50 protein-coding genes (1 of these 50 running past the window's edge) are annotated in these 57245 nt (G+C 65.5%); 38 read left to right on the top strand and 12 right to left on the bottom strand.

The window, feature by feature from the left end; genetic code table 11:
• The 18 genes from aroC to BLW48_RS31260 form a co-directional block, all read left to right on the top strand.
• A protein-coding gene (gene aroC, locus BLW48_RS31345; protein WP_093050598.1) for a chorismate synthase crosses the window boundary here: on the top strand, positions 1-878 show its 3' portion. Its footprint begins 235 nt before the window's first position; only the last 878 of its 1113 coding nucleotides appear in the window; its start codon lies off the left edge, out of view; its stop codon occupies positions 876-878.
• Positions 878-2074 (top strand): MFS transporter, encoded by a 1197-nt coding sequence (locus BLW48_RS31340; RefSeq protein WP_256328851.1) that lies wholly within the window; start codon positions 878-880, stop codon positions 2072-2074. Before aroC ends, BLW48_RS31340 begins: the two co-directional genes overlap by 1 nt.
• Before the next feature lie 93 nt (positions 2075-2167).
• On the top strand, positions 2168-4342 hold the full coding sequence (locus BLW48_RS31335) for a LamG-like jellyroll fold domain-containing protein (protein ID WP_093179512.1): 2175 nt from the start codon (positions 2168-2170) through the stop codon (positions 4340-4342).
• 557 nt (positions 4343-4899) lie between these two features.
• Positions 4900-7896: a type VI secretion system Vgr family protein gene (locus BLW48_RS31330; protein WP_093179510.1), complete on the top strand. Its 2997-nt coding sequence runs from the start codon at positions 4900-4902 to the stop codon at positions 7894-7896.
• 61 nt (positions 7897-7957) lie between these two features.
• Positions 7958-12790, top strand: a complete 4833-nt coding sequence (locus BLW48_RS31325; RefSeq protein ID WP_093179509.1) for an RHS repeat-associated core domain-containing protein — start codon at positions 7958-7960, stop codon at positions 12788-12790.
• A 28-nt stretch (positions 12791-12818) separates the two neighbouring features.
• Positions 12819-13151: a hypothetical protein gene (locus BLW48_RS31320; protein WP_093050587.1), complete on the top strand. Its 333-nt coding sequence runs from the start codon at positions 12819-12821 to the stop codon at positions 13149-13151.
• Positions 13152-13238: 87 nt separating this feature from the next.
• On the top strand, positions 13239-13493 hold the full coding sequence (locus BLW48_RS31315) for a hypothetical protein (protein WP_093050584.1): 255 nt from the start codon (positions 13239-13241) through the stop codon (positions 13491-13493).
• A gap of 27 nt (positions 13494-13520) precedes the next feature.
• Positions 13521-14015 carry a pentapeptide repeat-containing protein gene (locus BLW48_RS31310; RefSeq protein WP_093179507.1) on the top strand — a complete coding sequence of 165 codons (495 nt, stop codon included), beginning with the start codon at positions 13521-13523 and terminating at the stop codon, positions 14013-14015.
• A 41-nt stretch (positions 14016-14056) separates the two neighbouring features.
• On the top strand, positions 14057-14452 hold the full coding sequence (locus tag BLW48_RS31305; RefSeq protein WP_143047843.1) for a hypothetical protein: 396 nt from the start codon (positions 14057-14059) through the stop codon (positions 14450-14452).
• A 51-nt stretch (positions 14453-14503) separates the two neighbouring features.
• The gene (locus BLW48_RS31300) at positions 14504-19216 is read left to right on the top strand and encodes an RHS repeat-associated core domain-containing protein (protein ID WP_093179506.1); all 4713 of its coding nucleotides are present in this window, start codon (positions 14504-14506) and stop codon (positions 19214-19216) included.
• Positions 19213-19698, top strand: coding sequence for a hypothetical protein (locus BLW48_RS31295; RefSeq protein WP_093179504.1), 486 nt, complete (start codon positions 19213-19215; stop codon positions 19696-19698). The genes BLW48_RS31300 and BLW48_RS31295 overlap by 4 nt, the downstream gene beginning before the upstream one ends.
• Positions 19699-19774: 76 nt before the next feature.
• A complete protein-coding gene (locus BLW48_RS31290; RefSeq protein ID WP_093050573.1) occupies positions 19775-20041 on the top strand; it encodes a hypothetical protein in 267 nt (88 codons plus the stop codon).
• Positions 20041-20550 (top strand): hypothetical protein, encoded by a 510-nt coding sequence (locus BLW48_RS31285; protein WP_093179503.1) that lies wholly within the window; start codon positions 20041-20043, stop codon positions 20548-20550. The genes BLW48_RS31290 and BLW48_RS31285 overlap by 1 nt, the downstream gene beginning before the upstream one ends.
• 32 nt (positions 20551-20582) lie before the next feature.
• Complete coding sequence (locus BLW48_RS31280; RefSeq protein ID WP_093050567.1) at positions 20583-20873, top strand: DUF7710 domain-containing protein; 291 nt, start codon at positions 20583-20585, stop codon at positions 20871-20873.
• 404 nt (positions 20874-21277) lie between these two features.
• Entirely contained in the window at positions 21278-22255 is a 978-nt protein-coding gene (locus BLW48_RS31275; RefSeq protein ID WP_177142476.1) for a sugar ABC transporter substrate-binding protein, read from the top strand.
• Positions 22256-22284: 29 nt separating this feature from the next.
• Positions 22285-23244, top strand: a complete 960-nt coding sequence (locus tag BLW48_RS31270) for an ABC transporter permease (RefSeq protein ID WP_093050562.1) — start codon at positions 22285-22287, stop codon at positions 23242-23244.
• Complete coding sequence (locus tag BLW48_RS31265; RefSeq protein ID WP_093179500.1) at positions 23244-24041, top strand: ATP-binding cassette domain-containing protein; 798 nt, start codon at positions 23244-23246, stop codon at positions 24039-24041. Before BLW48_RS31270 ends, BLW48_RS31265 begins: the two co-directional genes overlap by 1 nt.
• Positions 24034-25257, top strand: coding sequence for an ROK family transcriptional regulator (locus BLW48_RS31260; protein WP_093179498.1), 1224 nt, complete (start codon positions 24034-24036; stop codon positions 25255-25257). Before BLW48_RS31265 ends, BLW48_RS31260 begins: the two co-directional genes overlap by 8 nt.
• On the opposite strand, the gene BLW48_RS31255 is transcribed toward BLW48_RS31260, so the two are convergent.
• The 6 genes from BLW48_RS31255 to BLW48_RS31230 form a co-directional block, all read right to left on the bottom strand.
• Entirely contained in the window at positions 25254-25676 is a 423-nt protein-coding gene (locus BLW48_RS31255; RefSeq protein ID WP_256331030.1) for a DUF6194 family protein, read from the bottom strand. The genes BLW48_RS31260 and BLW48_RS31255 overlap by 4 nt on opposite strands.
• Positions 25676-26689, bottom strand: a complete 1014-nt coding sequence (locus tag BLW48_RS31250) for a Bug family tripartite tricarboxylate transporter substrate binding protein (RefSeq protein WP_093179497.1) — start codon at positions 26687-26689, stop codon at positions 25676-25678. Before BLW48_RS31250 ends, BLW48_RS31255 begins: the two co-directional genes overlap by 1 nt.
• 13 nt (positions 26690-26702) lie before the next feature.
• Positions 26703-28112 carry a sensor histidine kinase gene (locus BLW48_RS31245; protein ID WP_371127580.1) on the bottom strand — a complete coding sequence of 470 codons (1410 nt, stop codon included), beginning with the start codon at positions 28110-28112 and terminating at the stop codon, positions 26703-26705.
• A complete protein-coding gene (locus BLW48_RS31240) occupies positions 28113-28778 on the bottom strand; it encodes a response regulator (protein ID WP_093050550.1) in 666 nt (221 codons plus the stop codon).
• Positions 28779-28804: 26 nt separating this feature from the next.
• Positions 28805-29818 carry a Bug family tripartite tricarboxylate transporter substrate binding protein gene (locus BLW48_RS31235; protein WP_093081501.1) on the bottom strand — a complete coding sequence of 338 codons (1014 nt, stop codon included), beginning with the start codon at positions 29816-29818 and terminating at the stop codon, positions 28805-28807.
• Between the two features lie 82 nt (positions 29819-29900).
• Positions 29901-30695 (bottom strand): IclR family transcriptional regulator domain-containing protein, encoded by a 795-nt coding sequence (locus tag BLW48_RS31230; RefSeq protein ID WP_093050543.1) that lies wholly within the window; start codon positions 30693-30695, stop codon positions 29901-29903.
• Positions 30696-30894: 199 nt separating this feature from the next.
• Between BLW48_RS31230 and BLW48_RS31225 the strand changes: the two genes are divergently transcribed.
• The 12 genes from BLW48_RS31225 (at position 30895) to BLW48_RS31170 (ending at position 43928) form a co-directional block, all read left to right on the top strand.
• Positions 30895-31818, top strand: coding sequence for a shikimate dehydrogenase family protein (locus tag BLW48_RS31225; protein WP_093179496.1), 924 nt, complete (start codon positions 30895-30897; stop codon positions 31816-31818).
• 28 nt (positions 31819-31846) lie between these two features.
• On the top strand, positions 31847-32680 hold the full coding sequence (locus BLW48_RS31220; protein WP_093179494.1) for a shikimate dehydrogenase family protein: 834 nt from the start codon (positions 31847-31849) through the stop codon (positions 32678-32680).
• 16 nt (positions 32681-32696) lie between these two features.
• Positions 32697-33908 carry a 3-carboxy-cis,cis-muconate cycloisomerase gene (pcaB, locus tag BLW48_RS31215; RefSeq protein ID WP_093179493.1) on the top strand — a complete coding sequence of 404 codons (1212 nt, stop codon included), beginning with the start codon at positions 32697-32699 and terminating at the stop codon, positions 33906-33908.
• Positions 33905-34327, top strand: coding sequence for a carboxymuconolactone decarboxylase family protein (locus BLW48_RS31210; RefSeq protein ID WP_093179491.1), 423 nt, complete (start codon positions 33905-33907; stop codon positions 34325-34327). The genes pcaB and BLW48_RS31210 overlap by 4 nt, the downstream gene beginning before the upstream one ends.
• Positions 34324-35550 (top strand): multidrug effflux MFS transporter, encoded by a 1227-nt coding sequence (locus tag BLW48_RS31205; RefSeq protein WP_093179490.1) that lies wholly within the window; start codon positions 34324-34326, stop codon positions 35548-35550. Before BLW48_RS31210 ends, BLW48_RS31205 begins: the two co-directional genes overlap by 4 nt.
• Complete coding sequence (locus BLW48_RS31200) at positions 35547-36311, top strand: alpha/beta fold hydrolase (protein ID WP_093179488.1); 765 nt, start codon at positions 35547-35549, stop codon at positions 36309-36311. Before BLW48_RS31205 ends, BLW48_RS31200 begins: the two co-directional genes overlap by 4 nt.
• A gap of 134 nt (positions 36312-36445) precedes the next feature.
• On the top strand, positions 36446-38314 hold the full coding sequence (locus tag BLW48_RS31195) for a bifunctional sugar phosphate isomerase/epimerase/4-hydroxyphenylpyruvate dioxygenase family protein (protein ID WP_093179487.1): 1869 nt from the start codon (positions 36446-36448) through the stop codon (positions 38312-38314).
• Positions 38315-38359: 45 nt separating this feature from the next.
• A complete protein-coding gene (locus BLW48_RS31190; RefSeq protein ID WP_093179485.1) occupies positions 38360-39769 on the top strand; it encodes an MFS transporter in 1410 nt (469 codons plus the stop codon).
• Positions 39770-39815: 46 nt separating this feature from the next.
• On the top strand, positions 39816-40502 hold the full coding sequence (locus tag BLW48_RS31185; protein WP_093179483.1) for a DsbA family oxidoreductase: 687 nt from the start codon (positions 39816-39818) through the stop codon (positions 40500-40502).
• Between the two features lie 123 nt (positions 40503-40625).
• Entirely contained in the window at positions 40626-41096 is a 471-nt protein-coding gene (locus BLW48_RS31180) for a hypothetical protein (RefSeq protein ID WP_093081482.1), read from the top strand.
• A complete protein-coding gene (locus BLW48_RS31175; protein ID WP_371127579.1) occupies positions 41096-42694 on the top strand; it encodes a DUF1800 domain-containing protein in 1599 nt (532 codons plus the stop codon). Before BLW48_RS31180 ends, BLW48_RS31175 begins: the two co-directional genes overlap by 1 nt.
• Before the next feature lie 22 nt (positions 42695-42716).
• Positions 42717-43928, top strand: coding sequence for a DUF1501 domain-containing protein (locus BLW48_RS31170; protein ID WP_093179482.1), 1212 nt, complete (start codon positions 42717-42719; stop codon positions 43926-43928).
• Between the two features lie 30 nt (positions 43929-43958).
• On the opposite strand, the gene BLW48_RS31165 is transcribed toward BLW48_RS31170, so the two are convergent.
• Entirely contained in the window at positions 43959-44786 is an 828-nt protein-coding gene (locus BLW48_RS31165) for an HDOD domain-containing protein (protein WP_093179481.1), read from the bottom strand.
• Between the two features lie 121 nt (positions 44787-44907).
• Here BLW48_RS31165 and BLW48_RS31160 point away from each other — a divergent pair, with 121 nt between their 5' ends.
• The 3 genes from BLW48_RS31160 (at position 44908) to BLW48_RS31150 (ending at position 47789) form a co-directional block, all read left to right on the top strand.
• The gene (locus BLW48_RS31160; protein ID WP_093179479.1) at positions 44908-45651 is read left to right on the top strand and encodes a tRNA-uridine aminocarboxypropyltransferase; all 744 of its coding nucleotides are present in this window, start codon (positions 44908-44910) and stop codon (positions 45649-45651) included.
• 185 nt (positions 45652-45836) lie between these two features.
• Positions 45837-47222, top strand: coding sequence for an NHL repeat-containing protein (locus tag BLW48_RS31155; protein ID WP_093179478.1), 1386 nt, complete (start codon positions 45837-45839; stop codon positions 47220-47222).
• 123 nt (positions 47223-47345) lie between these two features.
• On the top strand, positions 47346-47789 hold the full coding sequence (locus BLW48_RS31150; protein ID WP_093050504.1) for a cupin domain-containing protein: 444 nt from the start codon (positions 47346-47348) through the stop codon (positions 47787-47789).
• Here BLW48_RS31150 and BLW48_RS31145 read toward each other — a convergent pair.
• Positions 47773-48711 carry a LysR family transcriptional regulator gene (locus BLW48_RS31145; RefSeq protein WP_093179476.1) on the bottom strand — a complete coding sequence of 313 codons (939 nt, stop codon included), beginning with the start codon at positions 48709-48711 and terminating at the stop codon, positions 47773-47775. The two genes, BLW48_RS31150 and BLW48_RS31145, sit on opposite strands and share 17 nt — an antisense overlap.
• 130 nt (positions 48712-48841) lie before the next feature.
• Between BLW48_RS31145 and BLW48_RS31140 the strand changes: the two genes are divergently transcribed.
• Entirely contained in the window at positions 48842-49231 is a 390-nt protein-coding gene (locus BLW48_RS31140) for a RidA family protein (protein ID WP_093179475.1), read from the top strand.
• 44 nt (positions 49232-49275) lie between these two features.
• Here BLW48_RS31140 and BLW48_RS31135 read toward each other — a convergent pair whose 3' ends face one another.
• The 4 genes from BLW48_RS31135 to BLW48_RS31120 all read right to left on the bottom strand — a co-directional run bounded on the left by BLW48_RS31135 (position 49276) and on the right by BLW48_RS31120 (position 54615).
• A complete protein-coding gene (locus BLW48_RS31135; protein WP_093050494.1) occupies positions 49276-50538 on the bottom strand; it encodes an MFS transporter in 1263 nt (420 codons plus the stop codon).
• A 215-nt stretch (positions 50539-50753) separates the two neighbouring features.
• Complete coding sequence (locus BLW48_RS31130; protein ID WP_093179473.1) at positions 50754-52184, bottom strand: MFS transporter; 1431 nt, start codon at positions 52182-52184, stop codon at positions 50754-50756.
• Complete coding sequence (locus tag BLW48_RS31125; protein ID WP_093050489.1) at positions 52177-53145, bottom strand: tripartite tricarboxylate transporter substrate-binding protein; 969 nt, start codon at positions 53143-53145, stop codon at positions 52177-52179. The genes BLW48_RS31130 and BLW48_RS31125 overlap by 8 nt, the downstream gene beginning before the upstream one ends.
• A gap of 60 nt (positions 53146-53205) precedes the next feature.
• Entirely contained in the window at positions 53206-54615 is a 1410-nt protein-coding gene (locus BLW48_RS31120; RefSeq protein WP_256331029.1) for an amidase, read from the bottom strand.
• A 43-nt stretch (positions 54616-54658) separates the two neighbouring features.
• On the opposite strand from BLW48_RS31120, the gene BLW48_RS31115 reads away from it, so the two are divergent.
• The 4 genes from BLW48_RS31115 (at position 54659) to BLW48_RS31100 (ending at position 57029) form a co-directional block, all read left to right on the top strand.
• Positions 54659-55630 carry a LysR family transcriptional regulator gene (locus BLW48_RS31115; RefSeq protein WP_256216983.1) on the top strand — a complete coding sequence of 324 codons (972 nt, stop codon included), beginning with the start codon at positions 54659-54661 and terminating at the stop codon, positions 55628-55630.
• A 209-nt stretch (positions 55631-55839) separates the two neighbouring features.
• The gene (locus BLW48_RS31110; protein WP_093179470.1) at positions 55840-56148 is read left to right on the top strand and encodes a hypothetical protein; all 309 of its coding nucleotides are present in this window, start codon (positions 55840-55842) and stop codon (positions 56146-56148) included.
• Positions 56149-56236: 88 nt separating this feature from the next.
• Positions 56237-56542: a hypothetical protein gene (locus BLW48_RS35215; protein ID WP_143047842.1), complete on the top strand. Its 306-nt coding sequence runs from the start codon at positions 56237-56239 to the stop codon at positions 56540-56542.
• A 100-nt stretch (positions 56543-56642) separates the two neighbouring features.
• Positions 56643-57029, top strand: a complete 387-nt coding sequence (locus BLW48_RS31100) for a hypothetical protein (RefSeq protein WP_143047841.1) — start codon at positions 56643-56645, stop codon at positions 57027-57029.
• Positions 57030-57245 lie beyond the last annotated feature (216 nt).

Here is a 57245-nt window from a genome sequence, read left to right as displayed (position 1 = left end):
CCCCCATCGCGCTGCTGATCCAGAACACCGACCAGCGCAGCAAGGACTACGGGCAGATCGCCCAGCAGTTCCGCCCCGGCCACGCCGACTTCACCTACTGGAAGAAATACGGCATTCGCGACCCGCGCGGCGGCGGGCGCTCCTCGGCACGGCTGACCGCACCCATGGTCGCGGCCGGCGCGGTCGCCAAGAAGTGGCTGGCCGAGAAGCATGGCATGGTGTTTCGCGGCTGCATGACGCAGATCGGCGAAATCGCCATTCCGTTCGAGAGCTGGGAGCACGTGCCCAACAACCCATTCTTCGCCCCCATCGCCGACGTGAGCGCGCTGGAAAACTACATGGACCGCCTGCGCAAGGCCGGCGATTCGTGCGGCGCGCGCATCCGGGTCACCGCCACCAGCGTGCCCGTTGGCCTCGGTGAGCCGCTGTTCGACAAGCTCGATGCCGAGATCGCCTACGCGATGATGGGCATCAACGCGGTGAAGGCGGTCGAGATCGGCGCCGGCTGGGACAGCGTCACTCAGCGCGGCACTACGCACGGCGACTCGATCACGCCCACCGGCTTCGTCACGAACAACGCCGGCGGCATCCTCGGCGGCATCAGCTCGGGGCAAGACCTCGAGGTGAGCATCGCGATCAAGCCCACCAGCTCGATCATCAGCCCGCGCCAGTCCATCGACATCAACAACAACCCCGTCGAAGTCGTCACCAAGGGCCGTCACGACCCGTGCGTCGGCATTCGCGCGACGCCCATCGCTGAAGCCATGCTGGCGCTGGTGGTCATGGAGCACGTGCTGCGCAACCGCGCGCAGTGCGGCGACGTGCAAACGCAAGCCGGCAAGACCGAGGCCGCGTCGCCGCAGGCGTCCTTCCTGTAGTGTCCGCCCCGCCACCAGTGGCCGCCGCGCGCGGCCACATGCTGGCATTCGCTGGTCTGTCGGCCAGCTATTTCGCGCACATCGGGTTCTTCAACCCGTACCTTCCCCTGTGGCTCAAAGATTTGGGGCTGCCGATCTTCACCATCAGCCTGCTGGCTTCGGTGCAGTCGATCACGCGGGTGTTCGCGCCCTATGCCTGGGGCGCGCTCAGCGACCACACGGGGCAGCGCGTCAAGCTGCTGCGCTTCAGCGCGGCGGTGGCGCTGCTCAGCTCCTTCGGGCTGTGGTGGCACGGCGGCGCGTGGTGGCTCGCGTTGGTGCTGCTCGTGATGTTCACCCACACCAGCTCGATGATGTCGCTCACCGAGGCCGCGATGGCGCAACTGGTGGCCGGCGACTGGGGGCGCTATGGGCGCATCCGGCTGTGCGGATCGGCCGGTTTTCTGCTCACGGTGTTCGTGGCGGGCGAGTGGTTCGAGCGCTTCGGCATGAAGCACTTTCCGGCCTGGGCCGCGGGCACGCTGGCCATCGTGCTGATCGCGACCATGAAGCTGCCCGACGTGCGCGAGCCACCCGCGGCGCACGACGCAGTGAAGGAGCCCATCGGGCCGGTGCTTCGCAATCCGGCGGTGCGGTGGTTCTTCGCGGCGCTGTTCTTCCAGGTGATGTCGCACTTCTCGGTGTACGCCTTCTTCTCGCTGTACCTCGATTCGATCGGCTACGGCAAGAGCACCATCGGCCTGCTGTGGGCGCTGTCGGTGGTGGCGGAAATCGTGTGGTTCTTCTTGCAGGGCCGGCTCATCGGCCTGATGCCGATGCCGCGCTGGATGCTGGTGTGCGGCATCGCGGCCGTCGCCCGGCTGGGGCTGACAGCAGGGTTGGGCGGCTGGATTGCGGCGCTCATCGTGGCGCAGTGGTTGCATGCGCTGAGCTTCGCGGCGCACCACACGACCTGCATCGCAGTGGTATCGCGCCGCTTCCCCGGCCATCTGCGCGGGCGGGGGCAGGCGCTGTTCACGGTGATCGGCTATGGCTTTGGCGGCGTGCTGGGCGTGTTGCTTGGCGGTGCGGTCGCGCAGGCTTTCGGCTATCGCACGATGTTCACGGCGGCGGCGCTGCTGGCTGTGCTTGGCAGCCTTTGTGCGTGGCGTGTGGTGAGGCTGGATCGGATGGAGCGCGCGGCCAGTAAGAAGTAGGGCCTGACGGGGAAACAATGTGTCATGGGCCTTGCATGCGCATGTCACCGCAGCTTTCTACGCTGCGAGCTTCGCAATTTCTCCTCCTTTTCCATGTCCGTTTCCGACGACCCGCGCGGCGCCCGCACGCCGCGCATTGCTTCGCCTGCCGAATCGAATGATTCCGAACAGAACAACAACACGCCGCCGCGCCGCCAGGTGCTCAAGCTCGGCGCATCGCTGCTGACCGTTGGCGGCAGCAGCGCCTTGCTCGCGGCCTGCGGCGGTGGTAGCGGCGGTTCACCCGCCTTGGGCCCGCTGCCGGCGCCTGCACCCGCCCCGGCATCGGCGCCGCCGCCCGCTCCGCCGGCCGTCGCAGCCAAGATCTCAAGCTTCGCGCTCGCCGTGATGCCCGACACGCAGTTCTATGCACGCTATGCCACTGCCGCCGAGAGCGACCAATATGACAAGCGCTTCGGCAGCGCACCCTTCGCTGCCCAGACGAAGTGGATCGCCGCCAATGCCAAGGCGCTGAACATTCCCTTCACCATCCACCTTGGCGACGTGGTCGACCAGGTCGGCAAGCCCGATCAGTGGAAGGTGGCCGATGCCGCGATGAAGGTGCTCGAAGACGCGAAGCTGCCCTACAGCGTGCTCGCCGGCAACCATGACGTGCTGAAAGATATCGACTACAGCATCGACCCCGTCGGCGGCACCGATGCCAGCCGTACTCCCGCCAACGAGCCCTACATCCAGTGGTTCGGCGCGGAGCGTGCGAAGCAGCAGGCCACCTTCGGCGCGCGCGATGCCAGCGGCTTCCACGAGTACCACGTGTTCGAGGCGCAAGGCCAGAAGTTCATGGTGCTGTCGCTGTCATGGCGCATTTCTGACGCAGGCATCGCCTGGGCCCGCCAGGTGATTGCGAAGAACCCGACGTTGCCCGTCATCCTGGTGAACCACCAGTTGCTCAACATCGCGCCCGACGGCACCAGCCCGCTCGAGACCGACTACGGCAAGATGCTCTGGGAGAAGCTGATCCGCGACAACGACCAGATCTTCATGACGCTCAACGGCCATCACCATGGCGCCGCGCATCTCACGAAGACCAACGACTTCGGCCGCAAGGTAGAGGAGATGGTGGTTGACTACCAGATGGCCTACCAGGGCGGCAACGGCCTGATGCGCCTCTACGAGTTCGACCTGACCAACAAGAAGATCAAGGTGCTGTCGTTCTCGCCGTGGGTGCCGCAGAAGCCGGCCGCCACGCTCAACAGCTTCGACCAGGCCGTGCTCACCACGCCCAACGAGGCCTTTGTCATCGACATGGATTTCGCGCAGCGCTTTGCGGGCTTCAACAAGAGCTTCGGCACCGGCAGCGCCACCATCGAGAGCTCGCTGGTGGACAAGGCCCGCGCGATGATCCTGGCCAACTACAAGGACCCGGCCACGATCGAGCAGCGGCCTGCGGCTAACTCGGACGACTACCCCAAGGTCGCGAACACGCTGGCGCACTGGCGCTTCTTTGGCGGCACGGTCAACCAGCCGGTGCTGCCGGGCACTGTGGTAGCTGACGTCACGGGCAACAACCCGCTGCATCGCGACGCACTGAATCAGGGTGGCGTGGTAGATGCTGCCGACGGCGACATCGTGTGGACGGATGACCGCCACTACCTTTCCGCCGCACCTGGTTCGGTGCGCTTCCTGAACACCAATAAGAACACGCCGCGTCTGAGCTATTTCCTCACCGACACGACTGCGCCGATCAACGCGCAGACGCTGGAAAGCGGCTACACCATCGAAGCCTTCATCAAGATCGACAAGAGCTGGACCAGCAGCAACCAAGCGTGGATGAACATCATGACGCGCGACGGCCGTCGCGGTGACCTCGCGGGCTATTCGGGCGGCGACCCGGAATCACCGCCCATGCTGTTCGCCATTTCGAGCCTGCGCGAAGTGCAGTGGGAAGTGGTGCCGAGCCCGGCTGGTACTCGCGAGCCGAAGGCCAACTGGTCGGGCGAGGTCATCGCCGATCGCTGGGTGCACGTCGCGATCGTCAACGACCCGGTGTCGCACGACACCACGATGTACGTCGAAGGCGCGCCCGTGCTGCGCAACGCGGCGGCCATCCCTGGGTTGGCCACGCTCTCGGCCACGTCGCCCTGGGTGGTGGGCGGTGGCTCGTGGGACGGTGCGCGCGCTGACGGCTTCTTCGGCAACATCGGCGAGGTACGCGTGGTGGCGGCGGCATTGACGCCGGCGCAGTGGCTCACGGCACGCAAGCCGGCCTGAGCCCCCTTGGCACGGAAAGGCCGGCTTACTGCTTCTTGCCGGCCTTTCCCGCCTTCGCTGCTGTCTTCGCGGGTCCGAAGCCAGTTTGCGCAACGACCGCCCGATGTTCGGGTAGTCGTATTCATCGAGGTTGGCCAGCGATACGCGCCCTGACGCGTGCTTGCCGCCAAAGCCCTAGCCCGGCAGCGGCCTTGTCACCGCATAGCCAAAGGCGAGCACCAGAAATAGCGCAATTCGGGCTCGCTTTTCAGTCTTCCGACCAGTGCTCACTCGTCACGGGTCGAGCCTTCTCCGGCATGGCAATTGATTCGGACCAGTAATTCATCACGCATTGCCCCTCCGCGTGACTTCCTGCACTGGCAGTGGCAGGGGGTGAACTTTATGCTGATTTAATTGGCCATCTATTTTTCGCATCGATTCTTACGATAAATCAACATTTAAAATAATTGTCAAAATGTGCAGCGGGAGGTGGGCATGAGGCTCATTGCTAAAACAATATTCTTATTTTCTAAGTCTTTATTAATTAATTGGGGCTACAGGACTGACGGGGCGTTGCAATGACACGCCGAGTAACGATCCAGACGCCCGCAGGCGAAGCGTTGCAATTCCGCCAGCTGGTAGGCCGCGAAGCGCTGAGCCAGCTGTACGCCTTCGACGTCGAGCTGCTGGGCAACAGCAACAACATCGACCCCAAGACCCTGCTGGGCAAGGCCACCACCGTGTCGGTGGAAACCGAAGGCGGCGTGCGCTACCTGGGCGGCATCGCCACCCGCTTCGGGCTGGAGCAGGAGGATGCGCGGCACTCCTTCTACCGGATGCGCCTGCGCCCCTGGCTGTGGCTGGCCACGCGGCGCAGCGACTTTCGCATCTTCCAGGGCAAGAGCGTGCCCGACATCGTGATGGAAGTGCTCGGCAGCTACGGCTACCCCATCGAGAAGAAGCTCACGCGCGGCGACTACCGGCAGTGGGACTACTGCGTGCAGTACCACGAGAGCGACTTCGACTTCATCTCGCGCCTGTGCGAGCTCGAAGGCATCTACTACCACTTCAGGCACGAAGCGTCGCAGCACGTGCTCGTGTTCGCCGATGACATCGCCCACTCGCACAGCCCGCTGCCTGGCGGGGAAGAAGTGCGCTACCACCCGCTGGAGAAGTCCGGCATGGGCCAGCGCGAGCGCATCTATGCGTGGGAGATCGCGGAAGAAGTGCGCTCGGGCCACCACTACAACGACGACTACGACTTCCAGAAGCCCAAGGCCGAACTGTCGCACCTGCGCCAGATGCCGCCCGGGCACGACCACGACGCCTACGAACAGTACGAATGGCCCGGCGGCTTCGTGCAGCACGGCGACGGCGAGACCTACGCGCGCATCCGCAACGAAGAACAGCTGAGCCAGCGCAGCCGCGTCACCGGCCGCTCCAACCTGCGCGAACTCGCCACTGGCCACACCCTGCGCCTGACCGGCCACCCCAAGGCCGACCAGAACCAGCAGTACCTGCTCGTGGGCGTGAGCTACCACCTGCAGGAGAACCTGCAGGCCAGCGAGGGTGCAGAAGGCACAGACGGCTCCGTGCAGCGCTTCGCCTTCGACGCGCAGCCCACCAGCTACGCCTGGCGCCCGCAGCGCACCACAGCCAAGCCGCGCACCCGTGGCCCGCAAACGGCCATGGTGGTGGGCCCGCAGGGCGAGCAGATCTGGACCGACCAGTACGGACGCATCAAGGTGCAGTTCCAGTGGGACCGCATCGGGCAGGAGAACGAACACTCCAGCTGCTGGGTGCGCGTGTCCACCGCGTGGGCGGGCGCCACCTTCGGCATGACCTCCGTGCCGCGCATCGGCATGGAGGTGATCGTCGACTTTCTGAACGGCGACCCCGACTACCCGATCGTCACCGGCTGCGTGCACAACGCCGACACCATGCCGGCGTGGCAGCTGCCCGAGCAGAAGCACCTGTCGGGCATCAGGAGCCGCGAGTTGGGTGGTGGGCGCAGCAACCATATCGTGCTGGACGACACGCAGGGCAAGATCCAGGCGCAGCTGCGCAGTGACCACCAGGCCAGCCAACTGAGCGTGGGGCACATCGGGCGCATCGAGGACACGGCGGGGCGCAAGGATGCCCGGGGGCAGGGCTTCGAGTTGCGTACCGACGGGCATGGGGTGATGCGTGCGGGCAAGGGGCTGCTGGTCACCACCGAAGCGCGCGCGAACGCGCAGGCGCACATCACCGACATGAGCGAGACGGTGGGCCGTCTCACTCAGGCGCGCGATCTGCACGAAGGCCTGAGCGAAGTGGCGCAAGGTGCGCAGGCCCACGAGGCCGGCGACCAGGACGAGGTCACTACGAGCCTCAAGGAGCAGAACGATGCCATCAAGGGACAGGGCGGCAATCGCGAGCAGGGCGACTTCCCGGAGTTCCAGGAATCGCACCTGACATTGGCCAGCGCCAAGGGCCTGCAAACCGTGGCGCAGGGCTCGACCCACATCGTGAGCAACGAGCACAGCGCGCTCACCAGCGGTGGCCATACGAGCGTGAGCGCGGGCAAGAGCCTGCTGGTGAGCGTGCAGAGCGCGATCCGCATGTTCGCCTCCAAGGCCGGCATGCGGCTCGTGGCGGCCGGTGCCGACATCGACATCAAGGCGCTGAAGGACAGCGTCAACGTGCTGGCCAAGCTCAACATCACGCAGACCGCCAACAAGATCACCATCCACGCAAAGGAAGAGGTGGTGATCAACGGCGGCTCGAGCTACAGCCGCTGGAGTTCGGGTGGGATCGAGCACGGCACTTCCGGCATCTGGCGCGAGCATGCATCGGTACACAGCCTCGTCGGGCCCGCCAACGAGGGCAAGCCTGCGCTGCCCAATCCGCCGCAGGTGCCGAAGGGGCAGCTCGACCTGTACCACCAGTACATCAAGCCGACTGGCGAAAAGCGCCAGGGCGTGGCGCAGGGCGACTTCACCGTGGTCGATTCGGAAGGCGGCACGCACGCCGGCAACTTCGACCGCAACGGGTTCGCGACCGTCTCGGGCCTGCCCATCGGCACCGCCAAGGTCACATTCGGCAAGGACCCCCGCGACCCGTGGGAGGAGGGGAGCTACTTCGGCACGCCCAAGGACTGGAAGGCAAAGGGTGCAACGGGCGCAGGCGCCGAGGGGGCTGGCGGCGCTGTATCGGGGCTTTCGGGCTTGACCAGCGGCTTTGCGGGCATGGCCGGTTCGGCAGGCGGCGCCGCGGGCGCGCTCGCCGGTGTCGCGGGCATGGGCAGCAAGGCCGCGAGCACGCTGGGCCAGGTAACCCAGGCGGCCGGTGTCGCGCAGCAGGCTGTGGGTGCAGCGCAGGCCATCCAGCAAGGGGGCGCCAAGGCGCTGCTCGGCCAGGCGAGCCAGGCAGCAACCGGCATGGCGATCCAGGCGGCCGGCGCCAAGCTAGGGCCGATGGGTGCGCCGATCACCGGTGTGATGAGCGGCATGGCTTCGGGTGGCATGAAGCCGGGCATTGCAACAGCTGCCGCCAACCCCGCACCGACAGGTCGAACACCCGGCTTCATGGGCTGACCCGCCGCGGCGCGCCGCGCTCCACCAACCCAACGCACAAGCTCGAAGAGAACAAGAAAAAATGGCAGGACCGGAAGCAGCGCCGACGCCGCAGGCGACGGAGCGCGAACCCCAGACGGCGGTTGCGCCACTGAACACCATCGTTACGGAAGACATCGCCGCCGCGAGCAAGGCGGTGGACGACTGGCTGCGTTCGTTCAGCGGCGGCTACGTCACGCTGGAGCGGTTGACAATGGTGCTGGGGAGCATCCCGATCGTCGGCAACATCATGGCGTTGGTGGATGTGTTCCTGGACATCATCAACATCGTCGAGAAGAAGGCCAAGGACGGGATCGACGCATTCCTGAACTGGGTCAGCCTGGGCATCAACCTGATCGGGTTGATCCCGTTGCCGATGAACATGGCGGCCGCGCGCATGAGCCTGCGCCCCACGCTTCATCTGGTGAGGCAGGAGCTGAAGGCAGCCGCCTCGAACCTGGGCGAAGCCATCGTCACCACGCTGGTAGGACACCTGAATGCGACCATCGTCGGCGAGCTGGAGGTCTTCATCGATGGCGCCATCGCCAAGCTTGGAGACATGTTGCAAGGCTGCGCAAAGCTGGGCGACAGCATCGTGGACAACCTGGTCGACATCCTGCAGCGGGTGCTGGGCCAGAAGGACATGTTCACGGTCAGTACGCCCGTCGTGGCGGAAACCAGCGTGCACGACCCGAAGACTCAGAGCACGTGGAACCGGTTGTGGGGCAGCGCCGTCAAGTACACGAAGCAGTCGGCCAACTACGCCGCCAAGGTTGCTGCCAACCGCTTGCCCGAGAGCGTGGCGGGGCAGGTCAATGGCGTGATCGGGAGCCTGCTGGACTTCAAGAAGAACTTTCGAAACCAGCTCGTGCGCCTGGCCGACAAGGAGGCGCAGGCCAGCATCATGTGGCTGCTGCACAAGCTGCTGGCCGCCATCCAGCGCAAGAAGGGGCAGCGCGGCGCGATTGTTTCGCCGAATGCCGGCGCGGTGGCCCAGAAGGACAAGCCGGGCGACCAGCTCGGGCACATCGGCAGGCAGGCGGAAGGCCAGAAAGACGCAGGCTGCAAGAATTGCCCGGCGCCTGTCGCGCTCGGCAAGTCGATCAGCCTCGTCACTGGCTGCGAGAGCTTCACCCAGACAGACTTCGTGCTCGCTGCGCCGTTGCCGATCGAATGGGCGCGCACCTACCGCAGCCAGCTCGATGCCTACGACCGCGGCATCCTGGGCGCGCGCTGGCTCACGCCCTACAGCACGCGCGTGGACCTGATGACGCCAGCCAGGGGCGAGCGCAAGGGCCAACCGAGTCTGGTCTATCACGCAGCCGACGGCCGCAGCCACGCCTACCCCTTGCTGGCCGTGGGTCAGGTCTATCGCGATCCCATCGAAGAGGTGACCGTCTCGCGTCTGAGCGAGTCGTTGCTGACGCTGGACTTCGGCAAGCCACTGCCTTTGGGCGAGCAGGGCAACTGGCGTGAGATCTACGAGCTTGTGGAAGGCCGGTCGCACTATCGGCTTGTGACGCTGCAAGCCAGGGACGGCGCCTCCATCGGCCTGCGCTATGACCATGTGATCTCGGACACGGGCGAGCAGGTGCTGAGCGACATCATCAGCAGGCAAGGCGAAGCCATCATGGCGCACGTGGGCACGCAGCCCGATGCGCGCACGGGCCTGATCAAGTCTCTGTGGGAGTTGAAGGACGGCCAGGTCGTGCGCCAGCTTGCCGCCTACACGCACGATGCAGAACGCGATCTCGTGTCCGCGAAGGACGAGAACGGCGCCAGCTGGAGCTACAGCTACAGCCATCACCTCGTGACCCGCTACACCGATCGCACCGGCCGCGGCATGAACCTCGAATACAACGGCACCGGCGCCGATGCCAAGGCGGTGCGCGAGTGGTCCGACGATGGCAGCTTTGCACTGAAGTTCGAGTGGGACAAGAACATCCGCCTGACCTACGTGACCGATGCCTTGGGCGGCGAGACATGGTTCTACTACGACATCCTGGGTTACACCTACCGCATCATCTATCCCGACAAGCTGCAGGAATGGTTCTTCCGCGATGACGCCAAGAACGTCACCCGTCATGTACACACAGACGGCAGCACCGACGACTACACCTACGACGTCGTCGGCAACCTGCAAATGCACACACGGGCCGATGGCAGCCGTGTTCATTTCGAATACGACCGGCTGAATCGCCTGACGGGCTTGCGTGATGCCGAAGGCAGCATCTGGAAGCGCGACTACGACGCACAGGGTCATCTCACCGAAGAGATCGACCCGTTGGGTCACAAGACCGAGTACGCCTACGACAAGGCCGGCCGGCCGGCGTGCATCACCGATGCCAAGGGCGGTTCGAAACAGCTGACGTACACACCTGCTGGCCAGTTAGCCAGCTACACCGACTGCTCGGGAAAGACCAGCCGGTGGGAGTACGACAGTCGCGGGCGGCTGACCAAAACCATCGATGCGGCAGGGCAGGCCACCCGATATCGCTACACCCCGGAAGGCGAAGCTGCTTCAAGGAGCGATGGCAATCATCCGGGGCAACTCGAAGAAGTCTCTCTGCCCGACCAGACCCGCGAGCACTTCACGCATGACGCCGAAGGTCGCTTGCTCGCTCACACCGATGCGTTGGGTCGTCGTACTCGCTATAGCTACAACCGCGCCGGGCTCGTGGCCGGACGCACCGATGCCGCGGGCCAGACGCTGCAATATCACTGGGATCTGCTGGGGCGCCTGACCGAACTGCGCAACGAAAACGGCAGCCGCTACAACTTCAGCTACGACCCGGCGGGAAGACTGCTGGAGGAAACCGGCTTCGACAGGCAACGCAGGCAGTACCTCTACGAGGAATCCACCGGCGCGCTGGTGCAAGTCGTCGAGGCGCAGGCGCACACGACAGGGTTTCGTTTCGATCCGATGGGGCGCCTCGTCGAGCGCAATGCGGGCGAGGGGCAGGTCGAGACCTTTGCCTTCGATCTCAACGGCATGTTGATCGAAGCAGTCAATTCCGACGCAAAGTTGCAGTGGTTCTACGATCCCGCCGGGAACCTGACGCGCGAGCACCAGCACCATCTGGCCAGTGCGCAGACGGCAGTCTGGCAGCACCGCTACGACGAGCTCAACCAGCGCATTGCGACCATTCGCCCCGACGGCCATGTCACGCAATGGCTGACCTACGGTTCGGGCCACGTGCATGGCTTGCTTGTTGATGGACAGGACATCCTGGGCTTCGAACGCGACGATCTTCATCGGGAGATCGGTCGAACGCAGGGCAATGGCCTGAGCCAGCGGCTGAGGTACGACCCTGCCGGCAGGTTGCTGGAGCAGCAGATATCGCATGCGAAGCCGGACACCGTTGGCGCACTGAGCCTTCGCCGGAGCTATGGCTACGACAAGGCCGGTCAGCTGACCGCCATCGGGGACAGCCGGCGCGGCAATCTGAACTACAGGTATGACCCCGTGGGCCGCCTGCTCGAAGCCAGCAGCCGCCTGGGCCGCGAGACCTTTGCATTCGACCCGGCCGGCAACATCGCCGACGCCGCACGTGGCGATGCGCCGCAAGGCCTGCGCGCAGTCAGCAAGCTGTTGGACAACCTGCTGAAGGAATACGCGGGCACCACCTACCGCTACGACAAGCGCGGCAACCTGATCGAGCGCGTCAGGAACGGGAAGAAAACGGTCTTCGAGTGGAACGGCTTCAACCGCATGACCGCGGCCACAAGCGAAGAGGGCTCCACCATCTTCAGCTATGACCCTGTGGGGCGACGCATCGCCAAGCGCTCACGCGAAGCCATGACGCTGTTCGGCTGGGACGGCGACACGCTGGCCTTCGAGAGCACGCAGAGCATGGCCGGCGAGCGCGAGCGGCAGGGACGGGGCTGGAGCGTCCACTACATCCACGAGCCGGACTCGTTCGTGCCGCTGGTGCAGATCAGGCAAGCGCGAGCCGTCGCGCTGAGCTCGACCACGGACGTGAAAACGCTGATGGATGCCAATGGCGGGGAGTACGACATCGAGCAGGACCCGCTGTGGAACGGCGAGCAACTGCCGAGGCCGGGTGCCTTCGCGAAGGAGGAGATTGCTTTCTACCAGTGCGATCACCTCGGCACGCCCCAGGAGCTGACGGATCATGAAGGCCAGGTTGCCTGGTCTGCGCAGTACAAGGCATGGGGCGAGGCAAGAGAGGTCATCAGCGAAGCGGGAAGAAGAGCTGGCTTTGCCAACCCGATCCGTTTCCAGGGGCAGTATCTGGACGATGAGACCGGGCTGCACTACAACAGGCATCGTTACTACGATCCGCAGGCTGGCAGATTCATCAGCAGCGATCCGTTGGGCTTGGGCGGCGGTCTTAACACCCATGCATACGTGCCCAATCCCGTGGCGTGGGTCGACCCGTTGGGCTTGCAAGCTGCGCCTGTCAAATGCAAGACAGCCAAGGGAGGTCGTTTCGCCACGGCGGACGGCGCGGCCAAGGCGGCGATGATGCGTTACAACGACAAGTCCATTCGAGACAACGTGGAGTACGGCGGCCTGGTCTACAAGACGCCGGATGGCAAATACGACTTCACCAAGGCGACCAGGGGCGAGAAGGACACCGTCAACCCCTGGGGCCCTACGGCCAAGAGCATTCCGAAGTGCGCCCAGGAAGTGGGCTACTGGCACACCCATGGGGATCACTCGGATCAATACGGGAATCGCACAACGCGGGCCAAGGACTACTACGGAAGCAACGACTTCTCTCCCGAAGACAAGGACGCCGCCAAAGCGGGAATGCAACATGATCATCCGGACTACCGAGGCTACGTCGGCACGCCAAGCGACGGCTACAAGGGCTACAACCCGAAGGCGAATCAAACCTACAGGCTTTAAGGGCCTGATCATTGCGTTGGGAATTTTCATGAACTTCAATGCCTCTGCCGCACCGATCTTCGAAGTCGAGTCGCCGGATCAGCTGCTGCTCAATACACCTGTGGTCGTTGCATTGGGCAACGCGTACAAGCTGTTCGAGAAGACCGGGCAGGACCTGAACAACTTCAACGTTCACATCGCCGAGAGGAAAAAGGAAAACGGCGAAGACGAGAACGGAGTCAACACCATCGGCATTGCATTCACGGCCAAGCTGCCTCCGGGGCAGAAGGGGCTCGGCAACGCCAGCAAGCTGGGGCGGTCGATCACGTACATCGCCTCCAAGACCACGGGCGAAATACTCCGGGAGCAAGGAAGCCGGTAGTGACGCCCGGCACCGGGTCTGGCTCGAAAGACGTTGCGCCTGCCTGGACTCGGTGCTTTCAATTTTGCAGAGGGAGGAAGAATGAGAATGAACGAAACCATCGAAGTTGATGGTCTGGCGGCGCAGGCGATTGCGGCAGCCTGTGAAGATGCAAGGTCTTCAGGCCTGCAGCTCGCAAACTACAAGCTCGTCCTGGCCGAAGAATCCGACGACTACAGCGCGTCGTGGGTGGCGAAGGGCAAGCCGCAAGGCCATCGGGGCGCCTTGCCGGGCCTGCCCGAACCCAGCCTGCTGATCGAGAAGCGCGCTGGCCGGATCCTCCGGAAGCAGCTCTCGCGTTGAGTCGACGGCGTCATCCAAGGATTCGACATGTCTTCTCAAGTCATCATCCTCGCCCACGACATGTGGCGCAAAGGCGCAGGCGGTGCCCCCGCCGGGCTCGTGGGCCAGGCCGACAGCTTCGCTTATGCAGGGCTCGACCTGGGGCTCGCCCAGTTCGCCGCAACGACCTTCACCGGCACCAGTTTCACCGCCACCAGCTTCAAGCAGGCGGGCTGGAGCGCCTGCCAGTTCACGGGCTGTAGCTTCACGCAGTGCGACTTCGGCGGCATTTCGATCACCGGCTGCACTTTCATCAACTGCAGCTTCACGCGCGCCAACTTCGATGGCGGCAGCATCAGTACCAGCACCTTCACGCAATGTCAGTGGGACGACATCAGCTTCGCGGGCGGCCACTGGAACGACGTCGGGGTGCTGAACTGCGGCGGCACCGTGGTGCATGCGCAGGGACTGCAGGGGCGCAGCGTGGACTTCACGGGCAGCACCTTCGAGCAACTCGAGTTTCAGGGCGCGAACATCAATTGAGCCCTGACGGGCAACGCCATCACTTCATCGATTCCATGTTCATGAAAAACATCAAGACCGTCTTTATCGCCACTGCCCTCCTGGGCGCCGTCTCTCTGTGCTTGGCGCAAGCGGAAACGAAAACCACGCTGACCAAGCTGCACCAGAGTTACGAGAAGCAGGGCCGCCGCGCGCTCGGCATGCCGGAGTACGGCAAGCGTGTGCAGTTCCCGGCGGTGGTCGTCGAAGCGTCTGATTCCTTCGGCGGCACGTCGATGATCCGCGCCGCCGATGTGCGCGGCAATCAGGAACTGGCGCGCTTGACCCCGGCGGACGACGCACAGAACCAGAAGATGGGCGAGATGCGCAGCGGTGCGAAGTTCACTGCGAGCTGCGAGGTTGGCTTTGCGATGGGCTCGGCGTTTCTCACGATGAAGGACTGCGTGATTCGGCCCTGAAGCCCGCATCCGCAGCAAAGGCAACGTACCAGTTCGAGGCAGGGAGGGAAGATGGCAGGAAACGAAGGCCCGCAACAACAAGGCCAGAAACCAACTGAGAGAGAACCCCAGACGGCGGTAGCGCCGCTGAACACCATCGTCAAGGAAGACATCGCCGCCGCAAGCAAGGCGGTGGACGACTGGCTGCGCTCGTTCAGCGGCGGCTACGTGACGCTGGAGCGCCTCACGATGGTGCTTGGCAGCATCCCGATCATCGGCAACATCATGGCGCTGGTGGATGTGTTCCTGGACATCATCAACATCGTCGAGAAGAAGGCCAAGGACGGGGTCGAGGCATTCCTGACCTGGGTCAGCCTGGGCATCAACCTGATCGGGCTGATCCCGTTGCCGCCGAGCATGGCGGCCGCGCGCATGAGCCTTCGGCCCACGCTGCATCTGGTGAAGCAGGAGCTGAAGGCGGCCGCCTCGAACCTGGGCGAAGCCATCGTCACGACGCTGGTGGGGCACCTGAACGCCACCATCATGGGCGAACTCGACAAGTTCATCGATGGTGCCATCGACAAGCTCGACGGCATTCTCAAGAGCTGCGCCGACCTTGCCGACAAGATCATCGACAACCTGGTGGACATCCTGCGGCGCGTGCTGGGCCAGAAGGATTTGTTCGACGTCGCGAAGCCCGGCGCGACGGAAACGCGCGTGCACGATCCGAAGACGCAGAGTACCTGGAGCCGCATGTGGGGCACGGCCGTGCGCTACACCAAGCAGTCGGCAAACTATGTCGCCAAGACAGCCGCCAGCCAGCTGCCCGCGGGCGTTGCCGGCAAGGTCAACGGCGTGATCACGCAGATGCTGGACTTCAAGCGCCTGCTTCGCAGCCAGCTGTCGGCGCTGGCCAACAAGGAGGCTCAGGCCAGCATCATGTGGCTGCTGCACAAGTTGCGGGATGCACTGCTGCGCAAGAAGGGGAAGCGCGCGGCCATCGTGCCGCCGCAGGCGGGCGCCAAGGCAGAGAAGGACAACCCGGGCACGCCGCTTGGACACATCAGCAAGCAGGCACCGGCGCAGGGAACTTCGGGCTGCAAGAACTGCCCCGCGCCGGCACGCAAGGGCGCCTCGATCAGCCTCGCTACCGGCAACGAGAGCTTCACGCACACCGATTTCGTGCTCGCCGCGCCGCTTGCGATCGAGTGGGCGCGCACCTATGCCAGCGACCTCGATGCCTTTGACCGCGGCAGCCTGGGTGCCCGGTGGATCACGCCTTACAGCATGCGGGTGGACGTTGCCACGCCAGTGCGCGGCGCACGCCAAGGGCAGGCGAGCTTGGTGTATCACGCGGCCGACGGGCGTAGCCATGCCTACCCGCTGCTGGAGGTGGGGCAGACGTATTTCGATGCCATCGAAGAGGTCAGCATCTCGCGGCTGAACGAGAGCCTGTTGGCACTTGACTTCGGCAAGCCACTGCCTGCGGGCGAGCATGGTGAATGGCGGGAGATCTACGAGCTCGTCGACAGCAAGCAGCCGCACTTCCGACTCGTCGCGCAGCAGGCGAAAGACGGCATGTCCGTCGGCCTTCGCTACGACCACGTGATCGTCTCGACCGGCGAACGCGTGCTGAGCGACATCATCAGCAAGCAGGGTGAAGCCGTCATGGCGCACGTGGGCACCCAGCCCGATGCGCAGACCGGCTTGATCAAGTCGCTGTGGGAGCTGAAGGACGGCCAGGTCATTCGTCAACTGGCCGCCTACACGCACGACGCAGAAGGTGACCTCGTCGCCGCGCAAGATGAAGACGGCGCGAACTGGAGCTATACCTACGCGCACCATCTCGTGACCCGCTACACCGACCGCACCGGCCGAGGCATGAACCTCGAATACGACGGCACCGGCGCAGACGCCAAGGCCGTGCGCGAGTGGTCCGACGACGGCAGCTTCGCGCTTACGCTGGAGTGGGACAAGAACATCCGCCTGACCTACGTGACCGACGCGCTGGGCGGCGAAACCTGGCACTACTACGACATCCAGGGCTACACCTACCGCATCATTCACCCAGACAAGCTGCAGGAATGGTTCTTCCGCGACGACGCGAAGAACATAACGCGCCACGTGCACACCGACGGCAGCACCGACGATTACACGTACGACGAAGACGGCAACCTGCAGACGCACACGCGTGCCGACGGCAGCCGTGTGTATTTCGAATACGACAAGCTGCATCGCCTCACGGGCATCCTCGATGCCGAAGGCGGCGTGTGGAAGCGTGACTACGACGCACAGGGCCATCTCACGGAAGAGATCGATCCGCTCGGCCACAAGACCGAGTACGCCTACGACAAGGCCGGCAGGCCCGTACGGATCACCGATGCGAAGGGCGGCGTCAAGGTGCTCGCCTATTCCCCATCGGGGCAACTGCTCAGCTACACCGACTGCTCTGCCAAGACCAGCCGCTGGGAGTACGACGAACGGGGGCGTCTTGCCAAGGCGACCGACGCCGCTGGCAACACCACCGGCTATCGCTACACAGCCGGCCAGCTCGAACAGATCGTGCAGCCCGACGAGACGAGCGAGCATTTCGAACACGATGCCGAAGGCCGCCTGCTGACGCACACAGACGCGCTCGGACGAGCCACGCGCTACAGCTACACGCGCGCCGGACTGATCGCCGGTCGCACCGACGCCGCAGGCCGCTCGCTCAAGTACTACTGGGACCTGCTGGGCCGCCTGACCGAGCTGCACAACGAGAACGGCAGTCGCTACGACTTCCGCTATGACCCGGTGGGCCGCCTGCTCGAGGAAACCGGCTTCGACCGCAAGACCACGCAGTACATCCATGAGGAGACCACCGGTGTCCTCGCCGGGGTGATCGAAGCGGGGCACCGCACCGAACTCGAGTTCGATCCGCTCGGCCGTTTGAGCGAACGCCGGGCCGGCGATCAGTCGGAGCGCTTTGCCTACGACCGCAACGGCCGCCTGCTCGAGGCCGCCAACAGCGACGCACGCCTGCAGTGGTTCTACGACCCGGCCGGCAACCTGACGCGCGAACACCACCACTACCTGGAGCGCAAGCGCACGGCAGTCTGGCAGCACCGCTACGACGAACTCAACCAGCGCATCGCCACCGTGCGGCCCGACGGCCACGTGACCCAGTGGCTGACATACGGCTCCGGTCATGTGCACGGGCTGATGCTCGACGGCCAGGACATCCTCGGCTTCGAGCGCGATGACCTGCACCGCGAGGTTGCGCGGGAACAGGGCAACGGTCTGAGCCAGCGGCAGAAGTACGACCCCGCAGGCCGGCTGCTCGAACAGCAGATCTCGCGCACCAGGCCCGGCGCCATCGAGGCCACGGCGGGAGGGAGCATCCAGCGTAGCTACAGCTACGACAAAGCCGGCCAACTGGTGGGCATCGGCGACAGCCGGCGCGGCAACCTGAGCTATCGCTACGACCCGGTGGGCCGCCTGCTCGAGGCCAACAGCCGCGTCGGACATGAGATCTTCGCTTTCGATCCCGCAGGCAACATCGTCGACGCTCCGCCGACCGGCGACCCGCTCAGGCATCCAGCCAACAAGTTGCTGGACAACCTGCTGAGGAACTACGCCGGCACCAGCTATCGCTACGACGAGCGCGGCAACATGACCGAGCGCGTGCGCAATGGCTGGCGGACCGTCTTCGCATGGGACAGCTTCAACCGCATGACGGCAGCGACCGATCAGAGCGGCATCACCACCAGCTTCAGCTACGACGCGCTAGGGCGCCGGCTGTCCAAGAGCTCGGGGGAGGCCACGACCCTGTTCGGCTGGGATGGCGACGTGCTCGCGTTCGAGAGCACGCAGAGCAAGTCAGCGATTGAAGAGGGCGGTGAGCACGGCTGGAGCGTGCATTACGTCCACGAGGCGAACTCGTTCGTGCCGCTGGTGCAGGTGCGCCGGGCAAGTGCGATGGCACTGAGCGAGACGACAGATGCGAAGGCACTGATGGAGGCCAACGGCGGCGTCTACGACATCGAGCAGGATCCTTTGTGGAACGGCGAGCAGAGGCATGTGCCGCGTGCGTTTGACAGGAAGGAGATGGCGTTCTACCAGTGCGATCACCTGGGTACGCCGCAAGAGCTGACGGACCACGAGGGAAGCATTGCCTGGTCGGCGCAGTACAAGGCGTGGGGCGAGGCGCGGGAGGCGATCAGCGAGGCTGGCAGGAGGGCGGGGTTCAGGAATCCGATTCGGTTCCAGGGGCAGTATTGGGATGAAGAGACGGGGCTGCACTACAACCGATACCGATACTACGACCCGCAGGCGGGGCGGTTTGTCTCAAGAGACCCCATTGGTCTTATTGGTGGCCTCAATCTTCACCAGTTTGCGTCTAACCCGGTCATATGGATAGATCCTCTGGGCCTTGCTCGAAAGAAAGGGATCACGCCAAATGACCGAGGTACTCGGACCACCATTGAAGGAGGGAAGCTTTCCGAGCCTGCGGTCGGGTACAGCGGCGGGGCTGGCGGAAAGGGGGCGCAAAACCCTGTCGTTAAACAAATGTACGACGACGTTGAAGTCGACCAACGCTCTGAGACGCATGCTTGGTGTGGTGAGCCAGATGCACTCAGCAAAATTGCTGATGCTCATAAGGTAGCTAATGCTGATGAGCTTCGTAGCGTCGTTCAAGGGGCGACATCGATGACTGAACGAAATGATGGAAAGCTCCTACCGTACTGCCGCTCGTGCAGCATTGTTATGGGCCGGCTCGGCGTCTGTGACGGAGTAAAAAAATGACAGAACCATATAGTGAACATGAGGCGGAATTCCTCGATGCCATTGAAGATCAGTTGATGGAAAAAAACGTTCCCTTTCCCCGAATGATGAAAATGTATGCGGAATTTCTGCGTAATTGCATTCTGGCGGGACGTTTCAACGAGGCCGCTTCATCCGCGCAACTGGATAGTGTTGCTGAGCATTTGCAGGTGGCAATAGTTGGCTTGGGTCACGACAATAGTGACGAGTTACGGAGGCCGCACAGGATTGAGCTTTGGACGCTATTCGATTGTTCTGAAAAAGAAAACCCGGCTCTGGCTGCACTTATCCGGTGCGCTGTTTGCTGCTTTTACGATGAGGCTGGATGGGATCCAGACACGAGCGAAAGTGTGACCCCAATGCCGCTTTATCTCTTTCTCCTCAAGCGGATTATTCCTACTGTGGGCGTGGAGTTCTTGAAGTACGCGCAAAGGTCCTTGCTTGGTCCCTCGTTAAGTGAGTAATTCATCCGGACTTTGAGTGACTTAGCCGGCGACAGAAGTACGAACCGGCGAGGTGGTGGATGCCGCTTCGACATAGTTGGCCAACTGGTACGACCAAAGCGGCTTCACCACCACCTTCAGCTACGACGCGCTGGGGCGGCGCCTCTCCAAAAGCTCGGGTGAGACCACGGCGCTGTTCGGCTGGGACGGATACGTGCTCACACTTGAGAGCACGCAGGGCAGGTCGGTGATCGAGAAGGGCGGCGAGCGCTACATCCACGAGGCGGCCTCGTTCGCGCCGCTGGTGCAGGTGCGCCGGGCGACCGCGGTGGCGCGGAGCGAGACGACGGACGCGAGGCGCTGATGGAGGCCAACGGCGGCGTCTACGACATCATGGAAAAAATGATTGATTTCGCATTGATTGAATGTTCCAGGATTGACTGGAGCAAGTACGAAGTGATCCAAGGGCGAGCGGATTCAGTCCCCCTCGCCTTGGAGGCTTTGTTGACTTCCCCAATAAAAGAGGCAGAAAAATATTATTGGAGAATTGAAAATCATGTTGTCGCTCACGGGCGGCTGTTTAGCGCTGCCGAACCGACGCTTCAGGTGCTCATTGCCTCGCTTTTGAATGCTCGCCCTAGGCATACTAAAATTGACGTGCTTGAACTTATATTTCAGATTGTTGTTGGTGCTGCTGCAGAGTCTGCAAATGAGGAATATAAGAAAATGCAGCAGCGAGTTCAATTTCGCGCTCTGGAAGGATTGTGGGTTTTTTATGGCGAATTGAACGGAGAGCATGCCAAAGCTGTGGGTGAGGTGTTGGATGTGCTCGATCCGTCACGTTTGAAATTTTTTCTTGATGCCAGTAAATGATTAATTTTTATTTTTTAGCGTAGAGGCTCTAAATGGATGAGGCTAAAGAGGTTTGGGTTTTTAATGGGTCTAGGGCGAAATTTCCTTCTGCGATTTTTATGGCCAAGGAGAATGCCCTGGAGTGGATAGAAAAATATAGATTAACTGGAATTTTGACCAAATATCCCGTGGGTGTTTCAGTTTATGAGTGGTCAATTCAAAGCGGAAATTTCCAAGTGAGGTTGGAAAGAGATTCGACGCCGGACTTCATCGGGAACTTTTCTAGTGCGGCGCAAGAGCACATGCATTTCGAAAACGGGACCACGGCGAGCGCGGCAACATGATCGAGCGCGAGCGGTTGGCGAACCGTCTTCGCAGGGGATGGCCTCCCCATGACGGGGGTGACTGGCCACAGCGGCATCACCGTCGCCTTCAACTGCGACGCGCCGGGCACCGGCCATGCGACGCTCAGGGGGAGCCTCGAAACTGTTTGATTGAAGGTCTCCATGAGGCCGACTCGTCTTTTCGCTGGTGTGAGCACATCAACCTCTTTTTCATCTTCGGGTTTCCGATAACTAAATCACCTTGATTTAGTCGCCCCGCTGCCCGATAGTCCCCTTGCGCCCGGACGCCCGCCTCCAAGGCCAGCGATCCGGATCCAAAACCGCAGGGCGCATCACCCAGCGTCCGCCCAAGGAGACAAACCATGCCCAGCAGCAGCCCCCGCACCATCCTGGCCGTCGCGGCCATGTCCCTCGCCGCAGTGACTGCATCTACCGCCGCCTTCGCCGCCGACCAACCCATCATCGGCCTCGTCACCAAGACCGAAACCAACCCCTTCTTCGTCAAGATGAAGGAAGGCGCGCAGGAAGAAGCCAAGAAGCAGGGTGCCAAGCTGCTCTCCGGCGCGGGCAAGGCCGACGGCGACAACGCGGGTCAGATCACCGCGATGGAAAACATGATCGCGGCCGGCGCCAAGACCATCCTGATCACGCCTAGCGACGCGAAGGCCATCGTGCCGGCGATCAAGAAGGCGCGCGACAAGGGCGTGATGGTGATTGCGCTCGACAGCCCGGCCGATCCGCCGGACGCGACCGACGCGCTCTTCGCCACCAACAACTACACGGCCGGCGTGCTGATCGGCGAATACGCCAAGGCCGCGATGGCCGGCAAGCCCGCGAAGATCATCGCGCTCGACCTGCTGCCGGGCCACCCGGTGGGTGCGCAGCGCCACAACGGCTTCATGAAGGGCTTCGGTCTGCCGGCCAACGAGGCGAAGTCGAACGAGCTGTCGAAGGCGCCCGAGATCGTCTGCATGGCGGACAGCTATGGCGATCAGGCCAAGGCACAGACGGCGATGGAAAACTGCCTGCAGAAGGCGCCTGACGTGAACCTGGTCTACACGATCAACGAGCCCGCCGCGGCCGGTGCCTACAACGCGCTGAAGCGCGCGGGCAAGGAGAAGGGCGTGCTGATCGTCTCGGTCGACGGCGGCTGCCAGGGCATCAAGGACACCAACGCCGGCATCATTGCCGCGACCTCGCAGCAGTACCCGCTGAAGATGGCCGCGATGGGCGTGGCCGCGGGCGTCGAATTCGCCAAGACGGGCAAGAAGGCCTCGGGCTATGTCGACACAGGCGTGACGCTGATCGCGGGCAAGAGCGTGGCGGGCGTCGACAGCAAGGACACGAAGACCGGCGCCGAGCTGTGCTGGGGCAAGAAGTAAATAGCTCACAGCCCCCAGGGAGTATCTCGATGGCGAAATCTGCGACGCACCACATTCCGTGGGGCGCCTTGGGGCCGTGGCTGGCCCTTCTTGGCGCGTGCATCTTCTTTGCAACCCAGTCCGACCGTTTTCTCACGGGCGGCAATCTCTCGCTGATCCTGCAGCAGGTGATGGTGGTCGGCGTGATCGCCATCGGCCAGACGCTGGTGATCCTCACGGCGGGCATCGACCTGTCGTGCGGCATGGTGATGGCGCTGGGCAGCATCATCATGAGCAAGTTCGCCACCGAACTCGGGCTGCCCGTGCCGGTGGCCATTCTGTGCGGCATCGGCGTGACGACGCTGTTCGGCCTGCTCAACGGACTGCTGGTCACGCGCATCAAGCTGCCGCCTTTCATCGTGACGCTGGGCACGCTGAACATCGCCTTCGCGATCACGCAGCTGTACTCGTCGTCGCAGACCATCACCGACCTGCCTGGCGGCCTCACGGGCCTGGGCACCACCTTCACCATCGGCAATGCCGAGGTGGCGTGGGGTTCGGTGCTGATGGTGGTGCTCTATGCGCTCACCTGGTTCGTGCTGCGCGAGACGGCGGCGGGCCGGCACATCTATGCGGTGGGCAACAACGCGGAGGCCACGCGGCTGGTCGGCATTCCGACGCAGCGTGTGTTGCTGGGCGTGTACGTGGCGGCGGGCGTGCTGTACGGCATCGCCTCGCTGCTGTCGGTGGCGCGCACCGGCGTGGGCGACCCGAACGCGGGGCAGACCGAGAACCTCGACGCCATCACGGCGGTGGTGCTCGGCGGCACCAGCCTGTTCGGCGGGCGCGGCATCGTGCTGGGTTCGCTGATTGGCGTGCTCATCGTCGGCGTGTTCCGCAACGGGCTCACGCTGATGGGCGTGTCGTCGATCTACCAGGTGCTGGTGACTGGCGTGCTCGTGATTCTTGCGGTGGCGGCCGACCAGCTCTCGCGCCGGGGAGCCCGCTGATGAACACGGTCACGAACCCCAAGATCGTCATGCAGGCCAAGGGCCTGGTGAAGCGCTATGGCCAGGTCACTGCGCTCGACGGCGTCGACTTCGAACTGCGCGAAGGAGAGATCCTCGCGGTGATCGGCGACAACGGCGCGGGCAAGTCGTCGCTCATCAAGGCGCTGTCGGGCGCGGTGGTGCCCGACGAAGGCCAGATCCTGCTCGACGGCCAGCCGGTGCACTTTCGCAATCCGCTGGATGCGCGCCGCGCCGGCATCGAAACGGTCTATCAAGACCTGGCCGTGGCCCCGGCCATGACCATCTACGAGAACCTGTTCCTCGGCCGCGAGCTGCGTCGCCCCGGCTTCCTGGGCAGCGTGCTGCGCATGCTCGACAAGAAGCAGATGCTGCTCGAAAGCACGGCCCGCATGGCGGACCTGAAAGTCGGCATCCAGTCGATGACGCAGGCGGTCGAAACGCTCTCAGGCGGCCAGCGCCAGTGCGTGGCGGTGGCGCGCAGCGCGGCCTTCGCGCGGCACGTGGTCATCATGGACGAGCCGACTGCCGCGCTGGGCGTGAAGGAGGGCAACATGGTGCTGGAGCTGATTCGCCGCGTGCGCGACCGCGGCCTGCCCGTGGTGCTCATCAGCCACAACATGCCGCACGTGTTCGAGGTGGCCGACCGCATCCACGTGGCGCGTCTCGGCAGGCGCGCGGCGGTGCTCGACCCGAAGAAGATCAGCATGAGCGACACCGTCGCCGTGATGACCGGCGCCATGACGGCCGACCAGTTGCCCGCGGAGGCGCATGCCTGATGCGGACACTTCTGCGCGCACGCCCGACCTGTTGCGGCCCCGTGGCTCCAACCAGGTCGGCATGCGCCAGTTCAACGAACGAACGGTGCTGCAGGCATTGCGCGTTCACACCAGCCTGCCCAAGGCCGACCTCGCTCGGCTGACCGGGCTCAGCGCGCAGACCATCGGGCTCATCACCGCGCGACTGGAAGAGGACGGACTCATCGTCAAGCAAAGCCGCGTGCGCGGGCGCATCGGGCAGCCTTCGGTGCCGCTGGCGCTGAACCCGGACGGCGCCTTTGCCATCGGCATCAAGGTGGGCCGGCGCGGCGCCGAATGGCTGCTGATCGACTTCACCACGCAGGTGCGCGAGCGCCATGCCATCAGCTACGACTTTCCCGATGCGGACGAGCTGCTGCCCGCCATCACGCAGCACATGCACCGGCTGCGCGACGGGCTGGGGCCGCTGGCGGCGCGCAACGTTGGGGCCGGGCTGGCCGCACCGTTCCAGCTCGGCGGCTGGCACCGCACGCTGGGCCTGTCGAAAGCGCAGTCCGACCTGTGGAACCAGATGGACCTGGCCGCCGAGGTGCGCGCGCGCACCGACGTGCCGGTGAGCTTCGCGCGCGACACAGTGGCCGCCTGCGTGGCCGAGCTGGTGGGCGGGCGGGGGCACGACCTCAAGAGCTTCCTGTACATCTTCGTCGACACCTTCGTGGGGGGCGGGCTGGTCATCAACTCGCACCTGCACACCGGTGCGCACGGCAATGCGGGCGCGCTCGCTTCGCTGCCGATGCAGCCGCCGGGTAGTCGCGGTGCACTGCCGCCCCAGCTGGTTGCGCAAGCGTCGCTCTGGGAGCTGGAGCAGCGCCTGATCGGCGAAGGCCTCGACGCCATGGCCGCGTATGACGACCGCGCTTTGCAGCCGCCCTATGCCGCGATGACGCAAGCCTGGCTGGAAAGCGCATCGCAGGCGCTGGCACATGCCATCGTGAGCGGCACGGCCATGCTCGATCTGCCGGATGTGGTGGTGGATGGTTCGATGTCGCGCCCGCTACTGCAGGCGCTGCTGGACCAGACCCGCGCCGCGCTGGACCGGTGCAACTGGGAAGGCCTGTGGCAGCCGCGGCTGCATGGCGGCAAGGCGGGGGCGCAGGCTTGTGCGCTGGGCGGCGCGATGCTGCCGCTGCACGCGAACTTTGCGCCGGACCACGATGTGTTTTTGAAGGCGGCCTAACCTGCTTTACGCGAGCGCGCGAGGCTCAATGCCTCGGCGATCAGCGGCTTCACCGTCTCGAAGGTCTTCGCACTCGGATTGATCACGCTGACCCAGTACATCTTCGCATACACCGGGTGCGGCATCAGCGTGTCGAGCGCGGCGTGGTCGGCGGTAGCGGGCACTTCGCCGAACAGCGCGCGAAAGGTCTCTTTGCCCACGCCTATGCTCAGGCGAAACACGCCCGGGCGGTTCAGCTGCGAGGCGCTGTCGAAGTCGTTGTCCTTCGTCACGATCGTGGCGAAAGGAAACTTGTTGTCCCCGTCGTGAAAGAAGAAGGTGTTGTCGTCGGCGATCTGAAAGTGGCCGCTGGCCAGCATGTCGATGATGTGTTGGGTGATGGCGTCTTCGGTCATGAGCGCGATCTTGCCTGCGTTCATCAGGAGGGCCAGCGCCGCAGTCCCAGTTCGTCCGCCAGCCGGCGGTAGGCCTTGATCTGCGCCTGCACGTAGTCGTCTAACGCTGCGCCGGTGAGCGCGAAGGGGTACAGGCCGTGCTGCTCGCGCAACGCGGCGTAGCCGGGCGCGGCACTCGCTTCGCCGAAGGCCGCGACCCATGCGCGTACCGCGGCTTCAGGCACGTCAGCGCTCAGGTACAGGCCGCGCACGGTCGGCCACACCAGGTCGATGCCTTGCTCGCGCGCGGTCGGCACGCCGGTGAGCGCGCCGCCAAGCCGGTTCTCCGACAGCACCGCGAGCAGTCGCACCGCCGCGCCGCCCGCAATGGCCTGCAGGGCTTCGGCTGCATCGCCGGGGAACACGTCGACATGCTTGCCCTGCAATGCGCTCAGCGCATCCCCGCCACCTTCGAAAGAAACGAAGCGCATGGCCTTGTGATCGCGCCCCGCCGCGCGCACCAGCAGCGCGGCTTTCACCCAGTCTTGGCTGCCGACCGTGCCGCCCGCACCGAAGGCGATGCGCGACGGGTCTTGCCGCAGCGCGGCGACCAAGTCCTGCAGGCGCTTGTAGGGCGAGTCGCGATGCACGGCGATCACGCCGTAGTCGGTGCCCAGCGTGGCGATCCAGCGCACAGCCGAGGGCGAATGCGGACCGAAGCGGCCTTGCGCGAGGTTGAGCAGCGAGCCGCTGGAAAACGCCACCAGCGTGCCTGGGCCGCCGAGCTTGCCTGTGGCGACACGGTCGAAGGCTACGGCGCCGATGCCGCCCGGCAGGTAGCGCTGGGTGAGCGCTGGGCGCGCGGGTCGCACGGCCTGCAACGCGTCGCGCGCCAGCGCGCAGGTCAGCGCGAAGCCGCCGCCGGCCTTGGCGGGGATCACGCAGTCGGCGGCGTTTTCGGAGGGGTCGTTCGCGGCGGCCATTGCGCGCACGCTGAAAGGCATCAGCAACGCGCACAACGCGCGAAGTGCATGGCGGCGGGTGGGCGGCGTGGACATGGAAATGGGCCCGTCAGGTGGCGGTCGGGCGAGGCCACCAGATGATCGCATGCAGCCCCGGGCCGGCCTCGCGCGCCTCGAGTCGCAGTTCGCCCCGGTGCCGCTGCGCAATGGAGCGCGCAATGGCCAGCCCGAGCCCGAAGCCGCCCTTGCCGGCGCGCGCGCCGCGCCGGAAGCGCTGGCCCAACGCGGCGCGCTCTTCGTCGTTGAGACCGGGCCCGTTGTCCTCGACGTTGAGGCTCCAGCCCGCTGCGTCGCCCGCGGCAAAGAGCGTGATCGTGCCTTCGGCCGGCGTGTAGGTGATCGCGTTGCTCACCAGGTTGCCCAGCGCCTCGCGCATCAGCCCCCGGTCTGCCACGGCAAGGAACTCCGGCGTGGGCGAATGAATGCCCAGGTCGATGCGCTTGGCGCGTGCCAGCGGCAGCAGGTCGACCGCCACTTCGCGCAGCAGCGCCGCAAGGTCGAACTCGGCGGGCTCCACCGACACCGTGTCGCTGCGGCCCAGCGCCAGCAGCTGCTGCGCGCTGCGCGTCGCGCGGCCGATTTCGGTGCCCAGTGCGTCGAGCGCCACCTGCACCTGTGCCGGGTCTTGCTCGCGCCGTGCGTAGTCGGCCTGCATCTGCAACGTGGTGAGGTGGGTGCGCAGCTGGTGCGAGGCGTCGTCCAGAAACTGCCGCTGCTGCGTCACGAGGTCTTGCGTGCGCGACATCTGCTGGTTGACTGCGGCCACCAGTGGGCGCACCTCGGCGGGCAGGTCGGTCTCGGCGATGCGCGTGAGGTCGTCGGGCGTGCGCGAGCCCACCTCGCGCGCCAGTCGCGAGAGCGGCCGCAGCGCCGCTGCGAGTGCCAGGGCGGTGCCGCACAACAGCATTGCCAGCACCAGCCCGTCGCGCAACGCCGCGCTGCGCACGAAGCGCGCGCTGAACTCCTGCCGCGAGCGCGTGCTTTCTCCAATCTGGATCAGCACGCTGCGCCCGGTGCTGCCGGCCGGCGCGCGGTCGAGGTCGCGGCGGTAGGCCGCGAGCCGCACTGCTTCGCCGAAGTAGGTGGCGTCATAGAAGGCCGGCACGCCCATCGCCAGTTCGGTGGGCGGCGCGGGCAGGTCGGCGCTGCCGAGTTCCACCAGCCCGTCAGACGTGGACACACGAAAGAACACCTGGCCGCTCGCCGTCAGCTCGAAGAACTCGAACATCGTGTACGGCAGCTCGACCGACAGGCCGCCCGAGGCGGTCGAGATGTTGGCGTCGATGGACTTGAGCGCACCCAGCAGCGAGCGGTCGTAGGCCGCGTTGGCGGCGGCCAGCGCGTCGTGCCTCGTCATCCACAGCTCCAGGCCGGTCACGACCAGCAGGGCGGGGAAGAGCAGCAGCGCGAGCCGCTGCCAGAGGCTGGCGCGGCGAAGGCGTTCACGCAGGCCGCTCACTCAGTCTGCTTCCAGTACATAACCGAGCCCGCGCAGCGTGACGATGCGAACCCCGGTGCCGTCGAGCCGCTTGCGCAGCCGGTAGACGAAGACTTCGACCGCCTCGGGGTGCACCTCTTCGTCGTCGGAGAACACGCGCTCGAGGATCTGCTGCTTCGACAGCGGCTCGCCGCTGCGCTGCACCAGCACGCGCAGCACCGCCAGTTCGCGCGGCGAGAGCGCCAGCGCCTCGCCGTTCAGCGTGAAGTGCCGGCGCGCGCCGTCGTACACCAGCGGGCCGCAGGCCAGCCGCGGATGCTCCACGCCACGCGCGCGCCGCACCAGCGCGTGCAGGCGCGCTTCGAGCTCGGCCAGCGCGAAGGGCTTGGCGAGGAAGTCGTCGGCGCCCGCATTGAGCGAAGCCACGCGCTCGTTCAGCGAGTCGCGCGCCGTGAGGATCAGCGCCGGCAGCCGCTGGTCACGCTCGCGCAGCCGTTGCAGCACCGTGTGCCCGTCGAGCCCGGGCAGGCCCAGGTCGAGCACCAGCGCATCGTGGTCGCGCTGCTGCAGCGCCCGGTCGGCCAGGCGACCGTCGTCCACCCATTCGACCTGGATGCCCGCATGCTCCAGCGCCTTGCAGAGCCAGGTGCCCAGGGTGTGTTCGTCTTCCGCCAGCAGGATGCGCATGGCGCCGATGCTAGGGCCTGCCGGGATCAATCAGGCTTGATGTTTGCCCTTGCGATGACCTTTTGCCAGCGGGTTTGCTCGGCAGCGATGAACTGCGCGAACTGCTCTGGCGTGCCGCCGATGGCTTCGGCCGCATCGGCGGTCAGGCGCTGCATGGAGTCGGGCGACTTCACGGCCTTCATCGTCTCGGCCGAGAGCTTGGCCAGGTTGGCTGGCGTGATGTTGGCCGGCGCGAGCATGCCGTACCACTGAGTCATCTCGAAGCCCGGGAAGCCTTGCTCGGCCACGGTCGGCACGTCGGGCAGCTGGGGCAGGCGCTTGGCCGATCCGGTCGCGATGCAGCGCACCTTGCCCGCCTTGATGAACGGAATGATCGCCGCCGCGCCGATGGCCGATGCGTCGAGCCGGCCCGAGAGCAGGTCGGTCACCATCGGGCCGGTGCCGCGATAGGGCACGTGCAGCATGAACACGTCGGCTGTCATCTTCAGGTACTCGAAAGCCAGGTGGCCCGCGCTGCCGTTGCCCGCCGAACCGTAGCTGAGCTTGCCCGGCTTCGACTTGGCGTATGCGATGAACTCCTTGAGGTTCTTCGCCGGCACGTCGGGGTGCACCACGTAGAGGCTGGGCACCTTGGCCAGCAGGCTCACGGGCTTGAAGTCCTTGTTCGCGTCGTAGGGCAGCTTGGCGAAGATGTACGGGTTGACCGCCAGCGTGCCGATGTGGCCGAGGATGATCGTGTGCTGGTCGGTGCTGCGCGCCACTTCGCTCATCGCGATGTTGCCGGCCGCACCGGGCTTGTTGTCGACGAAAACGCTCTGGCCCAGCGTGCGCGAGAGTTCGGCGGCGGTCGAGCGCGCGACGATTTCGGAGCTGCCGCCAGGGGCGAAGGGCACGACGAAGCGGATCGACTTGCTTGGCCAGGCGTCCTGGGCCGAGGCCAGCGAAGGCAGCAGGCCGCCGAGGGTGAGGGCGCCGCCGGCTTGCAGCCAGTGGCGGCGGCTCAGGCTGTGGGCGTCGTCAGGGGAAAAGAGATCGGACATGGTGCTTGTGTCTCCAGCGCTTTTGGATTGAAAGCGCGCATCCTGCCCGGCGGATGCTGTCGGAAAGCTGTCAGTCAGACGGTCAGATCAGATTGCGCATCGCCTGCGCCGTCTCCCGCAGCACCGGCAGCACTCGCGCCACCGCGTCTTCCGAGCTCTCGTGCCCCATCGGCATCGTGATGTTCAGCGCGCCCACCAGCGTGCCGTGCCGGTCGCGCAGCGGCACCGCGATGCCGCGTGAATTCAGGTCGAGCTGCTGCTCGGAAAGTGCCCAGCCCTGCGCCCGGATGCGCGCGAGCTCGAGCTTCATGCGCTCCATGCTCGCGATGGTGTGCGAAGTGAAAACCGTCAGCTGCCGTGTCGTCAGCCATTCATTCAGCTCGGCGTCGCTGCGCAGCGCCAGCATCAGCATGCCCGAGGCCGTGACCTGCGCCGGCACGCGCGCGCCGAGCACGTAGCCGGTGCTCATGCTGCGGTTGGGGCCGTTGCGCGCGATGTAGACCACCTCGTCGCCGTCCATCACGCTGAGGTATGCGATCTCGTTGGTGCCCGCTGCCACCCGCTGCAGAAAGGGCTGCACCACGCGCGGCAGCCGGGCCGATTCCAGGTACGACTGTCCCAGGCGCAGCACGCGCGGCGTGAGCCAGAACAGCTTGCCGTCGCTCGCCACATAGCCCATGTGCTGCAAGGTCAGCAGATAGCGCCGCGCGGCGGTGCGGGTCATGTTCGTGCGCTGGCCGGCCTGGCTGGCGGTCAGGCGCGGGTTGGCGTCGTCGAAGGCTTCGATGATGCTCACACCGCGCTCCAGGCCGGCGATCCAGTCGCGCTTGTCCAGGCCGGGGGGCGGCGCCGGGTCGTCCTTGCTGTCCTTGCTCATGGGCGGAAGTGTGCCTGTGCGGATGGGTTCGGAGTTTGCATTTGATGACAGTGAAAACCCTTGAATTGAACGATCAGTGATTTTTTGAGTTCGATAATCGCACGATTCAAGGTGCCAAAGGCTGCGTGATTCAGGCGAAGCGACTATAAAGCTCGGCATCCGCCCTCGAAAAGAGCGATTGACGAACGGAAGCACGCACATGAGCCATTCCATCCGCGGCAGCACCCAGGCTTACCTGATCCCCGGCGACCCGGTTCGCAATGTGCGGCTGCCCCGCATGTTCAACGCCGCCTTCGAGCGCTTCGGCATCGACGCCGTGCTGCTCCCCATGCAGGTGCCGGTGCGCGACTTCGCGGTGTTCTTCAAATCGGCCTTTCTCGCGCGCAACGTGCGCGGCATGGTGATCGCGCCGCCGCACAAGCCGCTGGTGGTCGACCTGCTCGACGGCTGCGGCCTCTTCGGCCGCGTGGCCGGCTCGGTCAACGTGGTGCGCCGCACCGAGGGCGACCAGCTCGAAGGCGACCTGTTCGACGGCGAAGGCCTGATCGGCGCGCTCGATCACTACAACATTCCCTTCCGCGGCAAGCGGGTGCTGATCCTCGGCGCGGGCGTGAGCGCCGCAGCCATCGGCGTTGCGCTGGCCGAAGGCGGCACGGTGAACGGCGCGGAGTACATCGCGTTCTATGACAGCGCCGCAGGCAAGGCGGCCGGTGTGGCAGCCAAGCTCAACGCCTTCTTCGACGCGACTGTGGTCTCGGCCGACAGCAACGCGCCCGAAGGCTACGACCTCGTCATCAACGCCACGCAGTTGGGGCTGGTCGAAGGCGATGCGTTGCCCCTCGACGTGTCGCGCATGGACGGCCACGCGGCACTGTTCGACATTCTTCTGCGCAACCAGCCCACGCCGCTGGTGCAGGCAGCGCGAGCGCGCGGACTCAACGCACAGGCGGGCTTCGAGATGCTCATCCAGCAGATGCCGCACTACTTTCGCTACTTCGGCCATCTCGATGCGGCTGCCGCGATGCAGGCCGACGCCGACTTCCTGCGCGAAATCATCTACCCACCGGCCATGCAAGCCGAAATTGCGCAGCCCTTGCGCTACCACTCGCCCAGCGTCGCCTGAGCCCCGATTTTTCAAAGAAACAACCGACATGATTTCCGGCAAGACCACGCTCATCGCCCACATCGGCTATCCCACCGAGGCCTTCAAGGCCCCGATGATCTACAACCCCTGGTTCGACAAGCACGGCATCGACGCCGTGGTGGTTCCGATGGGCGTGAAGCCCGAGGATTACGCGGCCTCGCTGCCGCAGATCTTCAGGTTCAGCAACCTGCGCGGCGCGCTGGTGACCATGCCGCACAAGGTCACGACCATGTCGCTGGTCGACGAGGTGACGCCCACTGCGCGCGTCGCGGGCGCCTGCAACGCCATCCTCAAGCGGCCCGACGGCACGCTGTTGGGCGACCAGTTCGACGGCGCGGGCTTCGTGCGCGGCGTGGAGCGCAAGGGGCGCCTGTTCAAGGGCACGCGCGTGCTGGTGTCGGGCACGGGTGGCGTTGGCTCGGCCATTGCCGCATCGATTGCTGCCGCCGGAGCCGCCGAGCTGATGCTGTTCGACATGAGCGAGGCCTCGGCCGGCGCATTGGCCGCGCGGCTGCGCGAGCACTATCCGCAAATGAAGGTGGCCACGGGCTCGAAAGACCCGGCCGGCTACGACGTGGTCGTCAACGCCACGCCGCTCGGCATGAAGGAGGGCGACCCGCTGCCCTTCGATGTGGACCGCATCGACCCCGGCACTTTCGTCGGCGAGGTGGTCATGAAAACCGAATACACGCCGCTGCTGCAGGCCGCCAAGGCCAAGGGCTGCCAGGTGCAGGTTGGCACCGACATGCTGTTCGAGATGATCCCTGCCTACCTCGAGTTCTTCGGATTCGGCACAGCCTCCCCGGAGGAATTGCGTGCCGTGGCCCAATTGAAATACTGAAAAGCCAGGTCATCGCATGAGTATTTTTGAAGGCTTCCTCTCTACATCCGAAACGCTCGGCGCTTTCAGCGACCGCGCCTTCGTCGATGCCATGCTGCGCTTCGAAGCGGCACTCGCGCGCGCACAGGTTGCCGAAGGACTGATTCCCGAGAGCGCTGCGCATTCGATCGTCAGCAGTTGCAAGGTCGAGCTGTTCGACGTTGCCAAGATCGTGCGCGAGAGCGGCCGCGCGGGCAGCGTCGCGATTCCGCTGGTGAAGGCGCTGCGCGAAGCCGTCGGCCTCTTCAATGCCGACGCCGCGCCCTTCGTGCACTTCGGCAGCACCAGCCAGGACGTGATCGACAGCGCAATGGCGCTGGTCACGCGCGAAGCGGTCACGCTCATCGAGACCGATCTTGCCAAGGCCGCCGACGCGCTGCTGCGCCTGGCCGTCACGCACGCCGAAACGCCGATGCTCGCGCGCACGCTGATGCAGCCGGCCTCGGTCACCAGCTTCGGCTTCAAGTGCGCGGGCTGGGCGGCGCCGCTGGTGCGCAGCCGCATCCGCCTGCGCGACGCTGCGAAGCACGCACTGCAATTGCAGCTGGGCGGCGCCATCGGCACGCTGGCGCAGATGAAGGGGCAGGGCGCTGCCGTGCGCAAGCGCATGGCCAAGGAGCTTGGCCTGGGCGACCCCGGCGCAACGTGGCACACGCAGCGCGACGAATGGGTGGCGCTCGGCTGCGAGCTGGGCCTCATCACCGGCAGCCTCGGCAAGATCGCGGTCGACATCGCGCTTCTCGGGCAGTACGAAGTGGCCGAAGTCGCGGAGCCCAGCGAGCCGGGCCGCGGCGGCTCGTCGGCAATGCCGCACAAGCGCAACCCGGTGGCTTCGATGGTCGCCATCGCCGCCGCGCACCGTGCGCCGCAGCGCGTGGCCGCATTGCTTGGCGCCATGCCGCAACAGCACGAACGTGCCCTCGGCGCCTGGCAGGCCGAACTGGCCGAATGGCCGCAGCTGCTGATGTCGGCGCACGGCAGCGTGCGCGCAATGGCAGGCGCATTGCCCGGCCTGCAGGTCGACGCCGCGCGCATGCGCGCCAACATCGACCGGCTGCGCGCCGAACTCCCTCGCGACGCGGCCGACGAATGGTTCGACCCCGCGCTCGCTCACAACGCCGGACAGACAGCCCTCGCCGAGGTGAAGGCGCTGCAGGCCCGGCTCACAGACAAGGAACTTGCCCAATGACCGCCCCCGAAACTCCCGCCGAAGGCTACGAATCCGGCCTAATCAACCGCCGCCGCGTGCTCGGCGATGCCTGGGTCGACAAGTCGCTCGCCAATCGCAACGGCTTCAACGCCGAGTTCCAGGAACTCATCACACGCCACGCGTGGAACGACATCTGGGGCCGCCCCGCACTGGGCGACAAGACGCGCCGCTACATGGTGCTGTCGATGATGCTGGGCATCCATGCGTATGAAGAGTTCGCCATGCACGTGCGTGCCGCGCTCGACGGCCCGCCCGAGTCGCGCCTCACGCCGGACGACATCAAGGAAGTGATCATGATGGCCGCCATCTACTGCGGCGTGCCGGTGGCCAACCACGCCTTCGGCATCGCGACCGGCATCCTGCGCGAAAAAGGCCTGCTGCCTGCGTTGCCCCAGTGACCGCGCCGGTCGCCCGCAAGAAGGGCCGGTTCGACGTCTCTTTCACCTTGCTGCTGCCGCTGCTGCTGGCGGCGCAGCCGGTGGCCACCGACAGTTATTTGCCCGCGCTTCCCGCCATTGCGAAGGAGCTCGGTTCGGCCAGCACCAGCCTCACGCTGTTCGTGCTGGCCTTCGGCTTTGCGCAGTTGCTGTGCGGCCCGCTGGCCGATCGCTTCGGCCGCAGGCCGGTGCTGCTGGCGGGGCTCGGCTGCTACGCCATTGCCGCGCTGGGCGGCGCGTTCGCAGGCAGCGTGGCGCTGCTCGCGGGCTGGCGCACGCTGCAGGGCTTTTCGATGGCGGCGATTCTCGTGTGCTCGCGCGCGGCGGTGCGCGACCTGTACCCCGCGCACGAAGGCCCGCACGTCATGGCGCGCGGCCTCACCGGGCTGGGCGTGGTCGGCCTGATGGCGCCGCTGCTCGGCGCGTGGCTGGTGCAGGGCGCGGGCTGGCGCTGGGTGATGGTCGCGATGGCGGTCTATGCCTCGCTGCTGTTCGCGCTGTGCTGGCGCTCGTTCGGCGAAACGCGCAAGCCGATGCTGGGCGAGGGTGAGTCGTCCGCGCCGCGCGGCAGCACGCGCGCGGTGTTCGCGAGCCGGTCTTTCCGCGCCTGGGCCTCGGTGGCAGCGACGACCTACGGCGGGCTGTTCTGCTTTCTGCTGCTGTCGCCGATGGTCTACATCGGCTATCTGGGCTGGTCGCCTGCGTGGTACGGCTGGATCCCGGCCGGCGGCTCGCTGGTCTACATCTTCAGCACCACCATGTGCCGCACGCTGTTGCGGCGTTACGGGCCGGTGCGCACCGTGCGGCTCGGTGCTTCATTGAGCCTGACCGGCGCCGTCATCCAGGCGCTCGGCTGCTGGCTGATGCCGCTGAGCGCCGTGCCGCTGCTGTTCGGCCACGCCGTGTACTGCCTCGGCCATGGCATCCACCAGCCTTGCGGGCAGGCGGGCGCGGTGGGCGACCTGCCGCATCTGGCGGGCCGGGCCGTGTCCTGGTCGGGCTTCGGCATGATGATGGTCGCGTTCTGCGTGGGGCAGCTGGCAGCGCGATTTGTCGATGCCGATTTTTCCAACGGCGCCTGGCCGATGGTCGTGCCGATGCTGCTGGCCGGCTGCGTGCTGATGGCCATCGCGTTCCTCTGGCTGCCGCGTCTTCAACACCCGAAAAAGGAAACCACACCATGACCCGTTTGAATGTCGTTCGCGAGGGCGAAGGCCCGATCGTCGTGCTCAGCCATGCGCTCGGTTGCGACCTGAGCATGTGGGACGGCGTGGCCGCGCAGCTCTCGCGCGCCCACACGGTGCTGCGCTACGACCACCGCAACCACGGCGCGTCGGAGGTGGTGCCCGGCGCGCTGCGCGTCGAGACGCTGGCACAGGACGTGGCCGAGCTCATCCAGCGCGAGGCGGATGGCGAGCCCGTGCATTTCGTCGGCCTGTCGATGGGCGGCATGACCGCGCAGGCGCTGGCGGTGCGGCACCCCGAGCTGCTGAAGACAATGGTGATCGCCAATTCGGCCGCTCACTACCCCGACCAGGCCCCCTGGCGTGCACGCGCCGAGACGGTGGCTGCCAAGGGTGTGGCCGCCATCGCCCCGGGTGCCGTGGCGCGCTGGCTCACGCCAGCCTACGTGGGCACGCCCGAAGGCGCAGTCGCCGCGAAGACGCTGCATGACGTGCTGGTGCGCACCGATGCGCAGGGCTACATCGAGAGCTGCAATGCCGTCGCGGCCATCGATTTCCGCGAGGGCAACCATCGCATTGCAGTGCCCACGCTGGTGATCGGCGGGCTGCAGGACGAGGCCACGCCAATGGCCATGTCGCAGGCCATGGTGGGGGCCATTCCAGGCGCGCGCCTGGCCACCATCGACGCTGCGCACCTGAGCGCGGTCGAACGGCCGGTGGAGTTCACACAGCTGCTGATCGATTTCTGGCGCAGCCTTTGAGGGTTGCTGGCCGGACAGCCGGCCTAGGTGTATCCCGTATTTCGTGCGAATAATGCACGTATGTGATCGATGATCGATCAAAAGCTCGCTGAATAGATTGTGGTGGGGCCCGGGTGTTCCTAAAGTCCACCCCCATGCATCGCTCCATTGCCACCGTCTCGCTCAGCGGCACGCTCCGCCAGAAGCTCGAAGCCGTCGCCGCCGCCGGTTTCGATGGCATCGAGCTGTTCGAGGCCGACTTCATCAACTTCAAGGGCACGGCCGCCGAACTGCGCCGCATCACGGCGGACCTGGGCCTGACCATCGACCTGTACCAGCCGTTCCGCGATTTCGAAGGCATGCCCGAGCCGCAGTTCCGCCGCAGCCTGGAACGAGCCGAGCGCAAGTTCGACCTGATGGAGGCCATGGGCGCGCCGATGGTGCTGTGCTGCTCCAACACTTCGCCGCTGTCGGTGAACGATCCAGCTCTGGCCGCCGCGCAACTGCACGAACTGGCCGAGCGCGCTGCGCGCCGCAACCTGCGCGTGGGCTTCGAGGCACTCGCCTGGGGCCGCCACACCTCGCTGTACGGCCAGGCCTGGGAGATCGTGAAGCAGGCGAACCACGCGCACCTGGGCCTGATCCTCGACAGCTTCCACACGCTGTCGCTGAAGGACGATCCGGCCGGCATCGCCAGCATTCCGGGCGACAAGATCTTCTTTCTGCAGATGGCCGACGCGCCGCTGCTGTCGATGGACGTGCTGCAGTGGGCGCGCCACCATCGTTCGTTTCCGGGGCAGGGCGATTTCGACGTGGTCGGCTTCTTCGAGCAGGTGCTGCGCGCGGGCTACACCGGGCCGCTGTCGCTGGAGATCTTCAACGACATCTTTCGCGAGACGCCGAACCGCCGCACTGCGGTGGATGCGATGCGCTCGCTGCTGTACCTTGAAAGCGAAGCGCGCCAGCGGCTGGACGACGTCGAGCCCGTGCAACTGTTCAACCCGCCGCCGGTGCCGGCGCTCTCCGGCCTGTCGTTCATCGAGTTCGCGGCCGACGAGGCATCTGCAGCAACGCTGTCCACGCTGGTGAAGCAACTCGGCTTCCGCCGCATCGGCAAGCACCGCTCGAAGGCCGTGACGCTGTACCGCCAGGGCGAGATCAACCTGATCGTCAACGCGCAGCCCGATTCGTTTGCGCGCGGCCGCTTCGAGGCGCACGGCACCTCGGTGTGCGCGCTGGGTGTGCGCTGCGACGATCCCCTCGCGGCCGTGGGCCGAGCCACCGCCATGCGTTCGCAGCGGCACGACAGCCCGGTCGGCCCCAACGAACTGCGCGTGCCGGCCATCGTTGCGCCGGGCGGCAACCTGATTCATTTCGTGCCCGAAGCGCTGGGCGCCAACGGCTTGTACGAAGCCGACTTCATTCTCGAAGACGACGGTGCCGGCGCGAACGACGCAGGCCTGCAGCGCATCGACCACGTGGCTCTTGGCCTGGCGCTAGACCAGCTCGACACCTGGGTGCTGTTCACGCGCGCCGTGCTCGGCCTGGAGCCCGGCGAAAGTCTGGAGCTGGCCGACCCCTTCGGCCTGATCCGCAGCCGCGGCGTTGCCAACAGCGACCGCAGCCTGCGCCTGGTGCTCAACGTGTCGCTGAGCCAGCGCACCCGCACCGCGCGCACGCTAAGCGTGACGGGCGGTGGCGCGGTGCATCACATTGCGCTGAGCTGTGCCGACATCTTCGAGACGGCCGCCAAGCTGCGCGCCAACGGTACGCGCTTCGTGCCCATCTCCGACAACTACTACGACGACCTGGCCACGCGCATCGACATCGCGCCCGAACTGCTGGCGCGCATGCGCGAAGCGGGCGTGCTGTTCGACCGCTCGCCAGCCGGCGACTACCTGCACATCTATACCGAGAGTTTCGAGGGCGGACTGTTTTTCGAGGTCGCACAGCGCGTGGGCAACTACGACGCCTACGGTGCCCTCAACGCACCGGCGCGCATGGCTTCGCAGGCGCAGGATTGATTTGATTTCTTGATCTGATTTTTTCGTCAACACTGGAGACAACACATGGCAACCAACACAGCCCATGAGCCGCAAGGCAGGCACCAGTCGAAGAAGGCCGCCGCAAGCGGCTGGATCGGCTCGGCGCTGGAGTACTACGACTTCTTCATCTACGCCACCGCGGCGGCGCTGATCTTTCCGCAGATCTTCTTCCCGAAGGGCGACCCGACGACGGCCATCGTCGCCTCGCTCGCGACCTACGGCGTGGGTTATGTCGCGCGTCCCATCGGAGCCTTCGTGCTCGGCCACTGGGGCGACACGCACGGGCGCAAGCAGGTGCTGGTGCTTTGCATGTTCCTGATGGGCTTTTCGACCGTGGCCGTCGGCCTGCTGCCGACCTATGACCAGGTCGGCCTGCTGGCTCCGGTGCTGCTGGTTCTGCTGCGCCTCATCCAGGGCTTTGCAGTGGCCGGCGAGATCTCGGGCGCGAGCTCGATGATTCTCGAGCACGCACCGTTCGGGCGTCGCGGCTTTTTCGCGAGCTTCACGCTGCAGGGTGTGCAGGCCGGCCAGATTCTGGCGGCTGCCGTGTTCCTGCCGCTGGCGCACTACATGCCCGAGGAGGCCTTCAACTCGTGGGGCTGGCGCATTCCCTTCCTGCTGAGCTTCCTGGTCATCGTGGCGGGCTACATCATCCGCCGCGAGGTCGACGAGACGCCGGCTTTTGCTGAAGTGGACAAGAAGGGCGAAGTGGCCAAGGCACCGATCGTCCAGGCCTTCACCGACAGCTGGGCCGACATGCTGCGCGTGGTCTGCATGGCGCTGATGAACGTCATTCCGGTGGTGGCCACCGTGTTCGGCGCGGCCTATGCCGTGCAGGCGGCCTACGGCATCGGATTCCAGAAAGACGTGTACCTGTGGATTCCGGTGCTCGGCAACATCCTGGCCGTGATCGTGATCCCGTTCGTGGGCAACCTCTCGGACCGCATCGGCCGCCGCCCGCCGATCATCGTCGGTGCGCTGCTCTCGGGGCTGCTGTCCTTCGTGTACCTGTATGCCATCAGCATCCGCAACGTGCAGCTGGCCATCGTCATGTCGCTGCTGATGTGGGGCATCGTGTACCAGGGCTACAACGCGACCTTCCCGAGCTTCTATCCGGAGCTGTTCCGCACCCGCAACCGCGTCTCGGCCATGGCCATCTCGCAGAACATCGGCACCACCTTCACCGCACTGCTGCCCGCTCTGTTCGCCGCCGTGGCGCCTCCCGGCTCGACCAACGTGTGGTTCACCGTGGGTGCCATCACCTTCGCGGTGACGGTGCTGGCGGCACTGGCCGCACTGAGTGCACGGGAAACCTACCGCATCCGGATGAACGACCTGGGCAAGCCCGATGCGGTGCCGGTCGACAAGCAGGAGTACGACCGCATGCGCGAGAAGACGCTGCAGGACGCGCGCCTGGCCAAGGCCGCGGCCTGAAAACCTTTCGTGCACCAAGGGTTGTGGCGCCGTGAAGAATGGCGCCATGACTACCTCTACCTCTTCCCACCTCAAGATCGACTTCGTCTCCGATGTGTCCTGTCCCTGGTGCGCCATCGGCCTGAGTTCGCTCGAGGCGGCGCTCAGGAAGGTGGCCCCCGAGGTCACCGCGGAGCTGCACTTCCAGCCCTTCGAGCTGAACCCGCAGATGCCGCCCGAAGGCCAGGACACCTTCGAGCACCTGAACCAGAAGTACGGCTCCACGCGCGAGCAGCAGGCACAGTCGCGCGAAATGATCCGCCAGCGCGGCGCGGCTGTCGGCTTTGAGTTCAGCCCCGGAGGCCGTCCGCGTGTCTACAACACCTTCAACGCACACCGCCTGCTGCACTGGGCCGAGCTGGAAAGCCCGGCCAAGCAGGCGGCGCTGAAGAAGCTGCTGCTGAAGGCCTACTTCACCGACAGCCAGAACCCCTCGGACTCTGAAGTGCTGGTGCGCGCAGCCATCGAGGCCGGGCTCGATGCAGCCCGTGCCCGCGAGATCCTGAACAGCGACGAGTTCGCACAGGAAACCCGCGAACGCGAGCGCATGTACACCGACGCCGGCATCCACTCGGTGCCCGCGATCATCATCAACGACCAGCACCTCATTTCGGGTGGCCAGCCCGTCGAGGTGTTCGAGCGCGCCCTGCGGCAGATTGCCGGTGCTGCGCCGTCCAGCCTGTCTGTAGCCTGACTTAGCTGGCGCTTAGGCGCTGCCTTTGCGCGGCGTTACGAGGGTAAAGAGCGTCAACGCGGAGCGGGTCCGGATGGTTGAGGAGGCGTCCTTGACTCACCATCACTCCCAGGAGCTCCGAAGATGAAGAAGAAAAGCCTAATCGCCGCACTCGCCCTCATGGCTGCGGCTTCGTTGCCCGCATTGGCCGACGAATACGGCAGGCACCCGTTCTACCTCCACGCCTTGTCCGACCTGCAAACGGCCGCCTGGAAGGTGGAGCATCGCCGCCCCGAAGACGGGCAGATCTCGCGCGACGAGCAGGTGGTGGTCGACGAGATCCACGCCGCCATCGGCGATCTCCAGCACGCTGCATGGCTGGACGGCAAGCCCCTCGAATGGCGCGAGCCCACCGATGCGTGGCTGCCGCGCGAAGGCCGCCTGCATGCCGCGGTCGACCTGCTGCGCAAGGTGCGCTCCGATGTGGCGCGCGAAGAAGACGACCCGCGCTCGCGGCCGTTCCAGCAACGCGGCCTGGCGCACGTCGACGTCGCGCTCAACACCGCACAGCACGCCATCGGCGACGTGCGCCATCACGACATGCGCAGGGAGTGATGGCGGTGCCGGCCGCCGCCTCGTTGTTCTCCATGCGTCGCGCCTCGATGGCGCTCGGTGCATGTGCGCTGGCCTTGCTCGCGGCCTGCGCAAGTGCACCGGGCGACCAGCGGCCGGTGGTGTCGGTGTCGTTGCCTTCCGCACCGCTCAATGACGCCGCCCGCCTGCGCTGGCTCGACCGCGTGAGCTGGGGTGCCAACGCGAGCAGCGACGCGCAGCTCGCAAAGCGCGGCCTGTCGCTGTGGATGCGCGACCAGCTCAACCCGCGCCCCGCGCCGTTGCCGTCCGCGGCGCAGGCGCAGATCGACGCGATGAGCATTTCGCGCACGCCGCTCGACCAGCTCGTCACCGAACTCGACGCTCAGCGCAAGGCGGCCGATGCGCTACCCGACGAAGACCAGAAGAAAGCCGCGCGACAGGCCTACCAGCAGCGGCTCAACGACCTGGCACGCGAGGCGCAACAGCGCTTCGTGCTGCGCGCGCTGTATTCGCCCAACCAGCTGCAGGAGCAGATGACGTGGTTCTGGATGAACCACTTCAACGTCAACCTGCGCAAGGACAACATCCGCGCGATGGTGGGCGACTACGAAGAGAACGCGATTCGCCCGCATGCGCTCGGCAAGTTCCGCGACCTGCTCGGCGCCACGCTGCACCACCCGGCGATGCTGCGCTACCTAGACAACGCGCAGAACGCCGCCAACCGCATCAACGAGAACTACGCACGCGAGCTGATGGAGCTGCACACGCTGGGCGTGGGCGGCGGCTATTCGCAGGCCGACGTGCAGGAGCTGGCGCGCGTGCTCACCGGCGTTGGCGTGAGCAACCAGCCGCTCGATGCGCCGCCGCCGAACGTGCGGCCGGCCGTACGCGCCGACTACGTGCGCAAGGGCCTGTTCGAGTTCAACCCCAACCGGCACGACTACGGGCCGAAGACGCTGCTGGGCCAGTCCATCAAGAGCAGCGGCCTGGCCGAGGCCGACGAAGCGCTCGACCGCCTGGCGCGCGCGCCGGCCACCGCGCGTTTCATCTCGCGCAAGCTTGCCGTTTACTTCGTCTCCGACGAACCTCCGCAGGCATTGGTCGACCGCATGGCTGCTGCCTTCACCCGCAGCGACGGCGACATCGCCATCACGCTGAAGGCGCTGTTCGAGTCGCCCGAGTTCGCCGCCTCGCTGGGCCGCAAGTTCCGCGACCCGGTGCACTACGTGATGGCCGGCGTGCGGCTCGCCTACGACGACCGCGTGGTGGTGAACGTGAACCCGATGCTCAACTGGATCAACCGCATGGGCGAACAGCTGTACGGCCACGAAACGCCCGACGGCTATCCGCTCAACGAGGCAGCCTGGGCCAGTGCAGGGCAGATGAACACGCGCTTCGAGATTGCGCGTGCCATCGGTGCGAACGGCGCCGTGCTGTTCCGCACGGATGACAAGGCGCCGCTGGAAAAGCCCGCGTTCCCGCAATTGGCCGATTCGCACGCGGTGCGCGCAATGCAGGTCGGCATGAGCGCGGACACGCGCGAGGCGCTGGCGCAGGCGAAGAACCCGCAGGAGTGGAACACCTTCCTGCTGGCGTCGCCGGAGTTGATGCGTCGTTGATCAAGAAGAAGGACACACCGTCATGCAACGTCGAGAACTCTTGAAGCTCATGGCCGCCGCCCCGTTCGCGGGCGCCGCCGGCCAACTGATGGCCGCGCCCGCGGCCGAAGGCGCCAAGCTGCTGGTCGTGTTCCTGCGCGGCGCGTACGACTGCAGCAACCTGCTCGTGCCCACGAGCAGCGACTTCTACTACGCCGCGCGCCCCAACATCGCCATTGCACGCCCCGGCACACCCAACGGCGCGCTGCCGCTCGACGGCAATTGGGGCTTGCACCCCGCGCTGGCACAGAGCGTGATGCCGATGTTCCAGCAGAAGCAGGCATCGTTCATCGCCTTCGCGGGCACCGACGACCTCACGCGCAGTCACTTCGAAACGCAGGACTCCATCGAGCTCGGCCAGGCGCTGGACAAGCGCCGCGACTACCGCTCGGGCTTTCTCAACCGGCTGGCCGGCGTACTCGGCGCGGGGCCCGTTACCGACGTGTCGCCCATCGCCTTCACCGACCAGTTGCCCATTTCAATGCGCGGCAGCGCCAAGGCCGCCAACATGGCGATCGCGGGCAATGCACGTTCGGGCATCGACGCGCGGCAGAGCCAGATCATCACGAGCATGTACCGCAACACCGCGCTGGCCCAGCCGGTGGCCGAGGGCTTCCAGGTGCGCGACGAGGTAACGCGGGCGGTGCAGGCCGAGATGGACGCCGCCAGCCGCAACGCCATGACCGCCAAGGGCTTCGAGCTGGTGGCGCGCCGCATGGCCTTGCTGATGCGCGACCGCTTCGACCTCGGCTTTGTCGACGTCGGCGGCTGGGACACGCACGTGGGGCAGGGCGGCGCCACCGGCTACCTCGCCAACCGTTTCGAAGAACTGGGCCGCGGCGTAGCCGGCTTCGCACAGGAGATGGGCGACGACGCATGGCACCAGACCGTGGTGGTCGTCATCAGCGAGTTCGGCCGCACCTTCCGCGAGAACGGCAACCGCGGCACCGACCACGGGCACGGCACCGTCTACTGGGTGCTCGGCGGCGGCCTCTCGGCGCAGGCCGGCGGGCGCGTCGTGGGCGAGCAGCAGGCGCTGACGCAGGCCACGCTGTTCCAGAACCGCGACTATCCGGTGCTCAATGAGTACCGGGCGGTGTTCGGGGGGCTGTTCAAGCGGATGTATGGCCTTTCGCCAGCACAGCTCGCGCGGGTGTTCGACGGGGTGGCGCCGAAAGACCTGCAGTTGGTCTAGCGCGCGAAGAAGGTCGAGACCGGAGTACGGTCAGGCGATCATCGACTCGAGGTCCGCCGCGAGTTCACGCGGCGCCGGCATTTCCTGGACCATGTCCTCGGTGATACCGACGGCCAGCGCCGACTGGCTCGGCCAGAAGCCGCCGATATTGCTCAGGTCCACGCCCTGGCGCTCCAGTGCCACGCGCCACACGGCCAGATGAAGAACGCCGCCGAGCGCATCGGCATGTTCCGACTTTGCCGGGCTCACGAAGCTCGAAAGCCCACCGACCAGGTCGGGAGCGAAGCCCCAGCGCTGCGCCAGGGATGCACTCACATCGCCGTAGTGATACCCGAATTCGACAAGCTCGAGTTGCGCGCGCCCCAGTGCGTCCAAGGGGTGAACGGCATTCAGCGCGGCCATGCGATCGGGCATTGCCTGCGCCATGATCAGGTGGCCGATGGCATGCATGCTGCCCGCGGTGAACGCCAGGTTGGGGTCGACGTGCCGGGTCTTCGAAGCCAGATACCTCGAGACCGACGCCACGCGCAGGCTGTGGGCCCAGAAGGCCGGAAGGTTGACTCCGTCCACCTTCCGGAAGGCGCCTGACAAACCCGAACTCACCACGAATGACCGGATGGCGGAGAGCCCGAGCATCAGGATCGCGCCCTGGATCGAGGAAATCTTTCGCCGGAGCCCGAAGAACGGCGAGTTGACCATCTGCAGCACCCTGGCCGCGAGCACCTGGTCAAGCTCGATCCGATGCGCGATGGCCGCGAAAGGCACGTCGTCGTCGCGCAGCATCTCAATCAGGTCGGACACCACCTTCGGCACGGTGGGGAGCGACTCGTCATTGGCAAAGAGTTCGTCGAGTGTCATGGCGTTATGGGTGTATTGCCTTTGTATGCAATGGATTTTCCTCCAGCGCAGGGCCTGCCAGAGCCTCTATCGGCGCGAATGTGTAATTTCTACGGATTCCGGTGGGACCGAGAATCGGCGCATGCCCCACGCCGTCTCCCTCCTTCGCGCCGCCCGCCTGGCGCGAAGCGCCAAGCCCTTTCTCGCCCGTGGTGGCTTCAAGCGCGAGCGCTGCGCGGGCTGCCGCCTGGTGCCCAGCCATTGCATGTGCGCCGTGCGCCCTTCGGTGGCAACGCGCGCGGGGGTGTGCCTGCTCATGGCCGACATCGAGCCGCTCAAGCCCACCAACACCGGTTGGCTGGTCGCCGACGTGGTGGCCGATACCTTCGCCTTCGGCTGGGCCCGTACCGAAACCGATCCCGCGCTGCTGGCGCTACTGAACGACCCGCAATGGCAACCCTACGTGGTGTTTCCGGGGCAGTACGCGGCGCCCGAGCGCGTGGTTCTGACTGTTCCGTCGCCTGAGTCGACCAGCAGCGGCACCGCGAAACGCCCGCTCTTCATCCTGTTCGACGCGACATGGGCTGAGGCACGCAAGATGTTTCGCAGGAGCCCCTACCTCGACCGGCTGCCGGTGCTGAGCCTGCAGCCGGAGCAGATCACGCAATACAAGCTGCGCAACTCCGGCCGCGACGACCATTTCTGCACCAGCGAGGTGGCCGCGATGTGCATGAACCTGGCAGGCGAGCATGCCGCAGAACAGACGCTGGATGCCTACCTGGTGGTGTTCACGCACCACTATCTGAGCGCGAAGAACCAGCAGCCCGTGGCGTGGGATGGTGCAGCGCATCAGCGCCTGCGCGAAGTGTCCGCCTCGCGGCCCTGAAGACTCTGCCCGCCGCGGCGCCGCGCGGGCGGGCGCAGCCGTGCCTAGCTCCGCCATCTACCTAGTTCCGGTGATGGTGAAGAAACAAATAGTTAACAAGAATCAACGATTTGAAACCGCCGGTAGCACTTCGGCTGGAGCGCGGGTTTCTCTTCGTGAATCGACAAAACCAAAGAGGGCAGTGGATGTTTTCCAATCGAGTGAGTTTTTACGGGCGCTGCGGCGTCGTGGCCAGTGCGATCGTGTTGCTGGCTTCCTGCGGCGGTGGGGGTGGTGGCGGCGCGGGCTTCGTGCCGATCGCCGCGCCGGCGCAACCCCAGACCCCCGTCGTCGTGACGCATACGGTCGGCGGTACCGTCACCGGCCTCACCGGCAGCCTGGTGCTCCAGAACAATGCGGGCGACGACCTGAAACTCACGGCCGACGGCAAGTTCACCTTTGCCGCCGCGCTCACCGAAGGCTCGGCCTACGAGGTCAGCGTGCGCACCCAGCCCCTGTGGCAGTTCTGCACCGTGACCAAGGGCAGCGGCAAAGCCTCGGCCGACATCGGCGACGTGGCGGTCGCCTGCTCGGCGGCGGTGGCGCAGGTGTCCACGCTCGCTGGGTCCGGCACTACCGGCTCGGTCAATGGCAACGGTACCGCCGCATCGTTCTATCTCCCGTACAGCGTGGTCGTCGACAAGAGCGGCAACCTGCTCGTGTCGGATACGGCAACGAACCTTGTGCGAAAGATCTCGCCCGCTGGCGATGTCACGACATTTGCGGGCGGTGGCGGCAGCGGTACTTCGCAAAACGGCAACGGCACTGCAGCCTCGTTCTCGGGCCTGTCCGGTCTTGCGCTGGACTCCACGGGCAATGCCTATGCCGCGGAATTCGGCGGCAACCGCATCCGCAAGATCACGCCCGCGGCCGACGTGATCACGATCGCGGGCAGTGGGGCCATCGGGTCGCTCGATGGCCACGGCACCTCTGCCACGTTCAATACCCCTTCGTCGGTGGCCACGGATGCCAACGGCAACATCTACGTGCTCGAATTCATCGGCGCCGTTGTCCGCAAGATCACGCCTGCCGAGGACGTCACCACGCTGGCCGGCTCGGGCACTGCAGGCTTCGCCGACGGCACGGGGACTGCGGCATCTTTCGGGCAGGCCTACGGCATAGCGACTGACGCGGCCGGCAACATTTACGTTGCCGACAGCGGCAACAACCGGATCCGCAAGATCACGCCCGGCGGCGTGGTCACGACGCTGGCCGGTTCGGGCCAGGTTGGCGCGACCGACGGGGCCGGCAGCTCGGCATCTTTCAGCAGGCCTGGCGGCCTGACGGTGGACAGCGACGGCAATGTCTACGTGGCCGACACAGGCAACAGCCTGCTGCGCAAGATCACGCCGGCAGGCGTGGTCTCCACGCTCGCCGGCCAGCCCGGTGTGCTGGGCGCGCAGAACGGCATCGGCGCGGCTGCCACGTTCAAGCAGCCTTACGGGGTGACGGTGGATGCTGCCGGCAATCTGTACGTGGCCGACACCTTCGGCAACCTGATCCGCAAGGTCACGCCGGTTCGCGCACCCTGAGGTCGTCGAAGATGCCGGGTCCACCGCCGGTAACGGAATGAAAAGGCTGCATCCGGAGCATCGGCATATGTCTCCTGGAGTGCGGGCGCGCAGAATCGCGCTCGCACTCCCGAGGACTTGACCATGACGATTCCGTACTTTGTCTTGACGCCCGACCGGCGTGAACTTCCTCTGAACGTGCTCGGCACGAAGGTGACGGTGCTGGCATCGAACGCGGCGACGCAGAGCTATGGCATCACCCTGCAGCGGGGTGACGAAGGTACCGGGCCGCCGCCGCACAGCCACGACTGGGACGAATCCTTCTACGTGCTCGGCGGCGAGGTCGAGTTTCTCTGCGATGGCGCCGCTCACATGTGCCGGCCCGGCACGCTCGTGCATGTACCGCGCGGCACGGTGCACGGCTTTCACTACGGCAAGGGTGGCGGGCAGATGCTCGAGATCACCGGGCAGAACGCGCTGGCCGCCCAGATGTTCGCCGCCGTCGACCACGAGATCCCGGCCGGGCCGCCCGATATTCCAAAACTGCTGGCGGTGCTCGAGCGCAACGGCGTTACCGTCGCGGCCTGACATCGCTTCGGCCGTCGATAGGCGCGTGGCGTGCCATCAGCTCGACGACCCAATCGATGAACACCCGCAGCTTGGCGCTGACATGCCGGTTCGGCGGAAACGCCACGTACAAGGGCATCGGATCGAGTTGCCAGCCTTCGAACAGAGGCACCAACTCGCCGCTCGGCAGATGTGGTTCGGCCATGTAGTCCGGTAGCCAAAGCACCCCCATGCCCGCCAGCCCGGCCGCGAGGTAAGCGTTGCCGTCATCGACCGACAGCACATAGCGGCCTTGCACTTCGATGCTCTCGTCGCCGAGGCGCATGGCATACGGAAAGGTCTTGCCGCTGCGCGACCACAGGAAGCCCACGATGCGGTGATGCGTGTCTTCCAGCTCCCGCGGGTGTGAAGGCATGCCGGCGCGCTCCAGATAACTCGGCGCCGCGTAAACCCCCAGCTGCAGGTCGCCCACGCGGCGCGCCATCAGCGACTGGTCGGTGAGCTCGCCGCCGCGCACCACGCAATCGACGTTCTCGCCGATCACGTCCACCATGCGATCGCTCACGCCCATGTCGAGCTGGATGTCGGGGTAGCGGGCATGGAACGCCGGCATTGCCGGCACCAGGATCATGCGGGCCAGCGGGCTCGGCACATCAACCCGCAGCCGTCCGCGGGGCAACGCCGAGGCGCTCGACAGACTGGTCTCCGCATCGTCCATGTCGGCCAGCAGGCGCACCACGCGCTCGTAGTAGGCCGCCCCGTCGGCCGTGACGTTCACCTTCCGCGTCGTGCGGTTGAGCAGCTTCACGCGCAGCCTTGCCTCCAATTGCTGCACCAGCTGCGTCACGCTGGTCTTGCTCATGTGCAGTGTCTCGGCCGCCTTGGTGAAGCTGCCTGCTTCCACCACGCGGGCGAATGCCTGCATTGCGTCAAAACGATCCATGCCTGCTGTTCCTGTTGATCCGACGATTGTTTGGGTTCTACAAACAGTGATTGTTGGCTTTGCCCGTTTATCGGAGAAGCACGGCTGCCTAAAGTCCCTTCATCGCCATCAAAGAAGGAAGAAGCAACTCATGGCCAAACGCGACGTCGTTTTCCCGCCCGGGCGCCAGGCGCTCTATGAAAAGAACCGCTACTCGCCGGCAGTCCGCTCCAACGGCTTCCTGTTCGTCTCAGGGCAGGTCGGCAGCCGCGAAGACGGCTCGCCCGAGCCCGACCTCGATGCGCAGGTGCGGCTGGCGTTCGAAAACCTGAACGGGATCCTCGGGGCCGCGGGCTGCACCTTCGACGACGTGGTCGACGTCACCGTCTTCATCGTCGACCCGGAATCGAACTTCGACACGGTCTGGAAGGTGCTGCCGGACTATTGGGGCAGCGCGCCGCATCCGACGCTGACCGGCATCGGCGTGACGTGGCTCTATGGCTTCAAGTTCGAGATCAAGGTGATCGCGAAGCTTCCCTGAAAGCCACGGCACGCCAGTTCTTCGCAATCAGGGCCGAGCGGCGGCTACTCCTCGTCGAGTCGATCCCGTCGCATGGCACGCCAGAGCGCAAGGTCGTAGGAAATCTTGAGCAACCCGCATGCGACGAGCGGCAACGAGATCCATCCGGCCGCGAACAGGGCGCCGCTGAGCGTCGGGCTGATGGCTGCGGCCAGACTCCGCGGCACGGCGGTGAAGCTCGCCGCGGCGCTGCGTTCCGCTGGCGTCACGACCGCCATCACGTAGGCCGTTCGCGTGGGCACATCCATCGACGAGAGTGCGCTGCGGATCATCAGCAGGCCCAGCGCGACAGGCAGGCTTGGCGCCAGCGCTGCCAGCACCAGGCAGACGTTGGCCGGCAGGTGCGTGAAGACCATGGTGTTGAGCAACCCGATGCGTCGGGCGACCAGCGGTGCAGCGAGCTGCGACGCCGCGCTGAGCAGGCCGGTCCAGAAGAAGAACACGCCAGCCTGGGTCAGCGAGAAGCCGAATCGCTCCAGCAGCCACAGCGACATCAGTGCGTTGACCGTCAGTCCGCCGGCAAACGCGTCCACGCTGAAGAGTGCCGCCAATCGCACCACGACGCGGCGCGACGGCCCCAGGGGTGTTGGCGCGACAGGTAGGCTGTCCGCGTTGTTGGCGCCGGCGTGGGCCGGCAGATTCCGATAGAGCCAGAAGACGATCAGCCCGATTGCCGCGTAGACCACGAACATCCCGCGCAGCGCGTCGAGCCGCGCGAGCTCGCTGTGCCGAACCAGCCAGTCCGGCACGGCGGCGGCCAGCGCACCCAAGGCTGCACACAGGGCACCCAGGAGGCTGTAGCGTGCAAACAATGCTGTTCGTGCATGGCCTTGTGCCGCCGCTGCCAGGCGGGCGTGCTCAAGTGGAAGAAACACGCTGACATCGCCGGAACTGGGGTTGAGCGTGCCGACCAGCGCGACCACCAACAACGGCCAGAACGAGGACAGGCCCGCAAAGCCCAGGCCCGTAGCGGCCATCAGCAAAGCAGCGCCGCGCAGCAGCCGACCGCCAGCAAAGCGGTATCCCCAAGCGCCGACCGCGAGCGTGGCCAGCGCCGAGCCCAGCATCGTCGCGGTACTGACGATGCCTACCTCCAGCGTTCCGAGCCCGATCGACAGCAGGTAGGCCGGCAGCAGTACCGCCATGTACCCGTCCCCGAAGGCGCGAAGCCCCCGCGCCGCGAGCAAGGGCAATGCGCCAGGATCGACTCCGGAAGGCAGCAGGCGCGCGAAACCCATGCGTGGGCGAGATGCGGAAGTGGTGCTCATCGGGTTTTCACAGCCAGAAGCGCAGGGGCTTCGATGAGAGAGATGGGCCGGGGTGGCGCGGCAAGCGCAATGGGTGCGTCAGGAAAGGCGGTGTCCACGGATAGCTCCGTTGTGAGTCACCAGCGCTTGGACGGGACACCGTCTGACTTTGCAGAACGGGAGGCTGTTTTCCCGCGAGCGGCATCGTAGCAGACCCAAAACCACATTGCGTGGTTCTACGGCTTCCAGTTCGGGATCAGCGCCGCACCTGCAAGGCAAAGACAGGCGAGCATCGCGAAAGCATTTCTCGCCCCTTGAGTGAATGCAGCGATATCGACGCCCGAGAGCCTTGAACCGCCATTCCCGAGAATCATGAGCTGCGAGCTGTAGGGCAGACCGGCCATCGCCACGCTCAACGCCAGGGCCGTTCCCATCATGATTCCGGTGTTCTGCAGCGTCGAGCGCACGCCGTTCGCAATGCCCCGGCGCTGCGGCACCACGCTTTGCAGAATCGACGCGTTGTTAGGCGTCACGAAGCTCCCGATGCCCAGGCCCAGCATCCACAGGCATGCGGCCAGTTGCCCGGCGCCGATGGCCGGCTGCAGCATGGCCGCTAACAGCGCCAGCGCGCTTGCGGCAAGCAGCATGCCCGCCACGCAGATGGCTGCGGGCGAGAAGCGCCGCATCAGGCTGCCGGCTGTAGGAGCGGCCATCAGCATCCCCAGCGCGACCGGCGCGATGCGCATGCCCGCCTCCGATGGCGCCAGCCCCGCGCAAGCCTGGAGATACAGGGCCACGAGCAGCAGTGGCGCAGCCTGCGACATCGACAGAAGCAGGATGCCTGCGTACGCCGTGCGACGCCCCGAGTCCCTGAACAACGCCGGGTCGACCAAGGGACTCGCCGTGCGCTGCTGCACCTTGGCGAACAAGAGGAGGGCGCAGACGCCTGAGAGCATGAAGGCCCATACCGGCGTGCTCGCCCAGCCGCGCGTTCCCACCATCGAGAGCGCATAGATCACGCCTCCGATGCCGGCGAATGACAGCAGGGCACCGGTCAGGTCGAAGCGCTCGGCCTTGGCCGTTGCCGCGCTCTTCGGCAGAACCCGCCACGACCATGCCAGCACGCAAAGCCCGACAGGCACGTTCAGCACAAAGAGAACGCGCCAGCCCCACCACGACACGACAAAGCCGCCAGCCAGCGGCCCCACGACCTGCGCCAGCGCGGCCACCATGGCGAGTACGCCGAGCGCCAGGCCCACCTTCTTGCGGCCGAAGGCATCGCCCACCAATGCGCTGGAGTTGGCCATGACGCCAGCCGCACCCACGGCCTGGCAGATGCGAAAGAACAGCATGGCGCCGAAGCTCGTTGCGGCCGCACAGGCCGCACACGCAATCAGAAAAAGCCCCAGCCCCGCAAGAAAGAGCCGCCGCCGCCCCCACAGATCGGCCAGCCTCCCGAAGCTGAGGATGCACACCGTGCTGACCAGCATGTAAGACAGCAGGATCCAGCTCGCCTGCGACGGCGAAGCGTTCAGGCCGCGCGCCACCGAAGGCAGCGCCACGTTGAGCGCGCTGAGGTTCAGGAAGCAGAGAAACGCACCCAGGCTTGCAACAACGAGCACCGCCCACGCGGCCCTTTCCTCGTCTTCCGCCGCCGCTTCACTCATCGCTCTTGAAGCCCGAAGCCTTGACGATGGGCCGCCAGTATTCGCGGTCTTCGTTCATGAGGCGCGTCACTTCGGCGCCGGGCAGCCCGGTCGCGTCGAGCCCCATGCGGTCGAGCTGGCCGCGCACCTGCTGGCTGCGCATTGCGGCCAGGAAGGCTTTCTCCAGCTTCGCGACAACGTCTTTCGGCGTGCCCGCCGGCACGAAGGCGGCATAGGACGCGTTGGCACGGTCGAAGGCGTCGTAGCCCGCTTCCTTGAGGGTCGGAACATCGGGCAGCCAGCTCAGCCGCTTCGTGCCCGCCACGCCAAGAATGCGCAGCTTGCCCGAGCGGTGCAGCTCCAGCTGGGTGGCCAGCGCGTCGGCGCCCAGCGGCACGTGGTCGCCGATGATGTCCGTCGCCAGCGGAGCGCCGCCCCGGTAAGAGACGGCCGTGAGCGGCACGCCGATGGCCTTCGACAGCTGCCACACGCTGAAGTGCAGGCCGCCGCCGAGGTTTGTTATGCCCACACTGCCCTGAGCGGGGTTCTTCTTGATCCACGCGATGTATTCGGGAATCGTCTTGTACGGCTGGTCTGCGCCGGTGGAAACGACACTGGGCACGTTGGCCAGATGCGCGACGGGAATGAAGTCTTTGTCGACGTCGTAGTTCAGCCGCGCATAGGTCATCGGAAACAGCACGAAGGGCGGTGTTGCGCCGATGAGGATCGTGCGGCCATCGGGTCGAGCGGCCTTCACCGCCTCGATGGAAATGCGCGTGGACGCACCGGGGCGGCTCTCCACCAGAACGGGCTCCTTGAGCGAGCCGCGCAATTCTTCGGCGATGGAGCGTGCCAGGTTGTCGAGCGCTCCGCCCGGCGGAACGCCGATGATGAGGCGCACGGGCGCGTTGTCGGCGTGCGCGGTGATGCCGGCCAGGGCAATCGACGCGCCGAGCACGAGTGTCTTCAGGAACGAGGTCATGGTGGCTACCTGTTGGTTGAAAAATCGGAAGAGAGAAAAGGGCAAAAAGGGGCGGTGGCTTCAGAAAGCCACGACCGGCAGCGGATTCGCCGGCCAGTGCGCTGCTTCGAACGAGGCAGCGGCTTGCAGCAGTTGCCCGTCTTCGCGGAAGCGGCCGACCAGCTGCATGCCGATGGGCAGGCCCTCACGGTCCGCGCCGCAGGGCAGGCTGATCGCGGGGTGACCGGTAAGGTTGAACGGCATCGTCCAGGGGAACCAGTTCGCGCGCACCTCGGCGTATTGCTTGCCGTCGATCTCGATGCTGCCGAACAGGTCCTGGTCGATGGGCAGGGCCGTGCGCGAGAGCGTGGGCGTGAAGATGAAGTCGTGCGTTTCCAGCCGCGCCTGCACCTCGCGGAACAACGCGGTCCGCGCGAACATGGCCTGCTGGAATGCAACGCCGTCCACATGCTCGGCCAGCGCCAGCTGCTTCAGCAGCGACGGGCTCATCTGGTCGCCATGCGCCGCGGCCATGGGCGCGAAGCGGCCGCGCCAGCTGGTGTGGTTGATCACGCGCCACACAGGCTCCACGTCGAAGCCTTCGCCCGACATCGGCTCCAGCACGGCACCCATCGACTCCAGCGTTGCAAGAGCGGCTTCGAAGGCAGATGCAACGTCTGCCGCAATCGGCCGCCCCACCGGCGCGGCGCAGAAAAGAATGCGCTTGCCGCGAAGGTCGCCGCCGACTTGCAGGTCGTCGAAGTAGCGCTGGGCCGGCACGCCCAGCGACCAGGGGTCGGACCCGTGCGCGCCGGTCATGGCCTGCAGCATCAGTGCCGTGTCTGCCACGTTGCGCGTGGTGGGCGTCACGTAGGTGTAGTTGCCGAACGCGTCCTGCACCTGGCTGTGGGGCACCACGCCCAGGCTCTGCTTCAGGCCGACCACGCCGTTGCACGCGGCGGGAATGCGCGTGGAGCCGCCGCCGTCGGTGGCAATGGCGAGCGGCGCGATGCCCGCCGCCATCGCCGCCGCCGCACCGCCGCTGGAGCCGCCACTCGTGCGCGACGCATTCCACGCGTTGCGGGTGCTGCCGAACAGCGGCGCATCGGTCAGGCACTTGGCGCCGAATTCCGAAGAGGTGGTCTTGCCGATGAGGATGGCGCCGGCCTCGCGCATCCGCGCCACGGCCACCGCGTCTTTCGTGGGCACATGGTCGCGGTGCAGCAAAGAGCCGTAAGTGGTGCGCACCTTCGCCGTGTCGACGATGTCCTTCACCGTGAAGGGCAGGCCATGCAGCAGGCCCGAAGCCTCGCCGCGCATCAGCGCCTGTTCGGCCTCCCTGGCCTGCTGCAGCGCCTGTTCATGGCACAGCGTGATGAAGCAGTTCAGGTGCGGCTGCAGCGCATCGGCGCGGCGCAGCACCTCTTCGACGATCTCCACCGGCGAGAGTTCGCGCTGCGCGACCAGCCTGCGCATGGTTGTTGCTGGCATCTCGCAGATCTCGGACTTTGGAAGAAGGACGGGAAAGTTTTTCATGGCGCAAATGATTGATGCGCCGCAACAAGTCGTCCAATACTGTTTTCCAGAAAAGGCATATGCACAGCGTATGGCTACCCCAGACCTTCGAACCCTTCGCTATTTCGTGGCCGTCGCCGAGGAGCGCAGCGTCGGCAAGGCCGCGCGCCGGCTCAACATGGCGCAGCCGCCGCTGTCCGTTCACATCAAGAACCTCGAGGCGGCGGTGGGCACGCCGCTCTTTCGCAGGGCAGCGCACGGCATGGAAATAACCGATGCAGGAAATGCACTGTTTCGGCGCGCGAAAGAGGCACTGCTGCTGGCCAACGAAGGCTTCGATGCCGCGCGCGCCGTCGGCTCGGGCAGCCGGGGCCGGCTCACCATCGGCACCATGGTCGTGCTGTCTTACCTCGTGCTGCCGCGGCTGGAAAACGAATTGCGGCGCAGGCTGCCCGAGGTGGAGATCCAGTATGCGGAGCTGAACGCCGTCAACAACGTATCGGCCCTCACCAACTCGGATGTGTCGGTGGCCATCTGCATTCCTCCCATTGCGCAGGCGGGCATTGCGGCAGAGCGCATCGGCAGCCAGCCGCTGATGCTTGCGGTGCGCTCCGATTCACCGCTCGCGCGGCTGCCCAGCATTCCGCTGGCGCGCCTCTCGGGCCTGCCGCTCATCGGGCTGCCCATGCCCGAGGGCGACGTAGACAAATCGGTCGTCGCGTCGCTGCTGCGTCGGCATGACGTGAGCATGCCGATTGCGCAGCGGGTCGAGACGATGGTGTCGGCACTGGCGCTGGTGCTGGCGGGGAAGGGCGTGGCGATATTGCCCGCCTGCGCGCAGATCGGGCGGCCGCCCGGGGTGGTGTTCAGGGCTTTGCGCAATGTCGATGCGCGGATGGAGATTGCGGCTTGCTGGCGGAGCGATTGGGATAGTCCGTTGATTGAGCCGTTTTTGGTTTGTGCGCGGGCGGCGGTGCGGGAGTCTGTGTAGCTAAAGAAGTCCGCTCGGCGGCGTTCAGTTAGAGGGCAAGGCGATAGCGAAGCTTCAAGAAAACGGCAACGACTGATCTGTCCGGCGATACCGATGGCCTCGGCTACAGTCGGCCGTCGCCCGGAACCGCACCAACGACATGATGCCCATGAATTACCGTCCCCGCGCATCTCCATCCATATCACGCCAGTCATCGTGCAATTGAAGCAATGAACGACGAGCTCGAAATTAACTGCCCGCATCATGGACGGGCATCACTTGCTTCGGTGTGCGGCCATCTGATCAAGAACCGCGGCACTCCATTGGGCTTCATCGAAAACAATGACGACCCTGATGACAAGCAGGGTTGGTGCTATGCATGTGAACTGGTCTATCTGCAGGAAGAGGACAAGACCGAGCGCTTTATCGCATTCACCGACTACACCGTTGTGTGCTCGCATTGCTACGACCAGATCAAGGCGCATCATCAATTCGATGTGCCTGATGGCGACAGGATTAGAACAAGGGATGACGGTTAGTCCGATGTCGAAATCGAGTTGCGCCACAGGCTTGAGGCCGGGAACGGCACCCGGACCTACAAGCCCATCAGGAAATACCACCGACATCATGAAATGGCCATTCGATCAGCCCCACAACTGCGCGACGGTCTTCTCGAAAAGCGTCTTGAATCGAAGCAGGCCGATCTTGCTGGTTTCACATGACGAGGACGATCACGGATGGCAGTTTCTGGACGGAGTAAGTGGAGAGTTGGAAGGCCTTGCTCTCGCTGGTCTCGGCCATGTCCTGGAAATCGATCCGGCGATAGTTGAACTCGCCGACCTTGAGCCCGGATTCCAGGCCACTCGTGCGGGACCGGACGAGAAGTGGGTTATTGAGCGAGCGCCGCCCCAAGAAGACGAGGACGAGGACTGAAATATCCTGCCTTTCGGGCACCTAGCGCCTTCGGTAGGATGACGGCCATCGGCCAGAGCCGGCCATTCGCCGTGCCGGCACGATGCGGAAGCGGACATCCATGAACTACCCAAGACGACGCCCCAAATCGGAAAGAGAACTCAGGCAAGAAGAGTTGCTTACACGGCTTAAGCAGCGGGGAGTACCGCTGCCAGGCGTCTGCCTTACGCAGGACGCTCCCCTTGACGAGCAGGTTGCCATTAGAGAACTGACGCTTGACGCCGAGGGCAGGGTCGTGAGCGTCTCAGAGTTCGCCCTCTCTCCAAAGACTGGGCTGGGTAGAACCAGTACTTCCGACGCGCTCAAGCAAGAGCTTGAACGCCTGTTAGCGGCGACGAGCGACGAAGGTATTGCGTGCGGCGAGAACGGTCGGCGAGCCAGCCGAGAGGAACTCGAAGAATGGCTGTTGCTCATCGGTCTGCCCGTGTTCAGCTACCGTCGGGGCTGACATCTGCTTTAGGCCCTTCGCGACGGCAGCGCGACCGGCTACAGTCGGCCAGGAACGGACCTTAGTGAGTGGGCCCTGTAAGCAGGCATTCGAGAAATCTATGGATTACGAAGAGATGAGATACAAAACCGTTCTGCTAAGTCTTGCGTTTGTAATGAGCGTCGCCTCTCATGCGGCCGAGGCAGCGCACGAAGACGGACGCGAGGCCTACTTGGA

The organism is Variovorax sp. YR266 (genome assembly GCF_900107295.1).
Lineage (GTDB): Bacteria > Pseudomonadota > Gammaproteobacteria > Burkholderiales > Burkholderiaceae_C > Variovorax.
Note: the sequence above shows the minus strand (reverse complement) of the source record. Positions and strands in the feature narration are given on the sequence as shown.

What these genes read in the sequence shown, in the direction of transcription:
- BLW48_RS31335 (WP_093179512.1), top strand. Translation starts at nt 2,168, where the DNA reads ATGTCCGTTTCCGACGACCCGCGCGGCGCCCGCACGCCGCGCATTGCT.
- BLW48_RS31330 (WP_093179510.1), top strand. Translation starts at nt 4,900, where the DNA reads ATGACACGCCGAGTAACGATCCAGACGCCCGCAGGCGAAGCGTTGCAA.
- BLW48_RS31325 (WP_093179509.1), top strand. Translation starts at nt 7,958, where the DNA reads ATGGCAGGACCGGAAGCAGCGCCGACGCCGCAGGCGACGGAGCGCGAA.
- BLW48_RS31320 (WP_093050587.1), top strand. Translation starts at nt 12,819, where the DNA reads ATGAACTTCAATGCCTCTGCCGCACCGATCTTCGAAGTCGAGTCGCCG.
- BLW48_RS31315 (WP_093050584.1), top strand. Translation starts at nt 13,239, where the DNA reads ATGAACGAAACCATCGAAGTTGATGGTCTGGCGGCGCAGGCGATTGCG.
- BLW48_RS31310 (WP_093179507.1), top strand. Translation starts at nt 13,521, where the DNA reads ATGTCTTCTCAAGTCATCATCCTCGCCCACGACATGTGGCGCAAAGGC.
- BLW48_RS31305 (WP_143047843.1), top strand. Translation starts at nt 14,057, where the DNA reads ATGAAAAACATCAAGACCGTCTTTATCGCCACTGCCCTCCTGGGCGCC.
- BLW48_RS31300 (WP_093179506.1), top strand. Translation starts at nt 14,504, where the DNA reads ATGGCAGGAAACGAAGGCCCGCAACAACAAGGCCAGAAACCAACTGAG.
- BLW48_RS31295 (WP_093179504.1), top strand. Translation starts at nt 19,213, where the DNA reads ATGACAGAACCATATAGTGAACATGAGGCGGAATTCCTCGATGCCATT.
- BLW48_RS31285 (WP_093179503.1), top strand. Translation starts at nt 20,041, where the DNA reads ATGGAGGCCAACGGCGGCGTCTACGACATCATGGAAAAAATGATTGAT.
- BLW48_RS31280 (WP_093050567.1), top strand. Translation starts at nt 20,583, where the DNA reads ATGGATGAGGCTAAAGAGGTTTGGGTTTTTAATGGGTCTAGGGCGAAA.
- BLW48_RS31275 (WP_177142476.1), top strand. Translation starts at nt 21,278, where the DNA reads ATGTCCCTCGCCGCAGTGACTGCATCTACCGCCGCCTTCGCCGCCGAC.
- BLW48_RS31270 (WP_093050562.1), top strand. Translation starts at nt 22,285, where the DNA reads ATGGCGAAATCTGCGACGCACCACATTCCGTGGGGCGCCTTGGGGCCG.
- BLW48_RS31265 (WP_093179500.1), top strand. Translation starts at nt 23,244, where the DNA reads ATGAACACGGTCACGAACCCCAAGATCGTCATGCAGGCCAAGGGCCTG.
- BLW48_RS31260 (WP_093179498.1), top strand. Translation starts at nt 24,034, where the DNA reads ATGCCTGATGCGGACACTTCTGCGCGCACGCCCGACCTGTTGCGGCCC.
- BLW48_RS31255 (WP_256331030.1), bottom strand. Translation starts at nt 25,676, where the DNA reads ATGAACGCAGGCAAGATCGCGCTCATGACCGAAGACGCCATCACCCAA.
- BLW48_RS31250 (WP_093179497.1), bottom strand. Translation starts at nt 26,689, where the DNA reads ATGTCCACGCCGCCCACCCGCCGCCATGCACTTCGCGCGTTGTGCGCG.
- BLW48_RS31240 (WP_093050550.1), bottom strand. Translation starts at nt 28,778, where the DNA reads ATGCGCATCCTGCTGGCGGAAGACGAACACACCCTGGGCACCTGGCTC.
- BLW48_RS31235 (WP_093081501.1), bottom strand. Translation starts at nt 29,818, where the DNA reads ATGTCCGATCTCTTTTCCCCTGACGACGCCCACAGCCTGAGCCGCCGC.
- BLW48_RS31230 (WP_093050543.1), bottom strand. Translation starts at nt 30,695, where the DNA reads ATGAGCAAGGACAGCAAGGACGACCCGGCGCCGCCCCCCGGCCTGGAC.
- BLW48_RS31225 (WP_093179496.1), top strand. Translation starts at nt 30,895, where the DNA reads ATGAGCCATTCCATCCGCGGCAGCACCCAGGCTTACCTGATCCCCGGC.
- BLW48_RS31220 (WP_093179494.1), top strand. Translation starts at nt 31,847, where the DNA reads ATGATTTCCGGCAAGACCACGCTCATCGCCCACATCGGCTATCCCACC.
- pcaB (WP_093179493.1), top strand. Translation starts at nt 32,697, where the DNA reads ATGAGTATTTTTGAAGGCTTCCTCTCTACATCCGAAACGCTCGGCGCT.
- BLW48_RS31210 (WP_093179491.1), top strand. Translation starts at nt 33,905, where the DNA reads ATGACCGCCCCCGAAACTCCCGCCGAAGGCTACGAATCCGGCCTAATC.
- BLW48_RS31200 (WP_093179488.1), top strand. Translation starts at nt 35,547, where the DNA reads ATGACCCGTTTGAATGTCGTTCGCGAGGGCGAAGGCCCGATCGTCGTG.
- BLW48_RS31195 (WP_093179487.1), top strand. Translation starts at nt 36,446, where the DNA reads ATGCATCGCTCCATTGCCACCGTCTCGCTCAGCGGCACGCTCCGCCAG.
- BLW48_RS31190 (WP_093179485.1), top strand. Translation starts at nt 38,360, where the DNA reads ATGGCAACCAACACAGCCCATGAGCCGCAAGGCAGGCACCAGTCGAAG.
- BLW48_RS31185 (WP_093179483.1), top strand. Translation starts at nt 39,816, where the DNA reads ATGACTACCTCTACCTCTTCCCACCTCAAGATCGACTTCGTCTCCGAT.
- BLW48_RS31180 (WP_093081482.1), top strand. Translation starts at nt 40,626, where the DNA reads ATGAAGAAGAAAAGCCTAATCGCCGCACTCGCCCTCATGGCTGCGGCT.
- BLW48_RS31175 (WP_371127579.1), top strand. Translation starts at nt 41,096, where the DNA reads ATGGCGGTGCCGGCCGCCGCCTCGTTGTTCTCCATGCGTCGCGCCTCG.
- BLW48_RS31170 (WP_093179482.1), top strand. Translation starts at nt 42,717, where the DNA reads ATGCAACGTCGAGAACTCTTGAAGCTCATGGCCGCCGCCCCGTTCGCG.
- BLW48_RS31165 (WP_093179481.1), bottom strand. Translation starts at nt 44,786, where the DNA reads ATGACACTCGACGAACTCTTTGCCAATGACGAGTCGCTCCCCACCGTG.
- BLW48_RS31160 (WP_093179479.1), top strand. Translation starts at nt 44,908, where the DNA reads ATGCCCCACGCCGTCTCCCTCCTTCGCGCCGCCCGCCTGGCGCGAAGC.
- BLW48_RS31155 (WP_093179478.1), top strand. Translation starts at nt 45,837, where the DNA reads ATGTTTTCCAATCGAGTGAGTTTTTACGGGCGCTGCGGCGTCGTGGCC.
- BLW48_RS31150 (WP_093050504.1), top strand. Translation starts at nt 47,346, where the DNA reads ATGACGATTCCGTACTTTGTCTTGACGCCCGACCGGCGTGAACTTCCT.
- BLW48_RS31145 (WP_093179476.1), bottom strand. Translation starts at nt 48,711, where the DNA reads ATGGATCGTTTTGACGCAATGCAGGCATTCGCCCGCGTGGTGGAAGCA.
- BLW48_RS31140 (WP_093179475.1), top strand. Translation starts at nt 48,842, where the DNA reads ATGGCCAAACGCGACGTCGTTTTCCCGCCCGGGCGCCAGGCGCTCTAT.
- BLW48_RS31135 (WP_093050494.1), bottom strand. Translation starts at nt 50,538, where the DNA reads ATGAGCACCACTTCCGCATCTCGCCCACGCATGGGTTTCGCGCGCCTG.
- BLW48_RS31130 (WP_093179473.1), bottom strand. Translation starts at nt 52,184, where the DNA reads ATGAGTGAAGCGGCGGCGGAAGACGAGGAAAGGGCCGCGTGGGCGGTG.
- BLW48_RS31125 (WP_093050489.1), bottom strand. Translation starts at nt 53,145, where the DNA reads ATGACCTCGTTCCTGAAGACACTCGTGCTCGGCGCGTCGATTGCCCTG.
- BLW48_RS31120 (WP_256331029.1), bottom strand. Translation starts at nt 54,615, where the DNA reads ATGCCAGCAACAACCATGCGCAGGCTGGTCGCGCAGCGCGAACTCTCG.
- BLW48_RS31115 (WP_256216983.1), top strand. Translation starts at nt 54,659, where the DNA reads ATGGCGCAAATGATTGATGCGCCGCAACAAGTCGTCCAATACTGTTTT.
- BLW48_RS31110 (WP_093179470.1), top strand. Translation starts at nt 55,840, where the DNA reads ATGAACGACGAGCTCGAAATTAACTGCCCGCATCATGGACGGGCATCA.
- BLW48_RS35215 (WP_143047842.1), top strand. Translation starts at nt 56,237, where the DNA reads ATGAAATGGCCATTCGATCAGCCCCACAACTGCGCGACGGTCTTCTCG.
- BLW48_RS31100 (WP_143047841.1), top strand. Translation starts at nt 56,643, where the DNA reads ATGAACTACCCAAGACGACGCCCCAAATCGGAAAGAGAACTCAGGCAA.